We start from the raw sequence: 57,671 nt of genomic DNA, 5'->3' as shown, positions 1-57,671 counted from the left end.
CTGCTGCCGAATCGTCCCTATGACGATACACAAGCACGTAATCTTCGCGAAAGCTGCGTTCAAACCATTCTTCTGCCATGTCTGAGCCCCTTTAATTCCAAGATGTTCTTATTATACCACAGCGGGGTTTATCCGTAGCCGATTTGCGTGCGGCAAAGTGTAGGATGGCTTTATTAAAAAGAATCACTTTACATACATTCTGTATGTATGTTAAATTTACCTCATTCAATCGTGAAGGAGAGATTTGTAATGAAGGTCAACAGCTTTTATCCTGTCATCTTGACAGAACAGGTTGAGGCTAGCTCGAAGTTTTATCGTGAACACTTCGGATTTGAGTTTGTTTTTGAAGCAGACTGGTATGTGAGCCTGCAAAATCAGAGCAGCACTCCGGCATTTGAGCTAGCCATCTTAGATCCCTCTCATACCACGATTCCACAAGGATTCCGAAAGCCAGCAGATGGTGGTCTTATCCTTAATTTCGAAGTCGATGATGTTGACGCTGAGTATGAGAGACTCATTGTGAAAGCAGGTCTTCCACTCCATCTCGACATTAGAGACGAGGATTTCGGTCAGCGGCATTTTATTACATCCGATCCAAATGGCATTTTGCTCGATATTATAAAAGTAATCCCGCCTTCTGAAGCATTTGCTGACAGCTATGTTGACTCTGTCTAATCTGACATAAAATAAGTAAGGAGATCGTACAGCATGAAGATGTCCAAAGCAGAGCAAAAACAGCAGACGATGCAAAAGCTGATCGAAGTGGCAAGAGAGATGTTCTCCAAGCAAGGCTATGCGGATGCCGCCATGGAAGACATCGTTAAGCAAGCAGGGGTGACCCGGGGCGCACTGTACCATCATTTTGGCAGCAAAGAAGGATTATTTCAGGCAGTATTGGCTTCTGTCCAAAAAGAAATCGGAGATCGCGTAGAAGCTGAAGCTGCGAAAAGTGAGGATCCTTGGCAACAATTGATCTTGGGCTGCTTGGCCTTTGTCTCCTCGGCCGTCGAACATCACAACAAGCGGATTCTGCTTATCGATGGCCCTTCTGTCATTGGGTGGGAAACGTGGCGCCGGATGGACGAGGAAAACTCCATGCGCCATCTCAGGGAGCAGCTTCTAACGATGCAGGAGCAAGGATACCTACGTCCCGTTTCCATCGACGCTCTGACGCATTTGCTGTCTGGTGCGATGAACGAAGCCGTGCTCTGGATTTCGGAGACGCCTGATCATGAGAAGTCCCTTAAGGAAATTTCAACAGCGATAACCCTTCTCTTGGAAGGATTTCGCGCAAAATAAAAGCAAAGCACCCCTGCTTCCGCCTCTTGTCGGCAAAATGCAGGGGTGCTCTGTTATTGTGAAGCAATACTAGGATGAAAATCGGGTAGCTCGTCCAATCCGAATTTTTTCAGCTGCCCGAGCAATAATGCTCTCCACCGAGGATGGGTCCTCTACAACATCATATTCGTTGATATTGACCCGCAAAATCGGACAAGAAGTAAAGGAGGCAATCCAGCTGTCATAGCGGCCAAACAAGTCCTGCCAGTAATCCACCGGAGTTTGTTGCTCCATCGGACGGCCCCGTTCTTTTACGCGGCCAACAATATCATCGAAGCTTCCCTCCAAATAGATCAAAATATCCGGGTGCGGGAAGTAAGGCGTCATGACCATCGCTTCAAAAAGTTCTGTATAAGTGCGGTAATCTTCTTCTGTCATGTTGCCTTGCTCGTACAGCATGCGGGCAAAAATCCCGGTATCCTCATAAATTGAGCGATCTTGGACAAAACCGCCACCATAATCAAACATCCGTTTTTGTTCCTTAAAGCGTTCTGCCAAGAAGAAAATTTGCAAATGAAAGCCCCAACGTGATAAATCGTTATAGTAACGTCCCAAATAGGGGTTATTGTCAACCTTCTCTACGGACACACGAAATCCGAGCTGATCTGCCAAGGCGTGTGTAAAGGTGGATTTTCCTACCCCTACTGTTCCCCCGATCGTAATCACTGCGTTGCTCGGTATCCCGTATTTTTCACGAAGCGTGCTGTTCTGAAACCTCGACATGTACGCAACTCCTTATCCCCATGCTTACTTTTCCTTCGTTCCCTATACTTCTTGGCCCATCAACTCTTGAATCCGTGGCGCAATTCGATCCAGTACATATTTCAAGTCTTCTGGTCTATGTACAAAATCTAAATCGTCACAATTAAATTTGATGACAGGCGTATCCGGATGATGCTTTTCAAACGCTTCCATAAACTCGTTGTAGTCAGCAATCAGGTTCTCCATATAGGTAATATCCATGCTGCGCTCCATTTCACGATCTCGCATCGCAATCCGCTTCATCACGGTCTCAATCGAAGCTGTCATGTAGATCACCAAATGTGCCTGAGGCAAATCCTCTGTCAGGATATCATAAATTTTGAGGTACTTTGGCAGGTTATCTCCTTGTAACGTCCGTTTGGCAAAAATCGTATTTTTGAAAATATTGTAATCAGAAACAACGGAAATACCTTGATTCAGGAACTGTGAATGAATATCTTGCAACTGCTTGTAACGATTGCAGAGGAAAAACATTTCGAGCTGAAAGCTCCATTCGGCAATATTTTCATAAAATTTACCTAGGAATGGGTTTTCGTTGACGATTTCTTCCAGTAGCTGCAAGTTGCATGCACGACTTAGTTCCCGCGATAAAGAGGTTTTCCCAATACCAATAGGTCCCTCAACGGTAATCAATATGGACTTCATGTATGCTTCGATTCCTTTCAAGAAAATGAGAGCACTCCATATTGTAGCATGTGTGTAAGCGTTTGTCGAAAACATTCGCATTGTGTCGGTTGGTATCATATGGCACCTCTTCTTTCCAAAAGAAAAACTGCTCTTCATCAAGAGCAGTTCGATTCTTAGGTAAAATATTCAACGCGTGCCTGCGGAAACAGTCGGGCAATTTCACTTTCCAAATGGGCCTGCAAAGCCTTGGCTTGGATGTCAGGATAGACATACTTCCCTTTCCCGTATTTCCCCCATTTGTACTTGCGCTCTTCTTCTTTCATCGCAAGCTTCGTTTTCGGATAGCGCTGGAGAATCAAGCTTTTGGCGATCTTGGTAAAACGGTGCTGGATCAGCTCAAACGTCAAATCCTCCATCGCTTCGGGAACCAACTGCGAACGCAGCCTTTCCAGCAAATCGGTATACCCCGCTTCCCATCCGTCAAACCAATATAAAGGCGCTAAAATAAAGCCGAGCGGATAACCGGCTTTGGCAACCTTCCCTGCTGCCTCCAGTCGCTGATGAAAGCTGGAAGTTCCTGGCTCGAAATTTCTGATGACATAGTCAGCATTCATACTGAAGCGAAATCGGGTATGCTTGTTGTGTTTGGCATCCAGCAAGGAATCCACGTGGTGAAACTTGGTCACAAAGCGCAACCTCCCAAACTGCTGCTGACCCATAAACTCAATCGCCCGTTTCAGATTGCCCGAAATATGCTCAATGCTAACCGGATCGGAAGTACAGGCTGCCTCAAAACGAGTGATTTCACCCGGGCGTTCTAGAATATATTTTTCGGCCTGCGCAAGAATCTCATCCGTATTGACGTACACACGAACATAAGGCTTGGTCCCGATATTGGTGTTCAAATAGCAATAGTGACAGTGGGCAGCACATCCTGTAGCCAGTGGAATGGCATATTCTGCGGAAGGCTTGGAGGTCTCGAACTTCAACGTCTTGCGTACACCGATGACCAGCGTCCGCTTCGCATTGCGATATTTCTCCACTTCTGTGTCCCCGGGGATGCCGCGTACCTGATTATGACTGGTCGTCATCTGCATCGGAATCCCTTTCGTTTGAAAACGACGATACAACTCTTGACCGAGTGGATAATTCAGTGCATTTGGCTCGACGAAAATATAATCCGGAACAAACAGCTTGCTGCCTTTCTGCTCCGTTTTTTCAGGTCTCTCCAAAAGGGTCGTTCCCATCGCCATCAATCCCCCTTTCAGCTAGTATGCCCGAGCCATTCGGCCAAACGTTAGGGGAAGTATGGCTGTGACCGTTATTTCAAGGTGTTCTGAAAATCCCGTAGCAGCGCCTTTGCTTGCTCCTCATGAGCTAGCGGTACTTGCAGTGTATACACATGCCCTGCTTTTTTGGTCTGTCTGAACAAAAGCCTGACAGAAATTCCTTTCATTTCTAAATAACTCCGATATTCCTGAACAATCCGCGGGAGGCCATACGATTCATGAACCGTAACCCATTTGATCCACATCCACCTGCACCCCACCCCTACACACTTCTTTCTTTTACAGTAAGCAGTGGACGGGCGATTGGTTCAAGACAAAAGAGAGTTGCTGACATTTTAGTAAAACCGTTTTGGCATCTGCACCGTCTAATGGTATAGGAGGGGGAAAAAGTGAATCTTGAACAGCTCGTTTCGCACGCAAAAAATGGGGATGATGATGCCTTTTTTCAACTCGTCAGCCTCCATAAAGAACAACTGTATAAAATCGCCTACGCCTTTCTCCGTAATGAGACAGATGCATTAGAAGCTATTCAGGAAACGACGTGCCGTTCCTATCTCAAGCTGGCACGGTTGAAACAGCCTGCGTATTTTCGAACATGGCTGACGCGAATCCTTATTCATATTTGTCTGGATGAACAAAAACGTCGGAAACGGCTCGTTTTGGATCCCATGGTGGAAGACGCTGTCGAACGTGTGAGTACTCATATGGACGAGCAAAACATTGAACGTATCCAAATCGAAGAGGCTCTCGCTCGCCTGAGCCCGCATTATCGCCGCATTATTATTTTGAAATATTTCGAAGATCGGACCATACGCGATATTGCACAGGTACTCGGTCAACCGGAAGGTACCATCAAAACCTGGCTGCATAAGGCTTTGGGTGCACTTCGAAAAGACCTCGGGAAAGGCTGGTGAGTTCCATGCATGATAATGAGAAAAATAATCGGAGTCCATTCATGGCTCCTCCTGAGATCGATCAGTACATTCGAAACGGGATGGATCAAGCAAAAGAGCTGAGAAAAAAACAGACCCGCCAGCGTTGGATTCGCATTAGTTCGGGTCTGGTTGCCTGCTCGTTTGTTCTTGTTTTTATTTTTTCCATTCGTCTTTCTCCCGCGATTGCTGCTTATGTCAGTACGATTCCCGGGATGGAGCGGATCGTGGAGTTCCTTCATGATGACAAAGGCTTACGATTGGCCGCGGAAAACAATCTCGTCCAAAATATTGATGCCAGTGGCTCACTTGAGGGTGTGACTTTCACAATCGATCAGGCATTGGCAGATGAAAAACGGATGCTCCTCTTTTATACCTTGAAGAATAATGGCAACGATAAAGAAGTAGCATTGGACAGAATCGAGTTGTTTGATCAATCAGGGAAAGAGTGGGAGTATGGTGTTTCCTGGTCAAGGATGGGCACTGAAGACGCTACGACCCAAAACCGTCTTGATATCATTATCAACGAAGCGACTGAAATACCTGATGCACTAACCGCAAAAGTCACACTGGAAATCGATAACATCAAACAAGTAACTCCTGTGATGATTGACTTTACGATCGACAAAAGCAAGTATAAGACGCTACAGACAAAAGAGTACCCAGTGATGAAGGAGGTCACGGTTGACGGACAGCGTTTTACGATTGAACAAATCGCGGTTTTCCCTACACAATCAGAAGTAAGTATTCGGTTTGATCCGGCCAATAAAAAACACGTGTTTGATTTTGATAAGCTAAGACTCGTGGATGAAAAAGGGCAAACTTTCGCTTTTTGGGGGAATGGCGTTCCAGTTCGTGACAACGGAGAAAACGGGAAGGTATACCATTTGGAGAGCATTTATTTTGTGGAGCCCGAGAAGCTCTACCTCAAAGCCAATGGCATTCGTGCTCTGGATAAAGATCAACTACAGATCGTGATCGATGCGCAGACAGGAACATTAACAAAAGTCCCCAATGATCGTATGAAATTAACAGCTCTGCGGCAAGTCGACGATGTTGTTGGCATGGATTTTTCTTTGAAGGTGCCGCCACAAGATTACCATTCGCATATCTTCCTTGGGAATAACTTTACCGACGATTTGGGAAATGAATATGAATACGTGCAAGGCACCAGTTCTTCTGCCTCTTCAGATGAATCGATTCAAAACTATTCCATACTGTACAAACGAAAGACAAACAAAGGCATGCCTACTCACTATTCTTTTACTTTGTCGAACTTTCCTGAACGACTTCAAGGTACATTCTCTGTCGAAATTAAATAAGAAATGCCCCATCAGTGATTGCTTGAACAGCATCATTGTGGGGCATTTTTTTACGTATAGACTAGTCGACAACCGCCCAGTGATTGGTCGGTCCATGCCCACCACCTAATTGCGGAGCTGTCTTAATGGCTTCGAAAATAAAACGGTTTGCTTTTTCAACAGCAGCGATGAGTGGTGTGCTTTTCGCCAGCTCTGCCGTAAGAGCCGCTGAGAATGTGCAGCCTGTGCCATGTGTATGGCGTGTATGGATGCGCTCATGGGAAATCTCATGAAAGGCAGTGCCATCGAACAAAATATCCACGACAACATCCCCTTGCATATGCCCACCCTTCATCAGGACATTGCGGGCGCCTAATGCATGTATCGCTTTTGCTCCTTCGCGCATCTCGTCTGTCGTCTCGATTCTCATGCCAGTCAAGCATTCTGCTTCCGGCAAGTTAGGTGTGACGACTTCCGCCAAAGGCAGCAATTCTTTTTTCAATGCAACGATCGCCTCATCCAGAAGTAGTTTTGACCCTCCCTTGGCAATCATCACCGGGTCTACCACCAGCTTTTTCAGGCCAAATGCTTTGACCTCTTCCGAAACAGCACGAATGATATCAGCGTTAAACAGCATTCCCGTTTTCGCCGCGTCAGCGCCAAGATCACGCAGCACCTCATGCATTTGCTGTGCAACCGCCTCTGTCGGCAACGGATAAACGCCTGCTACGCCTAATGTATTTTGTGCGGTGATAGCTGTGATCGCACTCATTCCATACACACCGAGCTGATGAAAGGTTTTCAGGTCTGCCTGGATCCCAGCTCCCCCACCGCTATCCGAACCCGCTATCGTCAATGCTTTCGCAATCGTGCTCATGACATTCCCTCCTGCTTTCCCACCTTTTCTCACCTGAGTATACCATCCGCCCGTTCCATTCGGTATACTAAAGGAATGTTTGCCAGCTGTCATGCAAGGAGGCATATGCATGTCTTATCGAATCTTTTATTGGTTGACCTTTTTGATTCCAACCATCATCATCGGGGGTTTTGAATTTATTCGTCACGACTTTCTGCTGCCCTATATGTCTATGGAAGCCGGAAATGTGTACATTACCCTCTTGACGCTCTTTCTCTCTTTTTTATTCGCCACTTGGATGTTTCACACACTTAAACAAATGAATGCACGAATTGTCGAGGAACAAGCTCGTCGTGCTGTTTATGAAGAACGTGAACGCCTTGCCCGCGAATTACACGACGGGATTGCGCAGTCTCTGTTCTTCCTCAACGTAAAGCTGAAGCAAGGACACTTGGACGATGCACGGGTCGCTGTTTCTGCCATCGACAATCATGTACGCCAAGCCATCTTTAATTTGCGCTCATTGCCTGAAGAAGGCAGTCTGGATCAACGCCTTGAAAAATGGCTTGCCCAATGGAGTGCTTTATCTGGAATCGATGTTATCAGCGAATTGCATGTCAAAGACGGCTTTTTTACTCCTACAGCAGAAGTCCAACTGTTCGGGATTATTCAGGAAGCATTTGCAAACATTCGCAAGCATTCTCAGGCCAAGCATTCGTGGATTCATCTCACGACGGATGAAACAACAGGTTGGGTTATCGCCGTTGAGGACGATGGCATTGGGATTTCCAACCCTTCTCCAGATACGAAAAAATACGGTTTGTCCATGATGCGCGAGCGAGCACGCCAGTTGAACGCAGCCATCGACATTCAGTTACGACCGGCAGGCGGTACGATCATCCGCTTATCTTCTCAATCAGGAGGAAAAACACTATGAACGCTTACCGTGTATTGATCGCCGACGACCACCCGATGGCTCGTATGGCCATTCGCAGCCTGCTTGATCCCGATCCCTCTTTTGAAGTCATCGGTGAAGCACAAAATGGCGAGGAAGCTTTTCTCTTATGCGGACAAATACAGCCGGACCTTGTGCTCATGGACATCAACATGCCGAAATGGAGCGGACTCGAAGCGACCCGCGAGGTCAAAAAAGCATACCCGCATATCAAGGTTGTCATTCTCAGCGTCTCTGATGACGTTGCTGACCTAATCACGGCTATTCAGTTCGGCGCCCAAGGATACTTGCTGAAAAATTTAGAGCCTGACGACTGGATTAACTACTTGCACGCCTTGCTCGGAGAGGACAGTGAGTTGACACGCGAAATGGCAAACCGGCTCATGTACCGCTTCCGTCAAGAAGAAGCGACGGATGAAATGGTACCAGCTGTTCTGACCCCGCGAGAGCGAGAGATTGTCATGTATGTGGGAGCCGGAAAAACGAACCGGGAAATAAGCGAGGCGCTGATCATCGCAGAAAACACTGTGAAAAACCACCTAAAAAACATTCTCGAAAAGCTGCAATTGGCTAATCGCGTCCAGCTCGCTGCTTATGCGGTTCGCCATCATTTGGTCATAAAATAAAACAAAAAACATTGCTTTCCTCTCGATCAACTGTCATCCTTAGAAAGATACGTTTTACACAGACATAAGAAATGCAGGTGAACCGCATGATCGAAGTCAAGACCTCCAAACTGAGTAATGGAGAATTAAATAGAGGCGTATTTGCAACGCAAGATATCCGAAAAGGCGTCCTGATTCATGAAGCGCCCGTTCTGCCCTATTTGAACGAAGAGCATGAGCATATCGAGAAAACCTTGCTCGCGGATTATGCATTTGAATACGGTGCCAATCACACAGCCTTCTTGTTAGGCTATGGCATGCTATTTAATCACTCCTACACGCCAAATGCCACGTATGAGATTAATTTTGATAACCACACGTTTGATTTTTATGCGTATACGGATATTAAAGCGGGGGAAGAAATTTTAATCAACTACAACGGTGATGAGGATTGCGATGATCCTCTCTGGTTTTATGAAGACCAACAGAAAGAAACAGATGATACCAAATAAGCGTATGCAATAAAAAGAATGAAAACCCGGAAACAGACACTTGAAAAAGTGCCCGTCCTCCGGGTTGTTTTGTGTAGAGAGACCTACTTATAATCGTGGACGAATGGTTTTCTCGAAAAAAGATAGCCACAGACCAGGCTTTATTTCTTTTTGATCCGTCAAGATAAATCCATGCCGTCCATACAATCGAACGGCCGGTTCATTCAAGGAACCAGTCGCGACAACTATCTTGCTGCAGCCATGCTCGTGGACAGAGGCAAGCAATTGACTCGCGATTCCCTTGCGAAAATGAATAGGATCAACAATCATCCGATGAATATCTAACGTTTCTCCTTCGATCAAAAAAGATGCTGCCCCTGCCAGTTCACCTTCCACGATGTAGCCGTAAAACGTTTCTCCACATGTCCGCAGTTGTTCTACTGATTCTTGCAGGGGAGGAATATCTTCTGTTCCAATTAGCTCCGCCTCTACACGATACGCTCTTTGCTGCATGCTCCAAAGTTTTTGTACCGTTTGTTCATCCTGTAAATCTAATCGCATGATCATTTCGTTTTCCCCCGCATTTAACTGTCTGGTGCTGCCTCAAAGCTATAGTACACATAAGGATCTTTCGGAGCCGAGACGGCTTCAACCTGGGATGCTTTGAGAACAAGCATGTCGTATCCGTCGACCTGACGCAGCTCAAGCTTTCCACGAACTTTTACCCAGCTATCTTTTGCCCATTTGTTCGCGTCTTCCTTTTCTACCAAAACGCCATAAACACTGGAATCTGCTGTACAGCAGGTGACGGAAAAACGCGCCACGACAAATTGCTGCTTAGTAAAATCAGGCTGCCGATAGACAAACCCCATTGTCTCAAGCTCTTTTCCAGCAAATTCTTTTGCATACAGCTCCATCGTGGTGAGTCCGTCTAAGAACACTTTGTCATTCAGTTCAATCACTGGCTGTTTATGTAAAAAGACGGCGATATCCGTGTAGAAGTCACCAAAACCTCCATTCGAAAATCGTTGCCGCAATTGCTCATCGGTTGTCGCTTGCGCCGGGGATGTTGCAGCCTGACTAGTAGCTTCTGAATTTGATTCAATGTTTGGCCGGGCCTCTTCTTTTGCAGCCTCTGCTGTCTGTTTCGTATCTTCTGTAACATTCGCATTTTCTGTTGCATTCGCATTCGCCGTAACATCTGCCAGCTTTCGTACATCATTGCTGAGAAGCGTGATTCCCCGCTTCTCGGCTACATCACTGCCAAGAATTTTATCGGGCATGACAAATCCCATCACGATTGGGAGTACGAACAACCCATAAACCAAAAGGGAGCCCATCGATGTACGCGGAACTTTGTGCTGCTCCTCACAATCGCAATCGTAAACGCTACTACCCACAAAGATTTGTCGTATGCTGACAATTGTCAACAGGGCCAAGATGACGAGCGTGACATAGCTGAACATATGCAATCGCGGTGCGAGATAGTGACTGAGCCTTTCCGACAGGATCAAATAGGCCAACAACACCGTAATGCCAGCCAATATCAGACTGCGTATGACATGATGACGCTTCAAATTGTTCTGATCCATATTTTCCTCCTTACACCGGTATGATCAAGGTGACGCCAATCACCAAAAGCGTAATAGCCACGACCAGCTTTACAACAAAACCAAAGCGAAATGTTCCAAATAGCATCAACGTCGTTTTTAAATCGAGCATGGGACCGAAAACCAGAAAAGCAAGCAACGAGCTGCTTGAAAACGTATTGGCAAAGGAAGCCGCGATAAACGCATCTGCCTCTGAACAAAGCGAAAATAAATATGCCATCCCCATCATGACCAAATTGGAGGTGAGCGGAGTTTGACCGATGTCCATGAGCGTGTCCCGGCTGATGTACACCTGTAAAAGCGCACTGATAAACGCACCAAGCAACAAGTATTTTCCCATGTCAAAAAATTCGTCCACCGCGTGGGCAAACGTCGAAGACAGCTTTCCACCTGTCGCTTTTACATGGTCGGCTTCATGACTGATTTGCGATTCCATGCCGAGCCGTATCGGATTTTTTTTGACAAACAGGAAGACAAGCATGCCCACAATAAGGGCAACAACGAATCCCGCAATACCCCGGTAGAGAGCCATTTCCGGCTGCCTTGCGAAAGCGACATAGGTCGATGACAATACAACGGGATTCACAATCGGTCCCGCTAATAAGAAGACAATCCCGACTGACAGCGGCATCCCTTTTTGGATCAAGCGACGAACCACAGGGATAATGGCACATTCACATACAGGGAACAAAAACCCGAGCAACCCGGCAAACGGCAGGGCCACGAGTGGGTGCTTCGGTGTCCAACGCCTCACCTGCTCTTCTGTCACAAACGTCTGAATAAACGCAGAAAAGAATACTCCCAAGAGGACAAACGGGATTGCCTCCAACCAAATACTAAGGAAAAAGGTTTTCACATCTAGCCACAAAGGGGACCACTCTATGCTCCAACCGGAAAACAAGCTGCTGTCTCTGCCCATTGTTAACCAGACCACGCTTAGACCCAGCAGGAGTGCCCCGATTATTTCAACCAGGAATTGGCGAATCTTCAGAATCAAGTGGGAGTCCTCTCCTCTCTTTTTACAAATAGGTATCATTCTTATTTAGATATTAGAATCGAAATTCCTCCTCGTTATTTCACTTTTTTTATAAAATGAACAGGTTGTACAGCCTTCCCTTCCCCCTGTATCCGTCTTATAATGATGAAAAATGGAACGGTTCGGGGTGAATGAAGTGAGCGAAGAAATTCAGCGCATTCCCACTGATCTAGAGGTTTGTGAAGTACAGACGATCGATGAAGAAAAAGTAAACAGGCTTCGGCCCAGAATGATCGAGACGGAAGGTGTCGCCCCTCTCTTCAAGGCTCTCGCAGACGATACGCGAGCAAAAATCATTTACGCGCTTGCACTTGAAGGAGAGCTATGCGTTTGTGATGTCGCAGCAACCATCAATAGTTCAATCCCCAATACCTCTCACCATCTGCGCTTACTAAAAAACATGGGCCTCGCCCGGTACCGCAAAAATGGCAAGCTCGTCTATTACTCGCTCGATGATGATCATGTCCGCCATTTAATCATGTGTGGAATTGAGCATGCTGCCGAATTGAAGCAATCAAAATCGTAAATCACTGGCTTTTAAACAGGTCCGTCACCAAGTGTGGCGGCCTTTTTTTGCTGATGAACAAAAATCATTCAAATGATTACTTGAATATAATAATGTATATGGTATGATTTAGTTAATCCTCACCGGAAAGAAGGACCGGATCATGAACGACTATGATGTCATCGTAATTGGCGGAGGGCAGGCAGGACTTGCTCTCGGATATGCACTCAAGCGAAAAAATCGCCGCTTTGTCATCTTGGAGCAAAACAAACGGATCGGTGATAGTTGGCGACAACGGTACGATTCACTCGTGCTTTTTACGCCACGCAAATATAATCATCTACCTGGTCTCAATTTCCCAGGAGAGCCGCATACACTCCCAAACAAGGAAGATGCAGCAGACTACCTGGAGTTGTATGCAAACCATTTCGAATTACCAGTCATGCTGGGTACAACCGTTTTGGAACTTAGCCAGGTCGGAACTAGATTTCAGGTTCGGACTCAAGGCAGCTTGCTCTTCGCGAATCAGGTGGTTATTGCTACGGGTCCCTTTCATACACCCTATATCCCGGCTATCGCAAACAGTTTGAACCCAACCATTCGTCAATTGCACACCGCAGAGTACAAAAATGAAAGCCAGCTCATTGACGGTCCTGTCCTTGTCGTGGGCAGTGGCAACTCTGGCGCACAAATTGCAGTAGAGCTCGCCGCTCATCGATCCGTTGTTTTTTCACAGGGAGAATCACGTTCTTACTTGCCGCTCTTTATTTTTGGAAAACCTATATTTGATTACATGAAGGCACTCGGGTTACTCGATGCCCCCCACTCCACTTGGCTTGGTCAAAAATTGAGTCAATCACCCGATCCGATATTCGGTTACAAAAAGCAGGTTCGGGAACTGTCCAGAACCGGGGCACTGCGATTGGTATCCCGAGCATTACAGGTGAATGGGAATACTGCTACTTTTGCAGATGGCACACAAGCAACGGTCAACAACATATTGTGGGCTACCGGTTTTCGACCGAACTACGATTGGCTACGCGTTCCCAATGTGCTCGATTCCCATGGCCGACCTCTTCATCATCGAGGCATAACAAAAGTTCCTAGCCTATCCTTTCTCGGGCTGCCCTGGCAGCATACACGAGGATCAGCTCTTATGGGCGGTGTAGGAAATGACGCGCTTTATTTAGCAGAGCATCTATAAATCGTACTTTTGATAAGGAGGACACAATCATGGGCTTTCATCATCACGATCATGGAGATGGGCACGATCACCATCACCATGGAAAAGGAGCCAGTAAACGGGCTCTTCTCATCTCTTTCCTCATCATTGCTGTATTTTTGGTTGTAGAAACCATTGGAGGCTTCCTCACCAATAGCTTGGCATTGCTCTCTGATGCTGGACATATGTTAAGCGATGCATTAGCCCTTCTGTTGAGCTTGATCGCCGTTCATTTCGCAGCACGACCGCCATCTGCCAAAAGAACATTCGGGATGAAACGCTTTGAAATCTTGGCAGCACTGACCAATGGCGTGACACTTGTACTGATTTCCTTGTTCATTTTCTGGGAAGGATTCCAACGCATGTGGGATCCGCCTGAGGTTGCCAGCGGCTCCATGATCATCATCGCCACGGTTGGACTCTTAGCAAATATTGCTGCTGCCTTTGTCCTCATGCGTGGCGATACCAAGAACAACGTCAATGTACGCAGTGCGTATCTCCATGTACTCGGCGATCTTCTTGGTTCCGTAGGGGCAATCGCTGGCGGTATCCTGATGTGGGCATTTGGCTGGTACATTGCTGACCCTATCATCAGTATCGTCGTTGCTATCTTGATCATGCTGAGCGCATGGCGCGTAACAAAAGAATCCGTCAATATTTTGCTGGAAGCCGCTCCTTCAAGGCTGGATACGACAAAAGTAGAAGAGCGACTCGGCCAGCTACCGGGAGTTATCAAAGTGCATGACCTCCACATTTGGACAGTTACTTCCGGCTTTGATTCCCTGACATGCCATCTGGTTGTTGAGGACGATTTGCCTAGCTACCCTGTGTTAAATGACGCACTTGCCCTTTTGGAAAAAGAATTCGGCATTACACACGCTACTATCCAGATTGAAAACTCGTCTACTACACACGGTGATTTACATTGCCAGTCAACAACCGATTCTCACGATCATGATCATGCGCACGACCATGATCACAACCACGACCATGCGCATGATCATAAACAACATAGCCATTCCTAACAAAAGAAAACCATCTCCCGACATTTTCGAGAGATGGTTTTTCTTGTGATTAATCTTCCATGGTAGACAGGTCACCAGTCGGTAGACCTAATTCCCATGCTTTCAAGACGCGGCGCATGATTTTTCCGGAACGTGTTTTTGGCAGCTTATCACGGAATTCGATTTCACGAGGAGCAGCATGTGCAGCCAGTCCTTCTTTCACAAACTTGCGAATTTCATCCATCAACGCTTCACTTGGCTCATAGCCTGCTCGCAGCGAGATGAACGCTTTGATAATTTCACCGCGAACCGGATCTGGTTTGCCGATGACACCCGCTTCCGCTACTGCTGGATGCTCCACGAGCTTGCTCTCTACTTCAAACGGACCGACCCGCTCACCTGAAGTATTGATCACATCATCAATACGGCCTTGGAACCAGAAGTAGCCTTCTTCATCCTTGTATGCGGAATCCCCGGATACATACCATCCTGGGATGCTGAAGTACTCTTCGTACTTCGCTGGGTTGTTCCAAATTTGCCTCATCATGGACGGCCAGCCCACACGGATTGCCAGATTCCCCATACGATTCGGCGGCAATTCGTTGCCACGATCATCGATGATCGCTGCATATATACCTGGGAACGGCTTACCCATCGATCCAGGCTTAATTGCCATACAACGATAGTTGGAAATCAGTTGAGCACCTGTTTCCGTCATCCACCAGTTGTCGTGAATGCGTTGATTAAACACGCGCATTCCCCAATGAACGACTTCAGGGTTCAGTGGTTCGCCCACGCTAAGTACGTGGCGCAGACTGGATAAGTCAAACTGCTTCACGAGTTCGTCCCCTGCCCCCATGAACATGCGGAACGTCGTTGGCGCACTGAACCAAATCGTTACTTTATTTTTTTCAATCACTTTATACCATTCTTCGGGAGTAAAGCGCCCTCCTCGAACAACAATGCTCGCTCCATTCAACCAAGGAGCAAAAATGCCATAAGAAGTGCCCGTTACCCAGCCTGGGTCTGCCGTACACCAATAAATATCATCCTCTTGTAAGTCGAGAATCCATTTTCCAGTCTGGTAATGCTGAATCATGGCGTTGTGGACATGCAGAACACCTTTTGGCTTGCCCGTTGAACCTGATGTATAGTGGAGGATCAATCCATCCTCCCGATCAACCCATTCGATTTCCAACTCGGAGGAGGCTTCTTCCATCGCTTTTTCAAAGCTAATATGTCCTTCGTTTACCTCTTCTGCTCCCACGACAATCACGTGCTTCAAAGCAGGAAGTTCACTTACGGGAATGCGTGGCAAGAGTGCTGGTGTCGTGACGATCGCAACTGCTTCGCTATTTTCCAAGCGATCACGCACGGCCGCTTCCATAAACGCTTCGAACAGCGGTCCTACGATTGCGCCAACCTTAATCGTCCCTAAAACGCTTACATAAAGCTCCGGCGAACGCGGCATAAAGACGAAAACGCGATCGCCCTTTACAATACCCAAATTCCGCAAAACATTTCCGAATTTATTGGATAGCTCGCTTAATTGCGCGAACGTATAAGTCTCGTCTCTCGTCGCATTGCTGTACATCAAAGCGATTTTGTCTTTCCGATCAGTAGCGAGATGTCGATCGATGGCTTCATACGCCATGTTCACTTTCCCTGTCTCATACCAAGAAAACTGCTTTTCCACATCCGCCCAATCAAAATTCGCATATGCTTCGTCATAATTTTCCAGATTATAAGAGCCTTCGGTTGCTGGAATTTTCTCCACGTTCATGTCTTCACTCTCCCACTCTACATCTTTTTTCTCACTACGCAACATTCATAATATTTCTACATTTTTTGAGTAATTCCTCCTGCCAGAACCTACTTATTCGATCGCGAACATTTTCTTGTATAATGACGGTATTCTTACCACGAAGGAGATGGCTGACCATGATGATCTGGCTTATTTTACTTGGCGCTATCGCCTTGTTGCTTTTTCGAGCCTATCGCAATACATTTGATGTTCAAATAAAAGAAGTATCTATACCCTTGCAAAAATCCCGGCACCTTCAACATCCGCATGAGCTTGAGCCGGTTTCAATCTTGCATTTGTCTGATTTGCACATGGAAAACTTATCTGTACTGCCCCAGCGCATTGTCAATGACTTCTCGCAGCGTCAGGTGGACCTGATTGCCATTACCGGCGACTTGCTCGACCGCGAAGTTAATATTCCGAAGGCTGTTTCGTTTGTGCAATGCCTCCAGCAATTGAAGCCAGCACTCGGAACTTACGTCGTTTTTGGCAATCATGACTACGTTCTTAGCCCTTTCAAGCTCGCGCAGTTGAAATCAGAGCTTACGCGAATTGGCTGTCGTGTTCTCATCAACGAAAATGAAACGATCTATCACAAGGGGCAGCCCTTGCACATCATTGGTGTAGATGATTTCAGCACACGACATAGCAACTTGGAAAAGTCATTCTTCGGTGTACCCGAAACGGGAGCAAGGCTCGTCTTAACCCATGATCCTAATATAGTTTTGCATATGAAAGAGTATGCTTACGATTATTTGTTGTCAGGGCATTTTCACGGAGGACAGATCCATTGGCCTCGCCCCTTTCATCTCGCCACGATGGGGAAGCTGCCTAAGCTGAACATGGTAAAAGGTCTTCACGAGATGGATGGTCGACTCTTTTACATCAGTGAGGGTCTGGGGCAAACAGGGGTAAACATCCGTCTGCGTTCCCGTCCTGAGATGACTTTGCATGTACTAGGCAGTGATGCTCCATTTAACGAGCTGGCCGCTCCAGCTGTGGCTCTACAAGAAACAGCTGCCACGCTCGCCCTCGACTAAGGTATAATAGCCTTACTTTCGTGTCGAGATGGGGGTCACCTTGTGGAAAAATGGAAGAGAGATGTCGAGCACATCCGACAAGCGACAAATTTACCTATCGAATATGTACAAGTCTCACAAACAGAAGCAGCACAAGCCCAGCAGGAATGGGTACAAAAAGGCTGGGAGCAAGTTGCCCTCCATTCGAGTAATGGAGTGATGACATTGATCCTTATCGAAACTGCCTCTTGGCATTCTTCAGCCCGGGCGTTGTTGGATCTGATTTTTCCTCACGTGGATGATCCAGCAACGCTCCCCCTCCCCATACAGATATCGAGTTGGCTTTCAGGCATTGTCTCTGGCTCACCTGTTGCAATCCCTGCTCAGTTGGAAGCAAAATGGCCGTGGAAAGAACCGCGCGTCTCCTTTTTATTAGAGCGATGCAGACCTGATCGTACGGGAGAATGGGATTCCTTGCAGCCCTTGTTACATGATTTCTTTGAAGGAGTACCCGATTTCATTCCGTTGACTCAAACACATGCCCTTCTCATCGTCCCTGTCTCCATGCTCGATCATCAAAAAACGGCTTCAGAGCTTTTGGAGTGGGCATCTGGCCTGTATGATCTGATCTCCATAGAATGGATGGAACCCGTTCGCCTTGTTGTCAGTTTGCTAATCACGAGTCCAATTGCATTGGGCGACACTCTTTTCCGACAATTATCACTTGCCCGTGCCCTTCGATCCTATCGACCACAAATGATGGTTGCTGGTGACTGGTCTTATCCGTTAGAACGATGGGCAGCTTCTGTCCCTACAGAAATAGCAGCTGCCATCGCCAACGAGCTGGCCTCTGTCATAACCGTGCCGCACATGACAGATGAACAACTGGAAACATTAGATACGTTGTTCGCCAGACAATTGAATGTAAGTGATACAGCACGGCAGCTTTTCCTTCACCGGAATACACTGTTGTATCGATTGGACAAGCTGACGGAACAAACCGGTTTAGACCCGCGATTGTTTCCTGATGCCGTCATGTTGCAGCTCTATCTTCTCTTTCGTCAAAATTAACAAAACATTTCGTATATACTGTCCGTATCCATCTTGCCGGTGAATTGGTACCCTACCATTACAGTCACCCAAGAATTTGCTCTCTTCACAAACCCGAGGAGGTGCCTTTTTCATGGCAAAGGTAAGTCTTTCCCACATTTATAAACGATATGGAAACAACGTAACGGCAGTTGACGACTTTCACTTAGAAATTCAAGATCGGGAATTCCTTGTACTAGTCGGACCATCTGGTTGTGGAAAATCGACCACGCTACGCATGATTGCAGGTCTGGAAGAGATTTCGGAAGGTGATTTATACATAGGCGATCGCCGTGTCAACGATGTGGCTCCCAAAGATCGTGACATCGCCATGGTTTTTCAAAGCTATGCACTCTATCCGCATATGAACGTATACGAGAATATGGCATTCGGACTAAAATTGCGCAAATTCTCCAAATCCAATATTGACAAGCGGATTCAAGATGCAGCTCGAATCCTCGATATTTCGCATTTGCTAGACCGCAAGCCAAAAGCTCTGTCCGGGGGACAAAGACAGCGTGTCGCATTGGGTCGCGCGATCGTGCGTGAGCCGCAAGTATTTTTGATGGATGAGCCGTTGTCCAACCTCGACGCGAAGCTGCGTGTACAAATGCGCACGGAAATTTTGAAACTGCATCAACGCTTGAATACCACGATCATTTATGTGACGCACGATCAAACGGAAGCCATGACCATGGGAGACCGGATCGTTGTCATGAAGGACGGCCTTATCCAACAGGTGGCAACCCCGACTGAAATCTACAATCATCCAGTCAATTTGTTTGTAGCGAGCTTCATCGGCTCGCCTGCGATGAACTTTGTGAAAGGCAATCTTTCTGAGAAAGACGGGGCACTCTATTTTGATGCACAAAATATTCATGTACGCTTCCCAGAAGATAAAGCCAAGACTTTACGGGAAAAAGGTTATGTAAATAAGCAGGTTATTTTTGGTATTCGTCCTGAAGACATTTACAGCGACGCCGCTTTTATGGAAGCAAATCCATTTGAGAGCTCGCTTGCAGCCGAAGTTGAGGTCGTAGAAAACATGGGCTCCGAATTGTATGTCTATTTCCACAATATCGGGGATACTCAGATGGTAGCGCGCGTGGATTCTCGTGAAGCGCTAAAACCAAAGATGAAGGTAAAACTAGCAATGGATCTTGCCAAATGTCATGTATTTGACAGCGATACAGAACTAGCAGTATTCTAATAGCGACGTGAGAAGGAGTGTCCCATCCGGCATTCCTTTTCCTATTTTTTTGTGTAAAACCTTTTATAGAGAGAACACCTAGAGAGATAGCGTGGAGAGGAGCGGATAAGAAGTGGCTTATCAAATCGTCTTTTTTGACATTGACGGAACCTTACTGAACACCGATCACATCATTCCACAAACAACGGTGGACGCCGTACAAAAATTAAAACAAAACGGTGTCCATGTCGCGATCGCAACAGGCCGAGCTCCTTATCATCTGATGCCAATTGCTGAACAACTGGGCATTGAGACATTCGTGGGCTTTAACGGGTCGTATGTGAGTAGCGAAGGAAATATCATCCATCACACGCCAATTGCTACAGATACATTGGCAAAGCTCGAACAAATGGCAGAGGGTCACTCCCATCCCATGGTATTTTTGAGCGCAGATCACTGTTACGCCAATGCCAAAGACCACCCGCATATCATCGAGTCTTTTGATTGGTTACAACTGGAATCCCCGACATATCGCCATCGCTACTGGGAAGAATCGCCGATTTATCAAGCGTTTCTCTACTGTGGCGCTGATGAATCGAGGTATACGGGTGAATTCCATGACGTCTCTTACATTCGTTGGCATGAGCACTGCATGGATATTTTGCCCCCAAATGGCTCCAAGGCAAAAGGAATTGAAGCAGTCTTAAAGCATTTTGGACTAACTCCTGCGGATGCTGTTGCCTTTGGAGACGGATTGAACGACAAAGAGATGCTCTCCTATGTTGGCATGGGGGTAGCGATGGGGAACGCTCATGAAGAATTGAAGCCGTTCGCCAACATGATTACACGACACGTAAATGACAGTGGCATCCAACATGGCTTAGTTACGCTTGGATTAATTTAGTCACTCTAACTGTAAGCTATTTCCTTCATAATCACTCTCTTCATGTGCACGCTATAGACAACAGCACTGGAGGGAGTGAGTTTTTTTGCGCGTCTGGCCTATTGTTGCCGCTGTTGCCTTGGTCGGTCTCGTAGTTGTCCCGTATCGGATGAATCAGAATGCAGAGCAGGAAATGCGCGAACCTCATCCCCACGTGACATCGCTTCAAGCGAGAATTCCCCGGATTAACTACATTGAACAGGTGAAAGACATTCGTCGTGACCTGGAGAAAAAAAGTCATATTCAAACGCTTCATCATAACCAGCGTGATCGCAGTCATTATGTAGAAAATGAAGTCGTCGTGCGCTTTTCACCTCGCCCCAAACAAGAAAAAATTGATCAACTTGTTTCTTCGTTGGATGCCAAGATCAAACGTGATTTTGACAAATTTCTCATTATCAAATCAAAGAGCTTGACCACCAAGCAGCTCATGAAAAAACTGGCAGAACACCCTGACTCGGTATTTGCCGAGCCGAATTATCTCCTACTCCCCAATGTGAAGCCGAACGATACGTACTACACGGAATACCAGTGGAATCTTAATCTGATCGGCATGGAACAAAGCTGGGACGTCAGCGAAGGCAGCAGTGATGTCATCGTTGCAGTAGTCGATACAGGTGTGGATATGAAACATCCAGAATTTGCTGGCAAGCTGGTCAAAGGCTACAACGTTTTGGATGGCAGTAACACACCTCAGGATGATAATGGTCATGGAACCCACGTGTCGGGTGTCATTGCCGCGAAAACGAACAACGCAGATGGTATTGCCGGGATGTCCTGGAATAGCAAGCTCATGCCGATCAAAGCCATTGGCGCAGACGGTTCGGGATCAGCCGTGGACATCGCCCAAGGCATTTATTGGGCGACAGATAACGGAGTGGATGTCATTAACTTGAGCGTAGGTAACTATACCTCCTCTGCTGCTTTGCGGGAAGCTTGTCGTTATGCCTTTAATAAAAATGTCGTGTTAGTCGCGGCTTCCGGAAACGATGCGAGTGATCAACCTAGTTTTCCTGCTGCCTATGATGAAGTCCTTGCCGTTGCCGCTGTCGATCACCGCAAAGAACGCGCCGATTTTTCCAACTTTGGTGATTATGTGGATGTATCAGCCCCTGGGGTCGATATTCCGAGCACTTACATTTATAGCGACTATGCCTCGCTATCAGGTACTTCGATGGCGTGTCCTCATGTCGCTGCACTCGCTTCGCTCATCCGTTCCATTCATCCAAATATGAATACCAAAGACGTGATGAATCTCATTAAACAATCCTCGACTGACCTCGGTGCTCCTGGTCACGATCAGTTATACGGGTACGGCATGATCAATGTGAATCAGGCCCTTCGCCAAGCCAAGCCTGTCGAGCAAGTCAAAACGGAACAACCGCCAAAAACAATCGGCGGTTTGCTCAATAAATTCTTTCAACGTATGCGCTTTGGTGGGCAGTAAGTTTGTTTGTGTCCTGACTAATGGCTATTTTTTCGGTACCATCAAGGTCGCAAGGAACAGAAAAAAAGGTGGCATTGACCACCTTTTTTTGTTAATCAGACTTTGGTTTACCATATGCTTCATAAGCCTTGCGCCGAATCTCAAAGCGGGCCGAAAATTTTTTTCAGGTTATCTTCGAGAATAGCCAGTGTTTCCTCCTTCTGCGGTTTGCAGTAGGTTCAGCCCTACGACCACTCTCTATCTGTAGCGATGAGCTGCGTATTCCAAATCCAGGTCGCTATCATAAAGCACTAAGCAGCAGCTTTTTTTTGCTTGTTCGATTCTGTTCTGAGACATCCTCCTACTGATTGTTGTTATGTACGGGTTGACATTAATCGTTTCGCATACTGCTCTTTGATGCTCTGGCGCTCTCTGGCGATGGCCAAAGCTTCATTCGGAACATCGTCTGTGATTGTTGATCCTGCGGCTACATAAGCGCCTTCCCCGATGGTAACCGGTGCTATCAAATTTGCATTGCAACCAATAAAAGCGTGATTTCCAACGGTCGTTTTATGCTTACGGACGCCATCATAGTTGACTGTGATTGTCCCGCACCCTACATTTACATGTTCACCAATATCAGAATCACCAATATACGAGAGATGAGCAACCTTTGAGCCTTTCCCGAGACGCGAATTTTTCAGTTCGACAAAATCTCCAACCTTCGCCTCCTCACCTACATCTGAACCCGGACGAATAAAGGCATAAGGACCAACCGCTGCACTATCACGAATCGTGCTATTACATGCATTCGAGTAACGAAATTCCACCTTACATCCTACCGTGCAATCACTTATGTCTGCATTCGGTCCGATGACACAAGCGGGTCCAATTATTGTTTTCCCGCGGAGGTACGTTCCTGGATGAAGAACCGTATCAGGTCCGATACACACATCTGCATCAATATAGGTAGTAGCTGGATCAATAATCGTCACCCCGTTTTGCATATGATGCTCATTGATTCGCATACGAAGCACTTTCTCGGCAGCAGCTAACTGGATTCTGTCATTTACGCCGCCTCCCTCTGCCGCATCATCGGTCATGTAAGCGGCAATGCGTTCGTTTTGCTCCTTTAAAATGGTTAAAACATCAGGCAAATAATACTCTTTCTGAGCGTTATTATTTTTCACACAGGAAAGAGCTTGAAACAGCTTCTGGTTGTCGAAACAATACATGCCTGTATTGATCTCACACACTTGCTGCTCTTCTGCCGTTGCATCCTTGTGCTCCACAATCCGTTTCACAAAGCCTTTTGCGTCGCGGAGCAATCGTCCATATCCTGCCGGGTCGTCTACTCGTGCAGTTAATACAGTTGCGGTTGCATGTTGGGTTTCATGCTGCTCAAGCAGTTGCACCAGCGTTTTCTCCCTCACCAATGGCGTATCCCCGCTCAACACGATCGTTGTCCCCTGTTTGTTATGCAGCAGGTCAGCCGCCATCAACACTGCGTGGGCAGTTCCTAATTGCTCTTGTTGGTATGCATAACGCACCGAAGCACCAACCTGCTTTTCTACTTGCTCGGCTCCATGACCGACAACCAAAATAATCTCGTGGATTCCAAGAGCATGTAATCGGTCGACAATATGCTGAATCATCGTTTTTCCACAAACCTCATGGAGCACTTTGCAACGCGTAGACTTCATGCGTGTTCCTTTTCCCGCTGCCAATACGATTGCATAACGACTACTCATATGATCCTCCCAGCCGATTCCCTTATTTACCTTCATTGAAGTACGGCTTTACTCTGTTAACAATATCCTGAACAATATCTCGCGTTCCCATTGTTGTTGTCTGTTGACCTTTCTCGTAAACCTGAAGCATGATCTCTATTAAAGTTTTTTGATCAAGAATTTGGTCAGTGGAATCCATCATGGACACTTCAGCCCCTTACGGAATGAATGTAAATCCGATAAGTCAACATGGGGAAAGAATCCCGACCTCTCTATAAGCAGACGGTTCCGGGATTCTTCCAAATCGTATTTGCTTATTCAACGGTTACACTTTTGGCAAGATTCCGTGGTTTGTCAACATCATTGCCTAATGCCAGTGAAGTGTAATACGAGATCAATTGCAGCGGAATAACGGACAAGATGGGGGTAAACACTGGCAAGGTAGCAGGCACAAAGCATACCTCATCTACATTTCTGTGCAGCTCGACATTCCCTTCCAGTGTGATCGCTAATACATGCCCACCTCGTGCTTTGACTTCTGTGATATTGCTAACCATTTTTTCTTCCAGCTCTTTTTGTGTCACCAAGGCAATGACAGGAGTACCTTCTTCAATCAAAGCCAGCGTACCATGCTTCAATTCCCCCGCAGCGTATGCCTCTGAGTGAAGGTAGGAAATTTCCTTCAGCTTTAGGGACCCTTCCAGCGCCACAGCATAATCAATGCCTCGACCGATAAAGAACAGACTGGTGTGATTTTTTATGGATTCGGCATATACACGAATTTCATCCGCATGCAGGAGTGCCTTTTCAGCCTGTTCCGGCAACTGTCTCAGATGGGCAATCATGAATTCTCTCTCGTTTTTCGCAAGAGTCTCCTTCACTTGAGCCAGATACAATCCGAGCAGATAGAAAACGATTACCTGTGAGGTATACGCCTTTGTTGAAGCGACAGCAATTTCTGGTCCGGCAAAGGTAGCAAGCACATGATCAGCTTCACGAGCAATAGAACTGCCCTGAACATTAGTGATAGCCAAAACCTTGGCTCCCAGTCGCTGACTCTCCCGCAAGGCTGCGAGTGTATCAGCCGTTTCACCCGACTGACTCACGACGATGACCAGCGTCTTTTCAGATAATATAGGGCGGCGATATCTGAATTCTGAAGCGACATCGACCTCTACTGGTATCCTTACCAATTCTTCAATCACATGCTTGCCGATTAGCCCTGCATGATAAGCGGTACCGCACGCTACGATGAATATTTTCTCAAAGCCTTTGATTTGTTCTGGATGCAATTGCAAATCTGTCAAAACAATACGCTTTCCTTCCTCGTCAATCCGATTGAGCAGGGTATTCCGGAATGCATTGGGCTGTTCGTAAATTTCTTTTAGCATAAAGTGCTCAAAACCGTCTTTCTCCGTCTGTTCCACATTCCAATCTACACGGAATAAATCACGGTGAAGCGGTTCGCTTGTTTCCACTTTCATGAGAGAAACGCTGTCTTTTTTAAGAACTGCCATTTCCCCATCTTCCAAAATAACAATATCACGCGTGTGCTCAAGAACGGCTGAGATGTCCGAGCCAATGAAGTTTTCTCCTTTGCCCACCCCGATAATTAATGGACTTGCCAATCGGACCCCCACTATTTTATCTGGTTCGTACTCGCAAACAACGCCGAGAGCATATGCACCTCGCATCCGAAGTATTGCATTCCGAACCGCAGCGACGAGATCGCCTTCGTATAATATAGCAATGAGATGAGCAATGACTTCTGTATCGGTCTCCGATGTAAACGTGACCCCATGATTCAAAAGATCTTGTTTGATTTCCAAATAGTTTTCGATAATACCGTTGTGGACAACAGAAAACTTGCCCGATTCATCCACATGCGGATGTGAGTTTTCGTCGGATGGACGGCCGTGTGTGGCCCAGCGCGTATGTCCGATTCCCAAGGAACCTTGAATCGGGGATTGTACGAGCCGTTCTTCCAAAACGGCCAACCGTCCTTTCGATTTGGAAATCTCGATTTTTTTACCGGTAAAGATCGCAACACCAGCCGAGTCGTAGCCGCGATACTCCAGCTTCTGCAAACCATTTGTCAGAATTTTTTGTGCCTGCCCCTCACCAATATATCCAACGATACCGCACATACGATTGCCTCCCCTATTGCGTAATCATCATCCAGTTTTCAAGCTAAGCCAGAAGTACGACTCGTTCTTCCTCGACGTGCATTTTTGCCGGATTCCCCAGCTTGTAAATGTGTTGGCCCGTTATGCTGTCAAAAGCATTTCGCGTATCAATGATGGCTACTCCCAAGTCAGCAAACATCTGGTAGTCAAAGCTCTTATGATTCGTCACGAGCACCATGCAATCGTAATTTTTCATTTGATCCAAGTCATACGAAATGGAACGGACCGTATTCCCACGTTTGTCCACAAAGCTTAGTGCATACGGATCGTAGTAATCTACCTGTGCACCGTTTTCCTGGAACAACTCGTATATATGCAAGCCCGGAGATTCACGAAGGTCATCGATATCAGGCTTGTAAGCCATCCCTAAAATAAGAATTCGAGAGTTTTTAATCGATTTTGCATAGAGATTCAGTACTTGTGCAGTCTTGTTGATGACATAGTCCGGCATATTGTCGTTAATCGATTGTGCCAGTTCGATGAATTTGCTATGAAAACGGAAGCCCTTTGCCTTCCAGGAAAGGTACATTGGATCAAGCGGAATGCAATGACCGCCAATTCCAGGGCCTGGATAAAACGGCATATAGCCAAACGGTTTAGTTGAAGCCGCTTTAATAACCTCCCATACATTGATCCCCATTTTGTCGCACATTAAAGCCATTTCATTGATAAAGGCAATGTTTACACTCCGAAATGTGTTTTCCAATAATTTCGACATTTCAGCTACCTTTGGTGAAGATACTGTTACTACATTGGTAACCAAATTTCCATACAGTAGTGCCCCCAGCTCCAAGCACTTCGGTGTGGTTCCTCCGAGTACTTTTGGCGTATTATGTGTGTTAAAGGAATGATTACCTGGATCTACACGCTCAGGTGAGAAGCAAAGGAAGAAATCCTTTCCGACGGTCAGGCCCAGCTTTTCGAACTCCCATTGAATCAATTCTTCTGTCGTTCCTGGGTACGTTGTACTTTCTAGGGTGATCAAAAGGTTTTTCTTTTTGTATTTGATAATTTCACGAACAACTCCCTTAATAAAGGACGTATCCGGATCTTGATTTTCACTGAGTGGCGTCGGAACACATATGCTGACCGCATCCAGCTCCTTGAGTACCCGGTAATCAGTGGTCGGGAAGAATCGTTGAGCAGAAAAGCTTGATTGGATCACATCGTCCGGAACGTCCTGAATATACGACCTGCCTGCGAGCAAAGTTTCCACCTTCCGTTGGTCCAAATCGATGCCATAAACAGAGAAACCGCTTTTTGCCATTTCCATAGCCAAGGGCAGACCCACATATCCAAGCCCGATTACCCCAACTTTTACGGTTTTTGATTCCATTTTTTGCTTCAACTTTGTGAAGTAGCTCATTTTTTGTTCCTCCCTTTTTCTCTGTGTTAAGACAATAGACTTCTCACTCGTGCTTCCAAGTCTACGGGTGAAAATGGCTTCCCTATATAATCTGAGACTCCTAGCTCGAATGATCTTTTTTTGTCGTCTTCCAACCGTTTGTGGGTTAAAACCACGATTTTCGGACTATACTCAGCCGCATTACCATTCTTGATTTTGCTGATGAGCTGGTAACCGTCCTCAATGGCCAAATTCAAATCGGTGATGACAGCGTCTGGTAAACATCGCTGGTATTGCTCCAGTGCTTCTCTTCCGTTTTCAGCCAAATAAATGCAGTAACCTTTTCTTTGTAAGTAAATGCGTAAAAACTCATTCACGGTCTCATCTTGCGAAACAAGCAAAAGACTTTTCTTTGCTTTAGATGATCTTTTACCGCCATATATGTGAATGTCACCAGTGATTCCCTTGCCAGCAGTAATCTCCTGTACCATACCACTTAGGATTTGTGCTGCTGATTCCCCCTGTTCAGGAAAGCTTGCGATGAATACAGGCCCTGCCAACATATGTCGGGCATGTAAATGTTCCTTGATGAAAAGAGAATGAAAGTGAGTATTACCTAGCATTTGATCCCCTAGCAGGATTCCCAGCATGCTGCTTTGCTTATCGTAAAAACAATGGATATCGGTAAGTCCCTCTGCTTTTGCCAAAGACATTTTCAAATTTTGGACCTTTTCTTCATTGCTTCCATTCGTTACAGCCAAAATAATTCCGCACGGCAACTGACTCGATTCGTAGAAGGTAAGCACATGTTCAAAGGCTTGACATAAAGGAAACGAATACGCTTTTGCAATCTGACTCACTATATCTCCCTCCTATGCCCTGTTCTTTATGTTTTCCAGCTTGTTCTCGTCATGGTCCCCCATGTGTTGTTGTTACGCATAAATTCGATATGTCCCAAAAATCTCCAAATGACTCCTAACTGCTGATACCCCAGAAACATGAAGAAGAGAAATGCCAACATTTTGAGATTATCGCGAACTCTTGTGTAACGTTTGAAAGCCAGCTCTTCGATAAAAAGGGAGCCGATCCCGAGCAAAACACCAAACAAGAGATTCAGCAACGCATAGATAACCAGAATCCTCCACTGGGTCATGTCCAATACTGTATATCCCAGCAGAGCTAAAAAACCGGTAAACCTGAAATAAGGATTCAGAGTTTCGAAGATAATATTATAGGGAAAGGTAATCAATCCCATTACTTTATACTTGGGTCGACCGACTATATGAAAGCCGTACTCCAGCATGTTTTTTAGGTTACCGCGTCCCCATCTCCTTCGCTGGCTACCCAGTATTTTCAGCGTATCAGGAGCCTGCGTCCAGCATACGGCATCCGGACAAAAAGCCACACGATACGGAAGTTTCTTTTCGAGCATATATTTATGAAGCTTGATGATAATGTTCATGTCCTCACCGGGATATCCCCCTCGATAACCACCGGCTTGGACAACGAAATCTTTTCGAAATACGCCAAAGGCACCCGATACAATAATCAGTCCGTTGATCGAACTCCAACCGATCCTTCCCCCGAGGAATGCCTTTAAGTATTCGACACATTGAAACATGGGCAAAATTTTGTTGGGTAAATTTACTTTTTTTACCATTCCATCTTCAATTTCACAGCCGTTTGCAATTCGGACGATGCCACCAATCGCAACTGTCTCATCTGGGTTTTCCATGTACACCTTGGCGATTCGAATCAATGCGTCCTTTTCCAATAACGAATCTGCATCGATGGAAGCAATCAAAGGATAATGGGAAAGATTAATTCCAGCGTTTAGCGAGTCTGCTTTTCCTCCGTTTTCCTTATCAATCATATATAAATTGGGATACTGCGGATTGTAATAAACGCCCCGTACCTTAGATGTTCCCAATACTCCGGAACTTTTTGCATGCTCCGTACGCGTCAACTGGAATTCATTTAGCATAACTTGCAACGTTTCGTCTTTTGAACCGTCATTAATAACAACGACCTCGTACTTAGGATAATCCAGAGCAAGGAGGGAACGAACGTTTTCGATGATAGTCAATTCCTCGTTATAAGCAGGAACAAGAATCGAAATCTGCGGAACATACTCTGATCCAGAGAGTGACTGAAAGCGAGAATACATAGAGCTTTTGATGATGGAAAATATGTTTTTGATAGACAGGGATAGAATCGTTAAATAGAGCGTCTCAATAACGATCACGTAATAAATAGCAAATATCCCGTATGCTTGAAAAAAGTCCTTCATGTTTTTCTCCTTTCAGCTATAGTTACACTGCATGAACGTAACGATTTTTCTTGTCCAACTGCTCTTCCTCATTCATCCGCTTTTTGTACCGCATCTGGTTCATGCTATACATCTCAACAATCTCAGCATCCTGACAAACTTCCGTATCGTTAGCCCTCATTAAGGACTCGATCCATTCCGCTGCCAATTCAGGATCATATTTGAACAGTAGCTTCACTGCCTGGATCCGTACTTCCCTGTCTTCCGAAACGATCTGTCGATATACCAAAACTGCAATCTCCGCAGTCAAAGGAGCAGTCCATCCAATCAAAGCAATTTTGATCAAATCCTTGTCTGTACTTCGCAAACATTCCAACAATAACGGAGTACAATCCAGCTCTGTCTCTTTCATGATATCAACGGCAAGATGGTAATTGCTCTTTCGATGCTTTACGAGGAGCAATAACATGTTTCTTACATCGTCCAGATTTTTCGCACACTTTGCGATAGATCTCGCGATGATAAAATGGGTTGGATCGAGTTTTTTTGTATGCAGCAATTGCAGTAATCTTGGTACGGCTTCCCCCGATCGCATGGATCCTACATGATAGGCAGCGTCGATCCTTTTCCAATGGGAGCGACTATATAGCCTTTGGATATTTTGATTGACGAGCCCTGTATCCTCACAAAGTGCGATGATTTTCTTTTGATGGCTCCCTGTAAGTGATTCGATCCATTCGATGAGTTTTTGTTGCAAAACGCGCAATTCCAAGCGATTTAATTGCCAGTAAGGCGGTTTCAATCTCTCCGGCGAGTCCATGTGAGACTGGATATAGGTGAAGTAGTCTTGAAACTGTCCCAGGTAAACGTTCGTTTTCCTTTCCATCCACAAGTTCCTTGATTTAATCACCAAGATTGCCAGAAAAAATAGTATAATTATTACAAATAACAGACAGATTATCGCGACTACTTCAGACAAATTGGCTTGCAGGATGGATCTCTCCTCTCCAATTTTTGTGAATTTTTTCCGAGCATTCCTATCCATGTTGCTTGTAAAATTGGCAGGTGCCACCGTATTTCCGGCTTGGTTTTTTCGCCCTTCTTTTTTCTTTATAAAGAACACCTATCGCGGATCGTTCTGTATAAAGAACAACTTGGGATTAGTATCCTGTACTGGCAATAGAATGTAAAATATCAATTTTCTCTAAAAATAGACCGAAAATAGCCAAAAATCGACTTTATTGTAGAATATCGTCTGATTATCTCGTTTTTTCTCGACATTAATAACGAACAGTTCGTTTCTTATAAAGAACAATCAAAGATATAGATACTAAGCCATACCGACCCATCGTTTCATCTAGTAGAAAAGTAATTTTTTGGCATTTCCAGTAAACTTATACTGTACAAATGAGCCAAACGACACAGGACTAGTCCCACAAAAAGTTGTGTTCCAGTTATTTTGCCGTTATAATAAACGAAGAGATTTAAAGGGGTGGCTATGACATGATCGGCTCGCGTATCCAGCAGCTTAGAATAGACAAAAGCCTTTCTCTTTCTGATTTAGCTGAGCGCGCTGGTGTCGCCAAGTCTTATCTAAGCTCAATCGAGCGTGGCATTCAGCGTAATCCTTCGATTCAATTTCTTGAGAAAATTGCACTAGTATTAAATGTGACGGTAGACACATTGCTTCAGGATAAAGAGATTCCTTCCATTGAGAATGTTGATGAAGAATGGTATGAGCTGATCGAAGAGGCTATGAAATCCGGGGTAAGTAAGGAACAGTTTCGAGAGTTTTTGGAGTACAATAAATGGCGAATCAATCGAGATAAATAAAATTGGTGTCAGCACTGGTATAGTGCTGGCTCTTTATTTTTTGCAATAATTTAAAACAAAAGTCACAAATACTAGATTTACATATGAAACTGAATTAAGTATCATTTCTGATATAAGCTTTTTTCCTATCTTTTCCAAACGTTTTTTGGGCATTTTATTTGTTTTTACAAAAGGAGGGTAAAAGGGGAACTAACATGAAAACCACTCCGTCTCCTAAAGATCTCCTGGATAAAGAATGGATTGATCTTATATTTACTGCACGCAAAATGGGGATATCTATTGAGGAAATTCGTTTTTTTCTCGTGAACTCTCCTCTTCCTCTAGAGGAGGAGAAAAATGATTATAAATGTAGGACTTCCTACAGGGTTCCTTAAATAATTAGAAAATCATGGAAAAAGCACAGGTTTATTAGACCTGTGCCTTTTCGTTTTGCATCTGCTTTTTCGCGATATAGTCTGTCTCGTAATACTGCAAATCATTACGCATCGGTTCGAATACTCTGGACAGAGACAAGGTCAACTGCTGCAACTCAGGGACCACCTGCTTGCGGAAAATGATACAGTCCTGACCCGTATAGGCCAACCGCCCATCTTCTTCGTAAACCTCACCTTTTGGATAATAGAAGTTGTTTATACAGGTATGATATACCTGATACAATACTTCCTCAGCAAACTCCTCATGAAATCGTGCTCGTCGGAGGGATACTCCCAGCCTTTCGTATGCATTTTCGCAGTAGACCAAAAGGTGGCGCAAGTCGGAAAGATAGGTACGGTAATACGTTTCAAATTCTTCTGGATCACCTGAAGCGGATACTAGACCTGATAAGGTAACCTGATTCAAAAAACGTTCCAGTTCCATGCTGACCTTTTTCAACTTGGTGTACGTCTCCTCGCACAATTGCTTTAGATGAGTCGCTGACATAAAGTCCCCCTAGTATTGAAGAATCTGCCTTTTTTAAAATAAGTATAAAGGAAAGATTATTTATTACACAAGGGTTATTTTTATACAACCAGACGGCTTTACAGGATCATAAGGAGAATCGTATAAGCACAAATAAGGCTACGCCAAAGCTTTGGCGCAGCCGAGTTATTGTTTATTATACCGCCGTTTGCTCACTAATTTTTCCCTTAATTTTCCTTATCTGTAACAAATAAATGAGATAGGCCGCGAACAATCCGATGAGGGTCATAAAGCCGAGAACTACAAAGTCATTCGTGACAGCTGACAGTCCATGTCCCTTCGTCAAGATTTCTCTGACACCATTCAAGAAATACGTCAGTGGCAATGATTTTGCAATCGCGACAATCCCGGCCGGCATCGACATGAGTGGCCATGTATAGCCAGATAACATGAACGAAGGTACTGCAATCATCATCCCGATCTGAGTCGCTTGGAGCTGGCTGCTGGACACAAAGGAGATGGCATAACCAATAGCCAACACCGCCAAGTTAAACATGGTAGCTAGTAGCATCAGGTTAAATGTGCTTCCGTAATAAGGGATACCAAAACCTTTTAACATCAGTGTAAACGCAAGGAACATGTTGAGGGTTCCTGCCAAAAAGTACGGCAACAATTTGCTCGCAGTGATCGCGAAGAAGCTATGGCGAGATAGCGTATCCCTCCAGGTTCCCTCTTCTTTTTGTTGGGCAACCGACAATACGATTCCGAGGAACAGCACTTGCTGAAGAACTGTACCTGCAAGTCCGAATACCATGAAGGACAGATAGCTGAAGGTCGGGTTATACAACACTCTGTATCGGTAGTCGATACCCGTAAACATGTTTTTCCCTTCTTCTCCCCAGCCTCCAAGTGCTTCCATCTTTTTCAGCGTGGTTCCTGCTGAAACAGACTTAATCGCTGTATTCGCTGCTCGAACTGCCGTATTAGAAATCATGATGTTACTACCGTCAATAACAGTCAGTACCTCGGCTTCTCTCCCAGCCTTCACATCCTTTTCCAATCCAGCAGGAATGATCAGGGCGATATTCGCATCGCCCTTTTCAACTATTTTCATTGCTTCTTCTTCTGTTCCTACAATAGACGTGATCCGAAATGTATGATCGACCTCAAAGGCACGATAGAGCTCACGACTCAGTTCGGTTTGATCGGCATCCACCATCACAGTAGGGATCTCCATCACTTTTTTCTCACTGTACAGAAAACCGAACATCGTCAGATAAATGAGCGGAACGAGGAAGAGAATATTACGAATGGTTTTGTTAGCAAAAATATTTTTCCATTCGCTCCAAAATAGGTGAGAAAAATTATTCACCATTACCAGCTCCTTCAAGTTGCCACTCAACCGTCAGGCCTGGACGCAATTCCGGATCGGACACGAGCAGCTTCACTTGGAAGGATCGAATGTCACGATCGCCAAGTTCTTGTGTCGCTTTTTTCACGGCAAAGTCAGCAGCAGGAGCTACAGTAACCACTTTGGCGTCTACTTCTCTGTTCAGGGCTGGAACAAACAATTTCACCTGATCGCCTGTTTTCACATTCGCGAGCACATATTCATTTACATAAAATTTGACATAGTTGTCTGATTTCGTTTGGATCGTCAAAACGGTGAAGCCTTGCGAAACCAGCTCTCCCTTTTGAACTGCAACTGATTTTACAATGCCGTCTACTGGAGCTGTCAGCTTGGTGTTGTTCACATAGGCTTCCATTTCTGCCAGCGCGCCTTTTGCCTGCATGACGTTCGCTTCTGCGGATTTAACGTCCAACTCCTTCAAGCCTACTTGACCTCTCCCTGCTACAGCTTGGTTGTATGCAGCTTTTGCTTGATCCAGTTGGGCTTGTGCGGCATCAACCTGCTCTTTGCGCGATCCAGTTTGAGCCATTTTCAATTGTTCTTCCGCTGCTTTAAACTCAGCTTGCGCCTTTTCTGCTTGCATCTGTGCCTCTTCCACTTTCACTTGTGGAACGGCACCTTCTGCCAATAATTTTTTCATTCGCTCCAGATTCGTCGCGGCAATTTGATTCGAAGTTTGTGCTGCTTGTAATTTTGCTTTGAGTTGCGTAATTTCTTCTGCACGTGCGCCATTTTTGTTCGCGTCAAGCTGCGCTTGCGCCGAGTTGACTACTGCTTTTGCTTGGTCGACTTGGGCATTGCTGGAGTTATCGGTCACTGATACTCCTTTTTTCGCCTGATCAAGTTTGACGAGAGAGAGCTTGTAAGCTGCTTCAGCCTGCTCTTTCTTCGCGAGAATCTCCGCGCTGTTTAACGTGGCAACGACTTGCCCTGCTTTTACTTCGTCTCCTTCTTTTAGTGCGAGCTGTTCGATTGAACCGCCCATTTTAAAAGAGAGGTCTACCTCTGTTCCCTCGATCACACCTGCTAATTTCGTTGTATTCTGACCAGCCATGCTACTTACATTTGTCCCAAACAATATGGTTCCAAGTACTGCAATGCTGACTACAAAGCTACCTACACCAATCCATGCACGTTTATTCATCTGTCTTCTCCTCTTGTTTACGTTTCTCTAGAAATTATTTGTTTTAAAACATTCCTGTAATCATATAACGAAGCGTCTGTTTATCTGCCGCACTGTTCACTGGCTCTTTGCGAAATTGCTTGCGAAGCACGGTAAAGCCAACCATGCCAAACAACGCGGAAGCGAGTGTGCGAATATCTATATCTGCCCGGATATATCCTTGCTGCTGTAGTTCCAGCATGTGTGACTCCATCGTGCTGAAATAGCCACCCAGCAGATTGCCAACCATCCTGTCACGCTGTCCATCTCCGGAGAACGCACTCAGCAACAGGAAACACAAATCTTGATTTTCGGAAAAGAAGCGAAGATGCTCATCCAGCACATTCAGAATACGATCCTCCAAGGAAAGCTCTTCATTTTGCATGACACTATCTACATGGTAAATCAGCATCTTCACGCCTTTTTCTATCACGTACAAAAACAGCTCTTCCTTTGTGGAAAAGTGATAATAGAGTGTTCCTTTTGCCACCTGCGCCATTTCCGCGATTGCATCCATGGTCGTTTCGCTATATCCCAATTGGGCAAATGCGGTTAAAGCTCCATTCGCAATTTGATCTTTTTTTGATGGTGCCATCACTCCTGGCCCCTTTCAATTTTTTAAACTGACTGGTCAGTACAAAGATTATATTACGAGTCCTTCCTAGTTTTGTCAAGCAGCCATTGCTTCTATGTACAAAAAAAAGATCGCTTTGTGGGCGATCTTTTACTTCTCGATAATTTGAAGGTACGTCTCCATGGTTGCAGGCATTGGCGCAACACCGAGATTCTCCCTCAGTTTTGCCACACATTTTTCGTACCAACGGATAGCCTGTGTCCGATTATTTTGCTGATAATACACAGTCATCAGTAACCGGTATGACTCCTCCCAGCAATCGTCCACCCGCAGAATAGCTTCGCACCAACGAATCGTTTTTTCCAATTGGCCATCCTCTAGCATGATTTTGGCTACCCTCTCTGCTCCGCGTAAAAACAGCGCCTGCACTCTTTCACGCTCTTCTACACACCAATCCTCATAACGGCATTCCGGCATGTAATCGCCCAAGTAATACGCAAGCCCTTTTTCCAAAAGGATGGCCCCCTGACGCCGGTCTGATTCTGCCAAGCCCAGTGTAACGAGCTTCTCAAACTCCTCAACGTCCATATGGTAGCCCGATGCCAGATTGAAACCGTAAGAGCTGCCATGGCGCTGAATGAAGAAAGTATCTGTTCTGGCAGCACGATCTGGTTCGAGGGCTTTGTTCAACGCATTCAGTGACACTTTAAAGTCGCGGATTGCCGCTTCCTCGATACTATCTGGCCAGAGTCGGTTCATGATTTCTTCCCGGGCTAACAAATGATGTCTCTTTGTTAATAAAAGTTGAAACAACAGCTTGGCTGTCCCACGCTGCCATGCCTTTTCGCTCAACTCCCGCTCTCCCAGCCACACACGGAATGCGCCCAGCGTCTGAATGCGAAGAGTATACCCGGGGTGGAACGTCACGTTTTGCAAGCCCAAATCATTTAACAGCTGCGAGACGTAATCCGGCGATACCTTTCGACGCTCTGCCTCAATCAGAACCGGCATCAGCTGCTGTACATCATGCGGTGTAAGCAGAGTAGGTCGTTGCAGAAGGAATGGATATTCACCGGATTTCATCAAGGACAGGGCTTGCGTCACCGCAGGAACGAACAAATCCCATTGTTTTTTTCGATAGGCCAAGAAGCTCAGCCATAATTGGCAAATGACGACACTGTAGCTGTCCCCGCAGTGACTAAGTCGATCGGCACAATCGATAAAGGTAGCCCACGCTTCTTCTTCTTTACCGCATTTGGCGTATGCAATCCCAATAGCCATGCGTACCAGACTGCCTAGCCAGTCGTCGCGCATTGCCTCTGTCTCTTGTATCCCCCTGTTGCCATACAGAAGGGCTTGGTCGAGTGCCTTTTCTCTTGCGTGAAACAAGGTTAGTCCGAGAAGCGTTTCTGACTTTCCGCGTGTCGACTGGAGCTCCTCCATGATTTGCAAACCTTTTTCGTAAAGCTGGCGAATCTCGTCCGTAGGTAATGTTTGGCCGATGAGGGCTGCATGGGCTTTACGGACATAACCATTTGCTTCTACAAAAGGTGAATGCGCTACACGTCCAAGTTGTATCGCTGTTTCTGCAGATTCCCACCCTCGCTCCCATTCGCCATTCAATGCATAGACAAAAGATAACAGCAAAGAGGTTTCCCGATACGATCTGGTCAGCGGAGGATGCTTCATCTGTTCAACCTGCCACTTACTCTCCAAGAGCTGAATGGAGGACTGCAACCGGCCCGTACGGAACAACAGACGCGATTCCAGCTCAACCTCCGTCTGCTGCTCTAATTCCTGACTCCGTTCATACCAGTCAGCCGCTTGCTTGGCATCCCCACGATTCGTATAAATTTCTGCCAGTAAGCGGTATAGCCTCGGCGCCATTTCATTTTCTTGCTCAAATGGGGGCAAAAGTTGAATCGCCCTCTTGAGCAGTTCTTCTGCCCGAACGCCTTGTACGCTGTCGAGATGGACGCGTGCTTGCCCTTCCAACCCGCGGCACAATCCGATTTGATCTTGCTTTTGTTCACATTGTTTCAAAAATTGCTCATACGAAGAAAATGCCTTCGCATATAGACACCGATATCGTTCTACTTCTCCCTGATAAAACAGCAACCAATGCTGTTCGCTCTTGATGTGCTCTGGTAATAGCGTTATCCACTCGTATAAAAAGTCCAGCTTCCCTGCTTGCAACAATCTTTCCGATGCTTGGCACAGCCATTCACCCAGCACCTCCCACTGCTCGACGAGACGCAAACGCCCAAAAGCTTTTGCCTCGTCTCCTTTACGTCTGTACCATCCTGCCGCCTTTTGATTGACATGCACGTACGTCGCTTGATTTGCAGCCAGCTTGCTAGACAGGAGACGCTGAAAAAGCGGGTGAAAGGAATAATGAGATTCTGCATGGACATGAAGAAAAAGATTACAACGCTGTGCTTCCAGCAGGTGCTCCTTGCATCCTTCCCCGAGTATTTGCTTGCAATCCTCTAGATCGAATTGTTCGAGAACCGCGGCCTCCATCAAGAAGTGCTGCATGCCTACATCCAGCTGCGTCCAGACTTCCACTTCTAGCAAATGCAGCAATCGCGATAGCTCACGCAGACTGTCAGAAACCGTCTGCCCTCTCGTTACCATTTCACCAAACGTGCGAAGAGCCATCACCCAGCCTTGTGCCACCTCTTCTACTCGGCCCCAATCGTCTTCGGAAAGCGTGATGTCGTATTGATCGGAGTAAAAGGCTTCGCTCTCCTCCAGCGTAAAAGACAGGTCATTTGTTGCAAGTTCCAGACATTCTCCTCTTGCGGACAACAAGTCGAGATTAGACCATTTCGGTCGAGAGCGCGTTAATATCACCAGTTTGACTTTTTGTGGGAGAGCTGCAGCCAACAGTTGAACAAATTGATCGACGGGACTACCATTATCGATTCGTTGGTATTGGTCCAAAACAAGTATGTGGTCTGCCGGAAGCTGGACACACTCTCCGATGAACCAGTCGACGAGTACCTTACTATCAATCGAAGGCACTGGACTTTGCTCTGTGATACGAATAAGCTGCTCTCGCAGTACCTGTCCAAAATCAGAATGAACCTGACGAACGCTTTCAACTAGGCAGATGACAAAAGTAAGAAGGGCATCGTCTCCATCCTGGATGGTATACCAGGACGCAGCCAGTGCTTCATCATGTAGAAAAGTAGCCAGCGAAGTCGTTTTGCCATACCCTGTCCCTGCATGAATGAGACACAGCTGCGTATATTTCAACAATCTTAATTTTTTTGCCAAAGCAGGTCGCCGTAAGACATAAGGCTTCTGTCCTGGAGGAGTTATTTTGGTTATAGGGATGTGGATTGGAAACATAAAATGTGCACTCCTTACCGTTCTCCTGCGCTTCTTTGACTATTTCCCCATTTCTAACTATTCTCCTGCCATTTTCCCCTTAATCGACAAAAAGCCCACCCGGGAGTCCAGGTGGTGCTTTTTCAGTCAACTAAATTATATCCAGTGACTGTATATCCAATATCATTTAACAGGACTTGGAATTCTTCGTCGCTGACGTGCTCTCCGCTCGTAATTCGTGAATGTAAATCTGCGATTCGGTCATAAATAGCTCGATTGGTAGTCACGTACAAAATGTTGAAGCGTGTTTCTGACTGCAAGCGTGACCTCATCCGATTCACAACACGTTTATGCAGCGAATCTGGATGTCCATTATCGACTCGCACAATTTTTCCAGGCGTATAAGGAATCGAAGTCCGTGGATTGACTTCATCAGGCTTTGGTGTATCGACTGGTAACACACCTACAATCAAGTTATCCTTGTACGCTAACACCTTGATGTTAGCTACACCGGGAAGCTTTTCCGCATGATTTTCCAAGTGCGCCACGAGCTGCGGCTCTCGCTGATGAACCATCTTTTGGCTAATCATGGCTGCCGGTCCTTTGTCCCTACCGACGTTATCGTTCTGGAAGTTAATTCCGAGAGATTCAAATTTGGCCTTATTTCCGTTCTGATCTTCGGTGCCCTGTTCTTTGTTAGGCGAACACCCTGCCAGCAAACCGGCAAACAGGATCACAGCGATGATACTCCTACTCATTCGTCTCACAACAAAAACACCTCCATGCACTTAGTGTGATGTGCAGGAGGTGTTCTTACTCATACATTAAACCCCTAGATCATTGGAAATAAATTCGCCTTCGAATACATCTTGTTTACCAGCTTTTTCAGCTTTTAGTGTAAAAGTACGGATACCATCATTGGTGTGCATTTCAAAATTGAAAGTTCCATCTGAATTTACATCTACTTCATACGTCTGATCTTCCATAACAACTACGAGCGATGCTTGAGGGTCAACCTTTCCTGTTACACCGTACAGTCCAATTGTTAAGACATTGACTGTTTTTCCCTCAATGCTTTCTTTATCAATCAAAGCTACCTGCTCAGTTTTTTTCTCATCTGTACCCGGTTTCGCCGGATCTTTTGGTTTTTCCTGTTGGCCGACTTGATTAGGGTTGACATTATCCGCAATCAATACGGTTTGTGTTTTCGGGTCCCAATCCACTTTGTAGCTCAGAGCTTCCGCAATGAAACGAACAGGTACTACCGTACGCTTGTTCACAATCTGTGCAGGTACGTCCAAATTAATGGTTTGTCCATTTTTGTTGGCAATTTTTTGGGTTACGACCAGTCTGATATTATCTTTCCCTTTGTTGATGGTAACGGTACGGGTTTTTTCATTCCAGTTCACTTCAAATCCAAGACTCTCTGCAATAGGACGAATCGGAACCAGTGTACGCCCTTGGCTGATAATAGGTGCTTGGTCAGGAAAGGCAATTTGTCTTTTATTGTACTCGACTTTAACAGCAGTCTGTGCTGCTTTAGGAGCAACAGTTGCAGGCGCCGCCGCTGCGGAAAATGCTGCCATTGGTACCAAAGCGATCGCTAGCAGTAATGAGGTTACTTTTTTTAGCAAAACATTCACTCCATTTCCAAAAAGGTTCACACGATTCCTAATCTACTATAGGATGAAGACTGTTTCAAGAATTTCCTGCAATCTCGCTTTCAAAAGATCGTTCTTTCCTAGTAGTTGTCCTCCATCACGTTACTTTTTCCTCCTCCTTTTGACCTAATTTCAAATTGTTACAAAAATGCAACCATCTTGCTTTCCAAAACCGTTACAATAGACAAGAAGCGACAGTATTTTATCTTGAAAGAGGCAATGAATGATGAACAAATTTCTCCCTTTCCTCATCCTGGCACTTATCTTAACGTTAATTCCTCCAGTAGGAAGCTCTGCCAATACGACTGCCATCCAATTGGGAAGTGATGTACTGTTCAATCAGTTCCACCATCTCATTGAAGGCAAAAAAGTCGGATTAATTACGAATCAAACAGGTCTGAACAGTCAAATGGTTAGCACGATCGATGTGTTACGACGTGATCGCTCCGTCCAGTTAACTGCTCTGTATGCACCTGAACACGGCCTCGACGGAAAAACGGTCGCAGGAAAACAAGTAACCAGCTTTGTTCATCCCGTCTACGCAATACCGGTCTACGGCTTGTCTGGATCAACTCGCAAGCCGACACCAGAAATGTTGAAAGACATTGATATCCTTCTTGTCGATTTGCAAGATATCGGATCAAGAACCTACACATACATATCTACCTTGCATTACGCCATGACAGCTGCAAAGGAGCAAGGAAAAGAAGTAATTGTACTGGATCGACCGAATCCTCTTGGCGGAACGATTGTCGAGGGTCCTATAGTTGAACTGCCTTTCCGCTCCTTTATCGGGGTGGATACCCTCCCGCTTGCACATGGCATGACCATCGGAGAGCTAGCGTTATTTTTCAACCGTACCATCGGTGTAGATCTTACCGTCATTCCAATGCAAGGATACACACGCAACATGATTTATCAACAGACGGGTTTGGCCTGGATCCCGAGTTCTCCGCACATCCCTAGCTTGACCTCGGTTTTCGGGTATATGGCAACTGGACTAGGTGAGGGCACACCCATTCGCCAAGGCGACAATTTTACCTGGATCGGGGCAGAAGGTCTAGATTCATACAAATACGCCGATCTGTTAAATGGGAGCCTTCTACCTGGTGTTATCTTTATCCCTGAGAATAAAGGAACTGCCGGGGGCGTACGACTTCAAATCAACGACCTGCATCAGTTTAACCCGGCGAAAACAGGTATTTATGCCCTGGCCTATGCCAAACAGTTACAGCCATTCTCTGTGCCCAAAAGTACGAGTAAGCAAATCGCCATGTTTGACAAGGTGATGGGTACCAACAAAATCGGATTGCTTCTCGAACAAGGCAAAACTCCACAGGAGATTGTTGCTTCCTATGAAGCGGATCTTAAGAAATTTGCAGAGCTACGGCAAAAATATTTGATCTATGGCGATGAACCGTTCATCCCGTTGCAGCCGATTCAACAGAAACAGCCAAAACAGCCCAACAAACCTGCTCCATCCAAGCCAGAGAAACCAAAGACACCTACTCCACCGCAGCCTGGCAAAGATGGAACGACCAATCAAACGAAGAAACCTGAACCAACAACACAACCGATCCCTCAGACACCGAAGACTTCTGAGAAGATCGCATATTTAACCTTTGACGATGGACCTTCTCCTGTGACGCTACGCATTTTGGATACGCTTAAGGAGCATCAGGTCAAAGCCACCTTCTTTATTGTTGGTCGTGAGGTAGCAGGTCATGAGGCCATTCTCAAAAGGATTGTAGCTGAAGGACATGCGGTGGGAGGACATTCGTATTCCCATAATTATCAGCTTGTTTACAAAAACATGGAGAGCTTTTTTGCAGACCTGGAAAAAGGCAGTCAAATGATTGAAAAAGCAACAGGCGTAAAACCAACCGTCTTCCGCTATCCTGGCGGCAGTACGAATACCGTCAGTTTGAAATATCAAGATCCCAAACGTTATAACAAGCAACATACCGTGATGAATGCGATCAAGGCAGAAGCAAAACAACGTGGCTATACGTTTATCGACTGGAATGTCACAAACGGTGATGCAAGAAGCAACAAATACACAGCCGCTCAAACATTGGCAAATATAAAGCAACAGGTCAAGTCACAAAAAGAAATCGTCGTCTTGATGCATGATTCAAGCACCAAATCGCCAACGGCTGAAGCTCTCTCAGAAATCATTTCGTTTTTGAAAGAAAAAGGCTATCGTTTTGAAGTCATTCAAGCCGATCATCCTACTGTTTCCAATGTAAAATAATCGCAGTAGCAAAAAGCCCGCTCCTTAACAGAGCGGGTTTTTCTGCGCTTCAGACCTTGCGACAGGCTAAGTCGTCAGCGTTTCGTATCGGAGGCGCAGCTCTCGTTTCAAAATTTTACCGCTAGGGTTTCTTGGAAGATTGTCGGCAATCACTACATATTTGGGTGCTTTGAAGTTGGAAAGCCGGTCCTTGCAAAAAGCAAGCATCTCGTCAGCAGTCAGTAATTCACCTACTTTTGGCACAATGACAGCCGTCACTGCTTCGATCCAATACGGATGGGGAACTCCGATCACTGCGACCTCAGACACTTTCGGATGTTGATAAATAAGCTCCTCAACTTCCCTGCTTGCTACGTTCTCTCCCCCCGATTTAATCATATCCTTTTTCCGATCAACGACCGTGATATAGCCTTCGTCATCCATGATGCCTAAATCCCCGCTGTGAAACCACCCTCCTTGGAAGGCAGCCTGTGTCTTTTCCTCATCACGGAAATAACCCAGCATCGCATGGCTGGTCCTATGAACAATTTCACCAACACTTCCACGAGGGACTTCATTCCCATCATCATCGACGATTTTCGTTTCCACATTTAGCGCTGGCTTGCCTGCGGAGCCTGCTTTTCTCATTTGATCCTTCGGTGGCAAAACAGTCGCTAATGGCGCCACTTCCGTCTGCCCGTAAAAATTGTAAAACTGTGCGTTCGGGAGGCTTTGACCAAGCTCTTTTAACACTTCTACCGGCATGATCGCTGCTCCATAATAGCACTTTTGCAAAGAACTCAAATTACGAGAGGCAAATTCGGGAGAACGCAGTAAAGCAATCCACACGGTCGGCGGGCAAAACAACTGAGTAGCCTGGTACGCCTCTACCGTCTGAAGCATCAACGCAGGTGTTGCCTGTTCCAAAATAATTCCGCTCCCACCTAAGTACACGTACGGTCCCAAAAAGCAATGAAGCTGCGCACTATGGAACAAGGGAAGGGCGTGAATAGCTATATCATCCTGCGTCATCCCGCCTTCGATAATCGTGCTAACATATTCAGATAGGATGCTTTTATGCGTGAGCATAACGCCCTTTGGCTTTGATTCCGTTCCACTGGTATACAAAATTTGTACAACATCTTCGTCCTCTATATCTACTTCAGGCTCATGGTCGTCTGCCGCTTCAATCAGCATGCGAAAAGGCAACCATTCCCCTGCTTGTGCTGCTGGTTTGGACATGAGGGAAAGCAGCTTGGGGGAAATTCCAGCTATTTGGAGTCCTTCTTGAGCGAGCTGTAGGAATTCGGGAGCTACGAAGCACGCACTCACTTCCGCATGACCGAAAATATAGGCGACATCTTCCTTATTCAGCATGAAGTTGATCGGCACCATGATGACTCCTGCTTTCGCTAACCCAAAGTTCAGAATCGCAAAATCCATCGAGTTGCGTGACAGTACTGCTACCCGCTCCCCTTTTTGCATACCTTTGGAAAGAAGCGTATGAGTCGTCTTGTTTGCAAGCTGATCAAGCTGCGTGTAGGTCAATACTTCTTCCTCAAAGTACAGGGCAGGCTTATCAGGATTTCGCCCACGACTTCTTCGCAAAATATCGCCAAGTGCATTTCTACGAACCCTTTGCGCTTCGAGCATGCAAATTCCCCCATCACTTATAGTCTCATGACTATTATATAGTAGTTTTCTTTATTTTCTGATATTTTTACAAAAAAGGAACGACAACTTACTCTTAAAATCCTCGATCCATAAAAAAGACCCCAGCTTCTCAACTGGAGTCGGTTCATTTATATATATGGCGGAGGGAGCAGGATTCGAACCCGCGTGAGCTTGCACTCTAACGGTTTTCAAGACCGCCCCGTTATGACCACTTCGGTATCCCTCCGTATTTCAACAATATCTACTATATCATAGCTCTCCTATTTTTTGCAAGACCCGTATTCGTTTCCTTTATCGCTTGATGGCAACGAGTTTCAATTCCGTCATTTCTTCTATCGCGTATTTGACCCCTTCCCGACCAAGTCCGCTCTCCTTTACGCCACCGTAGGGCATATGGTCCGCGCGAAAAGTCGGAATATCATTCACCATCACACCGCCCACGCGCAGCTCTTCTGCCGCTTCTAGAGCCAACGACAGATTGTTGGTATAGACACCAGCCTGCAAACCGTAGCGTGAATCGTTGACCAACGTAATGCCATGCCGGACTGACTCTACTGGATTAATCAGAACGACAGGGCCAAATACTTCCTGACAAGATACTTTTGCATCTGATGGAACACCCGTCAGCACCGTAGGTTGGAGCATCCGATCCACAACCTGTCCCCCACACTCCAAACGTGCCCCCTGCTGGAGCGCCTCATGAATCCACTCCATCGCACGTTCTGTTTCGCGCGGATGGATCATGGCGGAATAGTCCGCGTCCTCAGAGAGCGAATCACCACCGCGTAACGCTCGTGTTTGTTCAACAAAACGTTGGACGAAATCTTGATAGATCTCTTTGGCCACATAAATTCTTTGCACAGAGATACATACCTGCCCAGAGTAGGCGAAGGCGCCAAAAACGCATCTGGGTATCACTTCATTCAGCTGCACATCACGATCAACGATCACTGCCGAATTCGATCCCAGCTCGAGCGTGACTCTTTTCATGCCCGCTCGATTGCGTATATCCAGCCCAACACTTGGGCTCCCTGTAAACGTCACAGCTCTGACTCTCGGGTCCGACACGATTCTATCGCCAACACTCGCTCCACTGCCTGTGATCACATTTAATGCGCCTGCAGGCACACCAGCTTGCTCTGCTAGCTCTGCGAGAAACAATGCACTAAGCGGTGTCTGCGATGCAGGCTTGAGAACAACGGTATTGCCAGCAGCGAGAGCAGGTCCGACCTTATGAGCAACGAGATTCATCGGAAAATTGAATGGTGTAATTGCCCCAATGACTCCCAGTGGTTCACGCACGGTATAAGCCAAGCGCCCCTCTCCCCCGATAGCTGCATCGAGTGGTACAGTTTCTCCGTGAAGGCGTTTGGCTTCCTCCGCCGCAAATTTATACGTCTGAATCGTTCGGATTACTTCACCGCGGGCTGTTTTGATTGGTTTCCCCGCTTCTATTGCGATGATCCGAGCCGCTTCCTCCAAACGTTCATTCATCAGAATCGAGATTTTTTCAAGCAGGAAGGCGCGTTGATAGGCAGGAAGGCGCCGCATGACGGCTGTCGCTTCGTGGGCCGCAGCAATTGCTCTTTCAACCAAGGATGAGTCTGCTTGCGAAATTTGTGAAATCTCTTGACCCGTACATGGAGAAAGTAGCGGTGCATGAGCAGTGGCTGGCACCCACTCTCCCCCGATAAAGCACGTTTTTTTCATCGGCTTCTCCCCACTCTCATTGATTGGCGTTCTCCTTCCAATCATTCTCCCTCATGCGTGTGCCTTCCTGTCTTGTTTTTGAAATATTTGGATACCTTTTTACTCTTTCACATTTTCAGCCACACCGCACCATTCCAGTAACGTAAGCGCAAAGATCTCCGCACAACGGAATACCTCATCCAGAACGATGTATTCATTCGGGTAGTGTGCAACCTGTGTGACTCCAGGTCCGACAACAATCGCTGGCGTATTGGCCAAAGCAGTCAACAAGCCGCCATCTGTTCCCCAAGGCGATGCTTCCACAATCGCTCGATCTCCTGTCACAGCTTCAAACTGAGCTTGCAGAATGTCCATCAACGGATGATCTAGCTCCACTGCTCCTGAAACCCAGCGAGCACCGAACCACTCCAGCTCAACGGGCTGTTCTGCAAACCACGGGTCGACCTCTGCCAGCTTTTTTAGGGCTGCTGCCATTTCTGCTTTGGCATCGTCCATCTGCTCACCTGGGGCAACCCCCATCCTACCTTCTAGCTTGACAAGGTCAGCTACAGACGATGGCCACTTGCCACCCTCAATCACCCCCAGATTAATCGGGATCGGAATGGGCAGCTTGGCGTAGAGCGGATCGTCGAGTCGATCGTTACGCTCTTTTTCCAATTGGCCAATGGCTTGCACCACGAGCATGCTCTTTTCGATGGCGCTGACTCCCTCGTAGCGGGTCCCTCCGTGAGCAGAACGCCCTTTGACGGTCAATCTGAACCACATGGAGCCTTGCTGCTTCGGGAAAATTTTCATATTGGTCGGCTCTGGAATCAGGGCAGCATCCGCTTTGTAACCGCGAATGATTGTCGCCAATGTTCCTGCACCACCGCTTTCTTCTTCTACAACGCTCTGAAAAATGACGTCGCCTTTCAGTTGAACACCCAACTTCTGTAGAACCTGGATCGCCAACAGTGAAGATAAGTTTCCACCCTTCATGTCAGTTGCCCCACGTCCGTAAAGCTTGCCGTCTTCCACCTTCCCGCTAAACGGATCATTGCTCCACTGTGACAGATCACCTGCGGGTACCACATCAACGTGTCCGTTTAGAATAATGGAGCGCCCATCTCCTTGCCCCTTCCACACTCCGACGACGTTCGGGCTGCCTTCAAACTCAGTGCGTGGGGAGACAAAATACGGGTGTGACACCAGTTCTTCGCCTTCCATGATCCATAAGTCGACGTCCAGCCCCATCTGCCCCAAAAGCTCTGCAATACTTTGCTGGATGGTTTGCTCTTCTCCTTGTACGCTCGGGCTTTTTACCCATTGCTGCAGCAGTTGAACAGCGGCCTCGCGATCTTTTTCCAATTGCTCCCGTATAAGCACCTGCCAGTTTGCCATGCTTTTCCCCCGTTCCTGGTTTTGTCTTAGCTTAGCGGAAAACGCCAACCTCTCCGTCCATCTTGAGCTCCGCTTCCGTTGCTCCAATCACGTCAGCGACACTGTATGGATACATGACCTCTCGCAGATACAAACCATCTGGCATGACCTCCATTACTGCCATGTCCGTGATGATCAGATCGGCAGCTTTTGTCGCTGTTAACGGCAGCGAGCATTCCCGAACGATTTTCGAACGTCCGTTTTTATCCAGATGTGTGGTCACAACCATGACCTTCTTAGCCTTTTGTGCCAGCTCCATGGCTCCTCCCATGCCTGGGACACGTTTGCCTGGAACGATCCAGTTGGCAATGTCGCCATTTTGGCTTACTTCCAGAACTCCTAATATCGTCATGTCCAAAAGTCCACGGCGGATGATGGCAAAAGCAGTCGCACTATCGAAAAAGGCTGCCCCTGTGGCGAGCGTGACAGGAAAACCACCTGCATTGCAAAGCATGGCGTTCTCCTCACCTTTCGCAGGGCTAGGTCCTGTACCGAGAATGCCGTTCTCCGCGTGAAACATCACCCGTTTGTCAGCTGGGATAAAATCCGCCACTAACGTTGGAATGCCGATTCCCAAGTTAATAATCATGCCGTCTTCCACTTCCAATGCTGCGCGGCGTGCAATTCGTTCACGATAGCTCTCGGTTTCTTTTACTTCTCCCATGCCCATTGCCAGTTCACCCCTTCACTTTGGACAATAAAGTTCACGAAAACGCCCGGGGTGACGATTTCTTCCGGGTCGATCATGCCTATCTCTACTATCTCATCCGCTTCCACGATGGTAATGTCGCCCGCCATCGCCACTAACGGATTGAAATTGCGTGCACTTGTATCAAACACCAAATTGCCAAAGTGATCCGCTTTTTTCGCATGGACGATAGCCACTTCGGCAGTCAGTGGTGTCTCCAGCAGATATTCCTTCCCATCCAGTACGACCTTCTGCTTCCCTTTTTCCGCGATCGTCCCGATGCCAACATCCGATAGAATGCCGCCCAGACCGACTCCACCTGCCCGTACACGCTCTGCAAGTATCCCCTGTGGGCAGAACTCTACTTCCAGCTCTCCAGCCGTCATTTGGGCCCCTGCGTTCGGATTTGAGCCAATATGCGATGCAATGACTTTTTTCACGCGCTTTTCGGTCACCAGCTTACCAATTCCAATATGCGGAAATGCAGTATCGTTACTGATCAATGTCAGATCACGTACTCCCAAATCCAAAATTCCCTGAATCAATGTAGGCGGGTTGCCTACTCCCCCGAAGCCTCCTGCCAACAGCGTCATCCCATCGCGAAAATGGGTGAGCGCTTCGGACAGGGAGACAACTTTTTCAAATCGGTTTGTCATTCTTGTCCCTCCCTCTCTATCCGATCAGTGCCTTATCTTGGAGCTCTTGCTGAACAGCTATCACCGCTTCTTTCAAGAGAGATATCAGCTCATCGATTTGCTCCGTAGTAATGGTCAGTGGAGGTGAGATGATGACAGCATCTCCTGCCACACCATCGATTCCGCCCATCGCAGGATAAATCAGTAAGCCTTTTTCAAATGCTTTTTCGATGACCTTCCCGCCTACGCCCTGAGAAAGCGCAAACGGTTCTTTTGTCTGCTTGTTTTTCACTAGTTCCAGTGCGCATAGCATGCCAAGTCCACGTGCATCTCCGATCAACGGGAGCTCGTCAGCCAGTTCTTTTAGGCGGGCAAGCAAATAGGCACCTTGTTCTGCTGCCTTTTCAACGAGCTGATGCTTCTCCACATAGTTGAGGACAGCCAGAGAAACAGCAGCAGATTGTGGATTGGCACTATACGTATGTCCTGCCATAATCGAGCCGCTGCCTTTTGTAATGGTCTCAATGATTTCGTCCGAGACAATAGTAGCGGCCATAGGTGTGTAACCGGCACTCATCCCTTTGCCCAATGCCATCAAGTCAGGTACGACGCCCCAATGGTCGATCCCAAACGCTTTCCCAGTGCGACCTACACCTGTCATCACTTCGTCTGCGATAAACAGAACCTCATACTTGTCACAAATCTCGCGAATGCGTTGGAAGTAACCCTCCGGCGGCACAACTGCTCCACCAGAAGCCCCGATGACAGGCTCAGCGATAAACGCAGCTACCTGTTCAGGTCCGACGCGCAAAATCGCGGTCTCAAGCTCGTCTGCACACGCAAGCGCATATGATTCGAGGGACATGCCTTCTGGCTTGCGATACGGATATGGCCCTGTGATAGCCGGATAGTCAGCCAATAATGGGGTGAACCGCTTTCTGCGCAAAACGTGTCCAGACATGGAAAGTGCACCCATCGTAATCCCGTGATAGCTCATCCAGCGGGAGATAATCCGGTTTTTCGTTGGTCTTCCTTTTTCCTGCCAGTACTGAATCGCGATTTTTTGTGCAGTCTCCGTTGCTTCCGAACCACTGCTGACAAAAAACGTCCAGTTCAGTGAGCCTGGTGCCCACTCCGCGAGCTTTGTGGCCAACTGCTCCACGGCATCGCTGCTAAAATGCGAACGGTATACGAAGGAAACCTCCTTGGCTTGTGCATACATCGCCTCAGCCACTTCTTCTACACCGTGACCAATGCTTGCCGTCACCGCTCCACTGGAACCGTCGATGTAACGATTTCCCTCTTTATCGTAAAGATAAATTCCTTTTCCATGAGAAATAACTGGATACTCCTTGCCCAATTCAGGCTTGATTACATAACTTTTCGTCATTTTCTTCGCCACCTCGCTTATTCTCTACCTCTATCCTAGCTGACCAACACGCAAGAGCCATCCTACGTGCTGGCAAAAAAACATGGTAAAGAGACAAAATCTTTTGTACATTTTGTATAAGAGAACCTTTAGCTAGGCTTTTGGAGGAGATACCTGATGACCATCACGATAAGAGAAGCTCTGCAACTACCGGACATGGTTCACACGAGGCTGATCGCAGGAGCAGGCGGGCTGGACAATCCGATTCGTTGGGTGACAATTGTCGAGGTGCTGGAGGATACGAGTCGCTTGCAGGAAGGCGAATTTTTGATTACAACCGGCTTTGGGCTGGCTGAACATACGGAAAAGCTCGCTTCTTTTATACCATCGTTGGCAAAGCAAAAACTGAGTGGTGTTGCAATTCATACGGGCTTTTATTTACGTGAAATTCCCGAAACCTTTTTGACTTTGGCGGATCACTATCAACTTCCATTGATTGAAATTCCCACAGAAATTAACTTTTCGACCATAACCAAAGCCATCTTGCAGCCGATCATGAATCGGCAATTTGAGACGTTGGCCTATTCCTCGGCGATTCATAACCGAATGATTGACGCTGCCCTGTCCAAAGGTGGCCTTCCCGCCATCGCTGGCGAGCTCGCTGCACTTACGGGAGGCGTCGTATCGCTCATCGATGCACTAGGCTTTGAAGTCACACAGCATGGCAGTTCGGAAGCACAGCCGCATGATCAATCCCAGGAAATCGCTCATCGTGTACCGATTCGCGCCAATCGCGAGCATTTTGGCACGTTGACGTTATCGAAGCCTGTGCATGCCTGGAAAGAGCTCGATGACGTCGCTCTACAGCATGCCTCTACCTTGTGCGCACTCGAATACGTAAAGGAAAGAGCGGTAGCCGCAACCGAATGGCGGTTAAAAGGGGATTTTGTGGAGGAATTGCTGAATGGGCAGCAGATGACCAATACGGAGCTGGAGAGCCGTTGTCGCATGCTGGGGTACCCGCTTGCTGGACATCATCTCTGTGTCGCTGTTCGCGTAGAGGTGGCCGATCAGACGATGCTCACAGACATGTATCAAAGTGTCATTACGTTGATGCGGAGGCTTAGCGACCGCCATCAGCGCTCTTATTTGCTGCGCGAACGTCCACATTGTCTCTTGTTTATTTTGCCGGATGATCAGACGAGCCTGCGCTTGTTGGAACAGCTCACTTCCCGCTGGAGAGGACTGCACCCTTCACTTGACCTGCAGATCGCCTTGAGCAATCCCTGTGAGCAATTGCCAAACGTCGTCAGTGCCTCCGAAGAAGCGATGTTTGCTCTGCAAGCGTACCCGCTATTGGCCCAATCCCCGCAAATTTTGCGATACCGGGATATGCAGGGCTATCAGTTTTTGTTTCCGTACCATCGTGAAAAAGAAAGCTTGCTCCGCCTGTGGAACCCATTGCTGGATCCGTTAATTCGCTATGATACGAAATACAATCAACAGCTTCTTGAAACACTTGAGGTGTATTTGGCCCAAAATGGAAACGGTCTACAGACCTCGCAAGCCTTGTATATCCATCGCCATACGCTCAAGTACCGTTTGACGCAAATTGAAGAAAAAACAGGCTACCGCCTGGAGGATGCTCATCAACGCTGGCAGCTTCAATTGGCCTTGATGGCCCGTCGTCTGCAACAGCAGTTGTATCCTACAAACAGGTAGCCTGTTATTCCCTTGTCGGGCGAAGTGGCTTTACCCATATATTCATGTCTTCATATCCTGAAAAGATCGTGCAATTGTTAATCAGCCGTCCGCGGTATGCATAGCCCATCTTGGCAGCTGTCACATTCATTCCTGCTGATTGTGCCCGCGTCAAGGTGTACAAAAAGTAAATCCCCTTCTCCTCCATCCTTTGTTCCAGCGCGATAAACAGCGGTTGGAGGAGACCTTTCCCTGCATGGTCTGGATGGGTCGCACAATCCGTCATTTCCGCTGAACCAAATCGTTCGGATACTTCAGCTGACGAAGCACATGTAATCTTACCTTCAAATTCAACGACATAGTAGATTGTGCCTTCATGCATGGTTTTGCGAATGTAAGACGGATCGCTCATCGGTGTAGGATACGTCGCGAATACCAGTCCATACAAACACGCCAATTCCTTCGTGTCTGCCTCCGTTGCTTCGCGCAGGTGGTATCCCTCGGGTAACGATTTCTCTATCGTACTTCCCGCTCGTGCTAGGCTCAGTGCAAGAATTTCCTCGGCAAGTTTTGCTGCGCCTGAGGTAGCCCGCTCTTTTGTCAGATAGCAGGAGAGCATCTGTGCGTTTTCCCCTTGAAAAAACCCATCGATGGTTCCCTCCAGCTCGTAACCAAGCGACTGCCATTTCGGAACATCTTGTTTCTTCCCGTACACAATGACTTTTGTAGCCTCTGACTCTTCGGCCAGTTCCTTCATGACCCGATCCCATTGCTCCATTTGTGATGGCTCATACACATGCAGCTTCACCCGGCGATTTTGTCGATCAATGATCAGGTCGCCAGTGTCCTGTGCGCCTACAACATTTATCACGTCTTCATCCCCCCTGCAGTACTCCTCCTCTCATTGTAGCAAAACAAATAAGGCCGTCATCTGCCAATCTGTATAAAAAAGCGTTCCTCATGCACAAAAAAACGAAAGGTGGGCATTCTGTTGGGTCATATTTACTCGTTTTTCATACCATGAAAGTAGATGCTTCATGTGCGAGAAGGAGGGTGTTTTTTGTGAGCTGCAATAACAATTTTGCCCTGATCCTTGTCCTCTTTGTCCTTTTGGTCATCGTACTCGTCGTTATCGGATAGTCTTTTGGAGATGCCTCTCATGTCATGTCGTATCGAGGGGCCCTTTACATATTATGGTAGTAGGTAATCACACGCTCGAGAAGGGAGGAAGCCCCCGTGCCCCCACTTATCTATGCCCATCGTGGCGCTTCCGGCCTGTTTCCGGAAAATACGATGGAATCGTTTCAAGCAGCCGTCCGAAGAAAAGCCAATGGAATCGAATTGGACGTCCAGCTAAGCAGTGACAATAAGCTGGTTGTCATTCATGACCACAGTCTGGAGCGCACAACCAATGGTTCTGGATTGGTGCGACATTACACATTGCGTGAACTGCGTCAGCTACGTGCCGATAAGGACTCGTCTACACGCGTACCTAAAGCCCACATTCCAACCCTCCATGAGGTATTCCAGACGTTTGTCGACACACCACTGCGCTTCATCATCGAGATGAAAAATTTCTTTTTGGATCAACCCCACCTAGAGGAGCTCGTCATCGAGCAAATCAGGCGTTATCAGCTAACAGAGCGAACCATCATTTCAACGTTTAACTTTGACAGCCTTTTACGAATCAAGCAATTGGATGCCACGCAAACAACGGGACTTTTATATATTGGACCACTCGCCAAGCCTTGGGAAGTAGCCAGCAACTATCGAGCCGATCAATTGCACGTCCCTTTTGACCAATTGACTGAAGACCTTGTCAGACAAGCGAAGCAGCATCAATTTGAAGTATTGAGCTGGACGGTGAACAGTGGTCGGCAAATCCAACATGCCATTGACTGTGGTGTAGATGGTCTGATTACCAATTACCCGAAGCGTGCGAGAAATCTGATCCGAAATCTCTAAAAAAGAAAGGGAGCCCAGAAAAGGCTCCCTTTTTGTTGTACATCATTATGTGCGAGGCACGAAAAACTTTCCTTGCCAGCTATTCCGCGCTTTCAGTTCTGCATCAATGCCATTGAGAACTTCCCACTTTTTGCGACTCCACATCGGGCCAATCAAGAGATCAGGTGGTCCGTCTCCTGTGATTCGATGGACGATCATCTCTGGAGGTAAAATTTCCAATGTATCTACAACGAGCTTCGTGTACTCTTCCTGCGACAGGAATTCCAAAAGACCTGCTTCATATTGCTTCACCATCGGCGTTTTGCGCAGCAGGTGCAACAGGTGTATCTTGATCCCCTGCACATCCAGATGAGCCACAGCATCTGCCGTCTGCATCATCTCTTCGTGGCTCTCTCCTGGCAGCCCGTAGATGATATGGGAGCATACACGGATGTTGTGCTTGCGCAACCTCTCTACAGCATCCACGTAGCATTGATAATCGTGCGCTCGATTAATTAACTGGGCTGTGTGCTCATGGACTGTCTGTAGACCGAGCTCCACCCACAAATATGTGCGCTCATTCAATTCAGCCAAATACTCCACGACGTCGTCTGGCAGGCAGTCTGGACGCGTGGCAATGGAGAGGCCAACTACGCCTTCTTGTTTAAGGATGACTTCGTACATCTCTCGCAGCTCCTCCACAGGCGCATACGTATTCGTATACGCTTGGAAGAAGCCCAAATACTTGGCTTGCGGCCATTTCTCATGCATGCGATTTTTCACATCATGAAACTGTCTTTCCAGATCCATTCTGCGGTCACCAGCAAAATCTCCAGATCCTCTCGCGCTGCAAAACGTGCAGCCGCCTGTCGCTACTTTCCCATCCCGATTCGGACAACTAAAGCCGCCATCCAATGGAACCTTGAAAATCTTTTCGTGAAAAGTCCCTCTTAAATGATAATTCCATGTATGGTATCGTTTATCGCCCCACAACAATGGGACGTCGTTGTTGTGAATATCTGTCGCGAGCTTCATTGCTGTTTTCCTCCTATTGGCACCGCTGCGTCTTAAGCTGGTGCCTTAATCCCGTTGGCGAACGCTACTTGCTTGATCACGTCATTATACCAAATTCGGCAACGGTCTCGCTACTTTAAGATAATAGGAAAACCACAGGTGAAAATTCCCCCTGTGGTTTTGCTTGTTTACGTCACTATTGCTGGATCTCCTCGATACGAATCGCGCGTGTGTGAGAGGTGTGACTCCACTCTTGGTTTTTCTTCGTAAAGAACGCGTAAAACATAATCGGAAGCCAGGTCAGGAAAAAGAATGGTAGTAAGAGGAGCCCGAAATACCCCTTCCACGGAACTTTATCCAAATAGAGGGCCAAGATCGGCAACAGGTAGAACACGGCAGTAGAACCGTATACCAGCCATGTAGGCAAGATCGTGGATACCGTTGTCAGCGTACCAATATCAAAAAATCTTGCCAAGAACAATACCGACATCATCGTCACCATCAGCACATACATCGGTTGGAAGAGGTAGAAGGCTGCATCAAGCATTCCCAGCTTTCTTGACTTCAATCCATTAAACAATACAGCTCGAATGTAGCGTCCTGCCACATCGTAATGCCCTTGCATCCAACGCAAACGCTGGCGCATTGACGATTTTAAATCAATCGGTTTTTCATCCCAGACCTTGGTGTCATGTGCCCATGTTGGGTAAATACCGCGTTCAATACAACGTGTTGCAAATTCCAGGTCTTCCGTGAGACTGGTTGCTCCCCAACCCATTTCTTTGAGCAGGTTGCTCTCAATGCACAAGCCAGTCCCGCCCAAAGTGTTCGGCAGTCCCAAATTGTGACGAGCCAGCTGCCACATACGGTTTGTAAACCAGTAGGTAACCGCATAAGACAGCGTAATCCAGGAATCAAACGGGTTTTTGGAGTCGAGGTAGCCTTGAATCACACGCGCCCCTTTGGAGAGACGGTCATTCATTACTTTCAGGAAGTTTTTCTCAACCAAGTTGTCAGCATCAAACATTACGACAGCGTCATACTGCTTAGGTCTTGCCCAGAGGTTCTCCAGCATCCATTCGATGCCGTAGCCTTTCCCACGCTTGGATGTGTCAAAACGCTCACATGCAATTGCACCATGCGCCCGACTAATTTCTGCCGTGTTATCTGTACAGTTGTCGCAAATGACGAAGATGTCGTACATTTCACGTGGATAGTCGAGTTTCTTCAGGTTTTCAATTAGCGGAGCAATTACGGCGCTCTCATTGTGAGCAGCCACGAGCACAGCAAACGTCTTTTGCGGCTCAGTTGTTACTTGCTCTTTTTTGCGGAACAGGCCTGCACAAGAAACCAGTGTTTGGTATGTGCCGACTACGCCCACCGCAGAAGTAAATCCGATGAATAATCCCTCAATGATCTCTCTAATTACACTCATGGGTTCTTCTCCTCGACCTAAAACAGATTGGGTCTGATCTGAATTTAGGTAGTGTTGTTTTTCCAACATTTCTCTATTGTTTTTCTCTCACTTGGCAGTTTACATCAAATACGATTCATAAGCAATGACCCAAAAGTGGGAAAAAATAAGGCACTGCTATCACCTTTCCCACCTTTTTCTCTTTCTATTCGACAGTGCTTTGCAGTTGGCAGAAAAAAAAGCCCTTGTCGAAAAAGGCTCGGTTTATTTAGAAAAATACAAACACTCGTTTCCATTTCTTCCTGATTGTTTCCGGGATTGGTGCGGTCGGCGAGACTCGAACTCGCACGGGTCGCCCCGCCACCCCCTCAAGATGGTGTGTCTGCCAATTCCACCACGACCGCCTATAAACGCTGATTTTACTCGTGTTTTTCTGTTGACACGAAGTACGTTTTTGAGTATACACAATCAAATTTCCCAAGTCAATATCGTTTTTGACTGGATAAAGTCCATATTTTTCCTAACAAACTATCGTTTTTTTGTTCAGTCTTCTATTTAGATACGTTTGTCGAAAAAGAAAGTTACATGTCGCAATAATTTTGAAAGGATAGAAACGCCTCTCTACAAAAATATCATCTTTTCGTCACATTTTCCGCATAGGAAAGGAGCCATATTTTGTGATTTTTTTACATAATTTATGACAAATTAGACAAAATATTTCCAGTTATGGATAAAAATTTTTAAACTTTTTTTGAAATAGACCATTTGACTTACCACTTGCTTCCGTTTGTATCCTGATAGGCGAGTTATTTTCTACGAAAAAAACCTCCTGTGGACGCCACAACGTCCTAAGGAGGCTAGCTTTTGAAAAGGCGTGGCGTCCCAGGAGAGATTCGAACTCCCGACCGACGGCTTAGAAGGCCGTTGCTCTATCCTGCTGAGCTACTGGGACTAAAATGGAGGGAGTACCCGGATTTGAACCGGGGATAAGGGTTTTGCAGACCCGTGCCTTACCCCTTGGCTATACTCCCATATTGTTATGGGGCGATCGATGGGACTTGAACCCACGAGTGCCGGAGCCACAATCCGGTGCGTTAACCCCTTCGCCACGACCGCCATATTATGCTAGAACGTCTAACGCTTCTGGCAAGGGTAGTAAGAATTGAACCCACACCAAAAGCTTTGGAGACCTTCATTTTACATTTAAATTATACTTTGGTAGCGGTGGAGGGAATCGAACCCCCGACCTTTCGGGTATGAACCGAACGCTCTAACCAGCTGAGCTACGCCGCCAAAATAAAAATGGCGGAGAGTGAGGGATTCGAACCCTCGCTACGCTTGCGCATACTAACGGTTTAGCAAACCGTCCCCTTCGGCCTCTTGGGTAACTCTCCGTGATTATATGCACCTTCAAAACTAGATATGCATGATTGCTAAGAGTGTGTGGATAAGTCCTCGAC

General features: G+C 46.6%; 54 protein-coding genes and 7 tRNA genes (1 of these 61 running past the window's edge). 21 read left to right on the top strand and 40 right to left on the bottom strand.

The annotated features are described in order from the left end of the window. Positions 1-79, bottom strand: the beginning of a protein-coding gene (locus C7R93_RS11535; protein ID WP_106838934.1) for a class I SAM-dependent methyltransferase. 659 nt of this gene lie to the left of the window's left edge; the window shows 79 of its 738 coding nt (coding positions 1-79); the start codon lies at positions 77-79; its stop codon lies off the left edge, out of view. Between the two features lie 170 nt (positions 80-249). Between C7R93_RS11535 and C7R93_RS11530 the strand changes: the two genes are divergently transcribed. Further along, a complete protein-coding gene (locus C7R93_RS11530) occupies positions 250-675 on the top strand; it encodes a VOC family protein (RefSeq protein WP_106838933.1) in 426 nt (141 codons plus the stop codon). Positions 676-708: 33 nt separating this feature from the next. After that, positions 709-1,299: a TetR/AcrR family transcriptional regulator gene (locus tag C7R93_RS11525; protein WP_106838932.1), complete on the top strand. Its 591-nt coding sequence runs from the start codon at positions 709-711 to the stop codon at positions 1,297-1,299. 69 nt (positions 1,300-1,368) lie between these two features. Here the strand turns inward: C7R93_RS11525 and C7R93_RS11520 are convergent, their stop codons facing one another. The 4 genes from C7R93_RS11520 to C7R93_RS11505 all read right to left on the bottom strand — a co-directional run bounded on the left by C7R93_RS11520 (position 1,369) and on the right by C7R93_RS11505 (position 4,276). Next, positions 1,369-2,061, bottom strand: coding sequence for a deoxynucleoside kinase (locus C7R93_RS11520; RefSeq protein ID WP_106838931.1), 693 nt, complete (start codon positions 2,059-2,061; stop codon positions 1,369-1,371). Between the two features lie 42 nt (positions 2,062-2,103). Further along, entirely contained in the window at positions 2,104-2,745 is a 642-nt protein-coding gene (locus C7R93_RS11515) for a deoxynucleoside kinase (RefSeq protein ID WP_106838978.1), read from the bottom strand. A 155-nt stretch (positions 2,746-2,900) separates the two neighbouring features. After that, positions 2,901-3,974, bottom strand: coding sequence for a spore photoproduct lyase (gene splB / locus C7R93_RS11510; protein ID WP_106838930.1), 1,074 nt, complete (start codon positions 3,972-3,974; stop codon positions 2,901-2,903). Positions 3,975-4,048: 74 nt separating this feature from the next. After that, positions 4,049-4,276: a hypothetical protein gene (locus tag C7R93_RS11505; protein WP_106838929.1), complete on the bottom strand. Its 228-nt coding sequence runs from the start codon at positions 4,274-4,276 to the stop codon at positions 4,049-4,051. A gap of 129 nt (positions 4,277-4,405) precedes the next feature. Here C7R93_RS11505 and C7R93_RS11500 point away from each other — a divergent pair, with 129 nt between their 5' ends. Both C7R93_RS11500 and C7R93_RS11495 read left to right on the top strand, forming a co-directional pair. Then, positions 4,406-4,930: a sigma-70 family RNA polymerase sigma factor gene (locus C7R93_RS11500; RefSeq protein WP_106838928.1), complete on the top strand. Its 525-nt coding sequence runs from the start codon at positions 4,406-4,408 to the stop codon at positions 4,928-4,930. A 41-nt stretch (positions 4,931-4,971) separates the two neighbouring features. Continuing rightward, entirely contained in the window at positions 4,972-6,270 is a 1,299-nt protein-coding gene (locus C7R93_RS11495) for a DUF4179 domain-containing protein (RefSeq protein ID WP_244191511.1), read from the top strand. 61 nt (positions 6,271-6,331) lie between these two features. Here the strand turns inward: C7R93_RS11495 and thiD are convergent, their stop codons facing one another. Continuing rightward, positions 6,332-7,126, bottom strand: a complete 795-nt coding sequence (gene thiD / locus C7R93_RS11490) for a bifunctional hydroxymethylpyrimidine kinase/phosphomethylpyrimidine kinase (protein WP_106838926.1) — start codon at positions 7,124-7,126, stop codon at positions 6,332-6,334. 109 nt (positions 7,127-7,235) lie between these two features. Between thiD and C7R93_RS11485 the strand changes: the two genes are divergently transcribed. The 3 genes from C7R93_RS11485 (at position 7,236) to C7R93_RS11475 (ending at position 9,177) form a co-directional block, all read left to right on the top strand. Beyond that, on the top strand, positions 7,236-8,042 hold the full coding sequence (locus tag C7R93_RS11485; RefSeq protein ID WP_106838925.1) for a sensor histidine kinase: 807 nt from the start codon (positions 7,236-7,238) through the stop codon (positions 8,040-8,042). After that, complete coding sequence (locus tag C7R93_RS11480; RefSeq protein ID WP_106838924.1) at positions 8,039-8,686, top strand: response regulator; 648 nt, start codon at positions 8,039-8,041, stop codon at positions 8,684-8,686. The genes C7R93_RS11485 and C7R93_RS11480 overlap by 4 nt, the downstream gene beginning before the upstream one ends. Positions 8,687-8,772: 86 nt before the next feature. Further along, a complete protein-coding gene (locus C7R93_RS11475; protein WP_106838923.1) occupies positions 8,773-9,177 on the top strand; it encodes an SET domain-containing protein in 405 nt (134 codons plus the stop codon). An 87-nt stretch (positions 9,178-9,264) separates the two neighbouring features. Here C7R93_RS11475 and C7R93_RS11470 read toward each other — a convergent pair whose 3' ends face one another. Genes C7R93_RS11470 through C7R93_RS11460 form a run of 3 tightly spaced genes read right to left on the bottom strand, consistent with a single transcriptional unit; the run spans position 9,265 to position 11,763 of the window. Next, entirely contained in the window at positions 9,265-9,723 is a 459-nt protein-coding gene (locus C7R93_RS11470) for a GNAT family N-acetyltransferase (protein WP_106838922.1), read from the bottom strand. A gap of 17 nt (positions 9,724-9,740) precedes the next feature. Beyond that, entirely contained in the window at positions 9,741-10,748 is a 1,008-nt protein-coding gene (locus C7R93_RS11465) for a TIGR03943 family putative permease subunit (protein WP_106838921.1), read from the bottom strand. 10 nt (positions 10,749-10,758) lie between these two features. Further along, a complete protein-coding gene (locus C7R93_RS11460; RefSeq protein WP_106838920.1) occupies positions 10,759-11,763 on the bottom strand; it encodes a permease in 1,005 nt (334 codons plus the stop codon). A 175-nt stretch (positions 11,764-11,938) separates the two neighbouring features. Between C7R93_RS11460 and C7R93_RS11455 the strand changes: the two genes are divergently transcribed. The 3 genes from C7R93_RS11455 to C7R93_RS11445 all read left to right on the top strand — a co-directional run bounded on the left by C7R93_RS11455 (position 11,939) and on the right by C7R93_RS11445 (position 14,554). Continuing rightward, positions 11,939-12,328, top strand: coding sequence for an ArsR/SmtB family transcription factor (locus tag C7R93_RS11455; protein WP_244191510.1), 390 nt, complete (start codon positions 11,939-11,941; stop codon positions 12,326-12,328). Positions 12,329-12,470: 142 nt separating this feature from the next. After that, complete coding sequence (locus tag C7R93_RS11450; protein WP_106838918.1) at positions 12,471-13,511, top strand: flavin-containing monooxygenase; 1,041 nt, start codon at positions 12,471-12,473, stop codon at positions 13,509-13,511. Positions 13,512-13,540: 29 nt separating this feature from the next. Beyond that, complete coding sequence (locus C7R93_RS11445; RefSeq protein ID WP_106838917.1) at positions 13,541-14,554, top strand: cation diffusion facilitator family transporter; 1,014 nt, start codon at positions 13,541-13,543, stop codon at positions 14,552-14,554. Positions 14,555-14,603: 49 nt separating this feature from the next. Here the strand turns inward: C7R93_RS11445 and acsA are convergent, their stop codons facing one another. Next, positions 14,604-16,316 carry an acetate--CoA ligase gene (gene acsA / locus C7R93_RS11440; protein WP_106838977.1) on the bottom strand — a complete coding sequence of 571 codons (1,713 nt, stop codon included), beginning with the start codon at positions 16,314-16,316 and terminating at the stop codon, positions 14,604-14,606. Positions 16,317-16,477: 161 nt separating this feature from the next. Between acsA and C7R93_RS11435 the strand changes: the two genes are divergently transcribed. From C7R93_RS11435 to C7R93_RS11415, 5 genes are all read left to right on the top strand, one after another. Continuing rightward, the gene (locus C7R93_RS11435; protein WP_106838976.1) at positions 16,478-17,377 is read left to right on the top strand and encodes a metallophosphoesterase; all 900 of its coding nucleotides are present in this window, start codon (positions 16,478-16,480) and stop codon (positions 17,375-17,377) included. 42 nt (positions 17,378-17,419) lie between these two features. After that, on the top strand, positions 17,420-18,427 hold the full coding sequence (locus C7R93_RS11430) for a PucR family transcriptional regulator (RefSeq protein WP_106838916.1): 1,008 nt from the start codon (positions 17,420-17,422) through the stop codon (positions 18,425-18,427). A gap of 112 nt (positions 18,428-18,539) precedes the next feature. Continuing rightward, complete coding sequence (locus C7R93_RS11425; RefSeq protein WP_106838915.1) at positions 18,540-19,655, top strand: ABC transporter ATP-binding protein; 1,116 nt, start codon at positions 18,540-18,542, stop codon at positions 19,653-19,655. A gap of 112 nt (positions 19,656-19,767) precedes the next feature. Beyond that, positions 19,768-20,538, top strand: coding sequence for a Cof-type HAD-IIB family hydrolase (locus C7R93_RS11420; RefSeq protein ID WP_106838914.1), 771 nt, complete (start codon positions 19,768-19,770; stop codon positions 20,536-20,538). 85 nt (positions 20,539-20,623) lie between these two features. After that, entirely contained in the window at positions 20,624-22,024 is a 1,401-nt protein-coding gene (locus C7R93_RS11415) for a S8 family peptidase (protein ID WP_106838913.1), read from the top strand. A 353-nt stretch (positions 22,025-22,377) separates the two neighbouring features. Here the strand turns inward: C7R93_RS11415 and glmU are convergent, their stop codons facing one another. From glmU to C7R93_RS11385, 7 genes are all read right to left on the bottom strand, one after another. Further along, complete coding sequence (glmU, locus tag C7R93_RS11410; protein ID WP_106838912.1) at positions 22,378-23,754, bottom strand: bifunctional UDP-N-acetylglucosamine diphosphorylase/glucosamine-1-phosphate N-acetyltransferase GlmU; 1,377 nt, start codon at positions 23,752-23,754, stop codon at positions 22,378-22,380. Between the two features lie 22 nt (positions 23,755-23,776). Further along, positions 23,777-23,932, bottom strand: a complete 156-nt coding sequence (locus tag C7R93_RS31210) for a YwzD family small protein (protein WP_482758274.1) — start codon at positions 23,930-23,932, stop codon at positions 23,777-23,779. Positions 23,933-24,047: 115 nt separating this feature from the next. Then, positions 24,048-25,880, bottom strand: a complete 1,833-nt coding sequence (gene glmS / locus C7R93_RS11405) for a glutamine--fructose-6-phosphate transaminase (isomerizing) (RefSeq protein WP_106838911.1) — start codon at positions 25,878-25,880, stop codon at positions 24,048-24,050. 43 nt (positions 25,881-25,923) lie between these two features. Further along, on the bottom strand, positions 25,924-27,285 hold the full coding sequence (locus tag C7R93_RS11400) for a nucleotide sugar dehydrogenase (RefSeq protein ID WP_106838910.1): 1,362 nt from the start codon (positions 27,283-27,285) through the stop codon (positions 25,924-25,926). Between the two features lie 26 nt (positions 27,286-27,311). Continuing rightward, positions 27,312-28,124: a response regulator transcription factor gene (locus C7R93_RS11395; RefSeq protein WP_106838909.1), complete on the bottom strand. Its 813-nt coding sequence runs from the start codon at positions 28,122-28,124 to the stop codon at positions 27,312-27,314. 26 nt (positions 28,125-28,150) lie between these two features. After that, entirely contained in the window at positions 28,151-29,554 is a 1,404-nt protein-coding gene (locus tag C7R93_RS11390; protein ID WP_106838908.1) for a glycosyltransferase family 2 protein, read from the bottom strand. Between the two features lie 22 nt (positions 29,555-29,576). Next, on the bottom strand, positions 29,577-30,419 hold the full coding sequence (locus C7R93_RS11385) for a hypothetical protein (protein WP_146142422.1): 843 nt from the start codon (positions 30,417-30,419) through the stop codon (positions 29,577-29,579). A 617-nt stretch (positions 30,420-31,036) separates the two neighbouring features. Between C7R93_RS11385 and C7R93_RS11380 the strand changes: the two genes are divergently transcribed. Further along, positions 31,037-31,366, top strand: coding sequence for a helix-turn-helix domain-containing protein (locus C7R93_RS11380; RefSeq protein WP_017247782.1), 330 nt, complete (start codon positions 31,037-31,039; stop codon positions 31,364-31,366). Positions 31,367-31,560: 194 nt separating this feature from the next. Next, on the top strand, positions 31,561-31,740 hold the full coding sequence (locus tag C7R93_RS11375) for an anti-repressor SinI family protein (RefSeq protein ID WP_106838906.1): 180 nt from the start codon (positions 31,561-31,563) through the stop codon (positions 31,738-31,740). A 34-nt stretch (positions 31,741-31,774) separates the two neighbouring features. Here C7R93_RS11375 and C7R93_RS11370 read toward each other — a convergent pair whose 3' ends face one another. The 7 genes from C7R93_RS11370 to C7R93_RS11340 form a co-directional block, all read right to left on the bottom strand. Next, positions 31,775-32,287 (bottom strand): YpuI family protein, encoded by a 513-nt coding sequence (locus C7R93_RS11370; RefSeq protein ID WP_106838905.1) that lies wholly within the window; start codon positions 32,285-32,287, stop codon positions 31,775-31,777. A 175-nt stretch (positions 32,288-32,462) separates the two neighbouring features. Then, positions 32,463-33,641, bottom strand: a complete 1,179-nt coding sequence (locus tag C7R93_RS11365; protein WP_106838904.1) for an ABC transporter permease — start codon at positions 33,639-33,641, stop codon at positions 32,463-32,465. Continuing rightward, entirely contained in the window at positions 33,631-34,821 is a 1,191-nt protein-coding gene (locus C7R93_RS11360) for an HlyD family secretion protein (protein ID WP_106838903.1), read from the bottom strand. Before C7R93_RS11360 ends, C7R93_RS11365 begins: the two co-directional genes overlap by 11 nt. A 43-nt stretch (positions 34,822-34,864) precedes the next feature. Beyond that, entirely contained in the window at positions 34,865-35,434 is a 570-nt protein-coding gene (locus C7R93_RS11355) for a TetR/AcrR family transcriptional regulator (RefSeq protein ID WP_106838902.1), read from the bottom strand. Between the two features lie 129 nt (positions 35,435-35,563). Next, complete coding sequence (locus C7R93_RS11350; protein WP_106838901.1) at positions 35,564-38,770, bottom strand: AfsR/SARP family transcriptional regulator; 3,207 nt, start codon at positions 38,768-38,770, stop codon at positions 35,564-35,566. Between the two features lie 122 nt (positions 38,771-38,892). Next, entirely contained in the window at positions 38,893-39,507 is a 615-nt protein-coding gene (locus C7R93_RS11345; protein WP_244191517.1) for a YhcN/YlaJ family sporulation lipoprotein, read from the bottom strand. Positions 39,508-39,573: 66 nt separating this feature from the next. Next, positions 39,574-40,413: a copper amine oxidase N-terminal domain-containing protein gene (locus C7R93_RS11340; RefSeq protein WP_106838899.1), complete on the bottom strand. Its 840-nt coding sequence runs from the start codon at positions 40,411-40,413 to the stop codon at positions 39,574-39,576. A gap of 223 nt (positions 40,414-40,636) precedes the next feature. On the opposite strand from C7R93_RS11340, the gene C7R93_RS11335 reads away from it, so the two are divergent. Continuing rightward, positions 40,637-42,664 carry an exo-beta-N-acetylmuramidase NamZ domain-containing protein gene (locus C7R93_RS11335; protein WP_106838975.1) on the top strand — a complete coding sequence of 676 codons (2,028 nt, stop codon included), beginning with the start codon at positions 40,637-40,639 and terminating at the stop codon, positions 42,662-42,664. Between the two features lie 66 nt (positions 42,665-42,730). Here the strand turns inward: C7R93_RS11335 and C7R93_RS11330 are convergent, their stop codons facing one another. The 7 genes from C7R93_RS11330 to C7R93_RS11300 all read right to left on the bottom strand — a co-directional run bounded on the left by C7R93_RS11330 (position 42,731) and on the right by C7R93_RS11300 (position 50,159). Then, complete coding sequence (locus C7R93_RS11330) at positions 42,731-44,296, bottom strand: acyl-CoA synthetase (RefSeq protein ID WP_106838898.1); 1,566 nt, start codon at positions 44,294-44,296, stop codon at positions 42,731-42,733. A 158-nt stretch (positions 44,297-44,454) separates the two neighbouring features. Further along, positions 44,455-44,543, bottom strand: a tRNA-Ser gene (locus C7R93_RS11325). Between the two features lie 65 nt (positions 44,544-44,608). After that, entirely contained in the window at positions 44,609-46,027 is a 1,419-nt protein-coding gene (locus C7R93_RS11320) for an aldehyde dehydrogenase family protein (RefSeq protein ID WP_106838974.1), read from the bottom strand. 99 nt (positions 46,028-46,126) lie between these two features. Further along, positions 46,127-47,407, bottom strand: a complete 1,281-nt coding sequence (locus C7R93_RS11315; RefSeq protein ID WP_106838897.1) for a peptidase — start codon at positions 47,405-47,407, stop codon at positions 46,127-46,129. Between the two features lie 31 nt (positions 47,408-47,438). Then, positions 47,439-48,116: a 3-oxoacid CoA-transferase subunit B gene (locus tag C7R93_RS11310; RefSeq protein ID WP_106838896.1), complete on the bottom strand. Its 678-nt coding sequence runs from the start codon at positions 48,114-48,116 to the stop codon at positions 47,439-47,441. Further along, positions 48,098-48,790: a 3-oxoacid CoA-transferase subunit A gene (locus C7R93_RS11305; protein ID WP_106838895.1), complete on the bottom strand. Its 693-nt coding sequence runs from the start codon at positions 48,788-48,790 to the stop codon at positions 48,098-48,100. Before C7R93_RS11305 ends, C7R93_RS11310 begins: the two co-directional genes overlap by 19 nt. 16 nt (positions 48,791-48,806) lie before the next feature. Then, positions 48,807-50,159 (bottom strand): aspartate aminotransferase family protein, encoded by a 1,353-nt coding sequence (locus C7R93_RS11300; protein WP_106838894.1) that lies wholly within the window; start codon positions 50,157-50,159, stop codon positions 48,807-48,809. A 156-nt stretch (positions 50,160-50,315) separates the two neighbouring features. Here C7R93_RS11300 and C7R93_RS11295 point away from each other — a divergent pair, with 156 nt between their 5' ends. Then, positions 50,316-51,860 carry a PucR family transcriptional regulator gene (locus C7R93_RS11295; protein WP_106838893.1) on the top strand — a complete coding sequence of 515 codons (1,545 nt, stop codon included), beginning with the start codon at positions 50,316-50,318 and terminating at the stop codon, positions 51,858-51,860. A 4-nt stretch (positions 51,861-51,864) separates the two neighbouring features. Here C7R93_RS11295 and ablB read toward each other — a convergent pair whose 3' ends face one another. Further along, positions 51,865-52,710 carry a putative beta-lysine N-acetyltransferase gene (gene ablB, locus C7R93_RS11290; RefSeq protein ID WP_106838892.1) on the bottom strand — a complete coding sequence of 282 codons (846 nt, stop codon included), beginning with the start codon at positions 52,708-52,710 and terminating at the stop codon, positions 51,865-51,867. A gap of 89 nt (positions 52,711-52,799) precedes the next feature. Between ablB and C7R93_RS31125 the strand changes: the two genes are divergently transcribed. Continuing rightward, on the top strand, positions 52,800-52,979 hold the full coding sequence (locus C7R93_RS31125; RefSeq protein ID WP_106838891.1) for a YjcZ family sporulation protein: 180 nt from the start codon (positions 52,800-52,802) through the stop codon (positions 52,977-52,979). A gap of 96 nt (positions 52,980-53,075) precedes the next feature. Beyond that, complete coding sequence (locus C7R93_RS11280; protein WP_106838890.1) at positions 53,076-53,804, top strand: glycerophosphodiester phosphodiesterase; 729 nt, start codon at positions 53,076-53,078, stop codon at positions 53,802-53,804. A 45-nt stretch (positions 53,805-53,849) separates the two neighbouring features. Here C7R93_RS11280 and mnmL read toward each other — a convergent pair whose 3' ends face one another. The 8 genes from mnmL to C7R93_RS11240 all read right to left on the bottom strand — a co-directional run bounded on the left by mnmL (position 53,850) and on the right by C7R93_RS11240 (position 57,605). Beyond that, the gene (gene mnmL, locus C7R93_RS11275; RefSeq protein WP_047068639.1) at positions 53,850-54,818 is read right to left on the bottom strand and encodes a tRNA modification radical SAM protein MnmL/YtqA; all 969 of its coding nucleotides are present in this window, start codon (positions 54,816-54,818) and stop codon (positions 53,850-53,852) included. A 175-nt stretch (positions 54,819-54,993) separates the two neighbouring features. Further along, positions 54,994-56,232, bottom strand: a complete 1,239-nt coding sequence (locus C7R93_RS11270) for a glycosyltransferase family 2 protein (RefSeq protein WP_106838889.1) — start codon at positions 56,230-56,232, stop codon at positions 54,994-54,996. Between the two features lie 298 nt (positions 56,233-56,530). Beyond that, positions 56,531-56,615, bottom strand: a tRNA-Leu gene (locus tag C7R93_RS11265). A 471-nt stretch (positions 56,616-57,086) separates the two neighbouring features. Next, positions 57,087-57,163 (bottom strand) — tRNA-Arg (locus tag C7R93_RS11260). Positions 57,164-57,168: 5 nt separating this feature from the next. Next, positions 57,169-57,242 (bottom strand) — tRNA-Cys (locus C7R93_RS11255). Between the two features lie 9 nt (positions 57,243-57,251). Next, positions 57,252-57,327: transfer RNA gene (locus C7R93_RS11250), tRNA-His, on the bottom strand. A gap of 100 nt (positions 57,328-57,427) precedes the next feature. Further along, positions 57,428-57,504, bottom strand: a tRNA-Met gene (locus C7R93_RS11245). A gap of 10 nt (positions 57,505-57,514) precedes the next feature. Continuing rightward, positions 57,515-57,605: transfer RNA gene (locus C7R93_RS11240), tRNA-Ser, on the bottom strand. Positions 57,606-57,671 lie beyond the last annotated feature (66 nt).

The sequence above is a fragment of the Brevibacillus fortis genome (assembly GCF_003013395.1).
Lineage (GTDB): Bacteria > Bacillota > Bacilli > Brevibacillales > Brevibacillaceae > Brevibacillus > Brevibacillus fortis.
The sequence above is the reverse complement of the archived record's forward strand: the minus strand, read 5'-3'. Positions and strand labels throughout refer to the sequence as shown.

What these genes read in the sequence shown, in the direction of transcription:
- C7R93_RS11525 (WP_106838932.1), top strand. Translation starts at nt 709, where the DNA reads ATGAAGATGTCCAAAGCAGAGCAAAAACAGCAGACGATGCAAAAGCTG.
- C7R93_RS11360 (WP_106838903.1), bottom strand. Translation starts at nt 34,821, where the DNA reads ATGAATAAACGTGCATGGATTGGTGTAGGTAGCTTTGTAGTCAGCATT.
- mnmL (WP_047068639.1), bottom strand. Translation starts at nt 54,818, where the DNA reads ATGAAGCTCGCGACAGATATTCACAACAACGACGTCCCATTGTTGTGG.
- C7R93_RS11465 (WP_106838921.1), bottom strand. Translation starts at nt 10,748, where the DNA reads ATGGATCAGAACAATTTGAAGCGTCATCATGTCATACGCAGTCTGATA.
- C7R93_RS11355 (WP_106838902.1), bottom strand. Translation starts at nt 35,434, where the DNA reads ATGGCACCATCAAAAAAAGATCAAATTGCGAATGGAGCTTTAACCGCA.
- C7R93_RS11425 (WP_106838915.1), top strand. Translation starts at nt 18,540, where the DNA reads ATGGCAAAGGTAAGTCTTTCCCACATTTATAAACGATATGGAAACAAC.
- C7R93_RS11450 (WP_106838918.1), top strand. Translation starts at nt 12,471, where the DNA reads ATGAACGACTATGATGTCATCGTAATTGGCGGAGGGCAGGCAGGACTT.
- C7R93_RS11495 (WP_244191511.1), top strand. Translation starts at nt 4,972, where the DNA reads ATGGCTCCTCCTGAGATCGATCAGTACATTCGAAACGGGATGGATCAA.
- C7R93_RS11375 (WP_106838906.1), top strand. Translation starts at nt 31,561, where the DNA reads ATGAAAACCACTCCGTCTCCTAAAGATCTCCTGGATAAAGAATGGATT.
- C7R93_RS11515 (WP_106838978.1), bottom strand. Translation starts at nt 2,745, where the DNA reads ATGAAGTCCATATTGATTACCGTTGAGGGACCTATTGGTATTGGGAAA.
- C7R93_RS11345 (WP_244191517.1), bottom strand. Translation starts at nt 39,507, where the DNA reads ATGAGTAGGAGTATCATCGCTGTGATCCTGTTTGCCGGTTTGCTGGCA.
- C7R93_RS11470 (WP_106838922.1), bottom strand. Translation starts at nt 9,723, where the DNA reads ATGATCATGCGATTAGATTTACAGGATGAACAAACGGTACAAAAACTT.
- C7R93_RS11485 (WP_106838925.1), top strand. Translation starts at nt 7,236, where the DNA reads ATGTCTTATCGAATCTTTTATTGGTTGACCTTTTTGATTCCAACCATC.
- C7R93_RS11295 (WP_106838893.1), top strand. Translation starts at nt 50,316, where the DNA reads ATGACCATCACGATAAGAGAAGCTCTGCAACTACCGGACATGGTTCAC.
- C7R93_RS11480 (WP_106838924.1), top strand. Translation starts at nt 8,039, where the DNA reads ATGAACGCTTACCGTGTATTGATCGCCGACGACCACCCGATGGCTCGT.
- C7R93_RS11365 (WP_106838904.1), bottom strand. Translation starts at nt 33,641, where the DNA reads ATGGTGAATAATTTTTCTCACCTATTTTGGAGCGAATGGAAAAATATT.
- C7R93_RS11300 (WP_106838894.1), bottom strand. Translation starts at nt 50,159, where the DNA reads ATGACGAAAAGTTATGTAATCAAGCCTGAATTGGGCAAGGAGTATCCA.
- C7R93_RS11335 (WP_106838975.1), top strand. Translation starts at nt 40,637, where the DNA reads ATGAACAAATTTCTCCCTTTCCTCATCCTGGCACTTATCTTAACGTTA.
- C7R93_RS11270 (WP_106838889.1), bottom strand. Translation starts at nt 56,232, where the DNA reads ATGAGTGTAATTAGAGAGATCATTGAGGGATTATTCATCGGATTTACT.
- glmS (WP_106838911.1), bottom strand. Translation starts at nt 25,880, where the DNA reads ATGTGCGGTATCGTTGGATATATTGGTGAGGGGCAGGCACAAAAAATT.
- C7R93_RS11400 (WP_106838910.1), bottom strand. Translation starts at nt 27,285, where the DNA reads ATGAGCTACTTCACAAAGTTGAAGCAAAAAATGGAATCAAAAACCGTA.
- acsA (WP_106838977.1), bottom strand. Translation starts at nt 16,316, where the DNA reads ATGAACGTGGAGAAAATTCCAGCAACCGAAGGCTCTTATAATCTGGAA.
- C7R93_RS11520 (WP_106838931.1), bottom strand. Translation starts at nt 2,061, where the DNA reads ATGTCGAGGTTTCAGAACAGCACGCTTCGTGAAAAATACGGGATACCG.
- thiD (WP_106838926.1), bottom strand. Translation starts at nt 7,126, where the DNA reads ATGAGCACGATTGCGAAAGCATTGACGATAGCGGGTTCGGATAGCGGT.
- C7R93_RS11320 (WP_106838974.1), bottom strand. Translation starts at nt 46,027, where the DNA reads ATGAAAAAAACGTGCTTTATCGGGGGAGAGTGGGTGCCAGCCACTGCT.
- C7R93_RS31125 (WP_106838891.1), top strand. Translation starts at nt 52,800, where the DNA reads ATGCACAAAAAAACGAAAGGTGGGCATTCTGTTGGGTCATATTTACTC.
- C7R93_RS11475 (WP_106838923.1), top strand. Translation starts at nt 8,773, where the DNA reads ATGATCGAAGTCAAGACCTCCAAACTGAGTAATGGAGAATTAAATAGA.
- C7R93_RS11390 (WP_106838908.1), bottom strand. Translation starts at nt 29,554, where the DNA reads ATGAAGGACTTTTTTCAAGCATACGGGATATTTGCTATTTATTACGTG.
- C7R93_RS11330 (WP_106838898.1), bottom strand. Translation starts at nt 44,296, where the DNA reads ATGCTCGAAGCGCAAAGGGTTCGTAGAAATGCACTTGGCGATATTTTG.
- C7R93_RS11530 (WP_106838933.1), top strand. Translation starts at nt 250, where the DNA reads ATGAAGGTCAACAGCTTTTATCCTGTCATCTTGACAGAACAGGTTGAG.
- glmU (WP_106838912.1), bottom strand. Translation starts at nt 23,754, where the DNA reads ATGAGTAGTCGTTATGCAATCGTATTGGCAGCGGGAAAAGGAACACGC.
- C7R93_RS11370 (WP_106838905.1), bottom strand. Translation starts at nt 32,287, where the DNA reads ATGTCAGCGACTCATCTAAAGCAATTGTGCGAGGAGACGTACACCAAG.
- C7R93_RS11445 (WP_106838917.1), top strand. Translation starts at nt 13,541, where the DNA reads ATGGGCTTTCATCATCACGATCATGGAGATGGGCACGATCACCATCAC.
- C7R93_RS11315 (WP_106838897.1), bottom strand. Translation starts at nt 47,407, where the DNA reads ATGGCAAACTGGCAGGTGCTTATACGGGAGCAATTGGAAAAAGATCGC.
- C7R93_RS31210 (WP_482758274.1), bottom strand. Translation starts at nt 23,932, where the DNA reads ATGGATTCCACTGACCAAATTCTTGATCAAAAAACTTTAATAGAGATC.
- C7R93_RS11385 (WP_146142422.1), bottom strand. Translation starts at nt 30,419, where the DNA reads ATGGAAAGGAAAACGAACGTTTACCTGGGACAGTTTCAAGACTACTTC.
- C7R93_RS11350 (WP_106838901.1), bottom strand. Translation starts at nt 38,770, where the DNA reads ATGTTTCCAATCCACATCCCTATAACCAAAATAACTCCTCCAGGACAG.
- splB (WP_106838930.1), bottom strand. Translation starts at nt 3,974, where the DNA reads ATGGGAACGACCCTTTTGGAGAGACCTGAAAAAACGGAGCAGAAAGGC.
- C7R93_RS11310 (WP_106838896.1), bottom strand. Translation starts at nt 48,116, where the DNA reads ATGGGCATGGGAGAAGTAAAAGAAACCGAGAGCTATCGTGAACGAATT.
- C7R93_RS11435 (WP_106838976.1), top strand. Translation starts at nt 16,478, where the DNA reads ATGATCTGGCTTATTTTACTTGGCGCTATCGCCTTGTTGCTTTTTCGA.
- C7R93_RS11380 (WP_017247782.1), top strand. Translation starts at nt 31,037, where the DNA reads ATGATCGGCTCGCGTATCCAGCAGCTTAGAATAGACAAAAGCCTTTCT.
- C7R93_RS11305 (WP_106838895.1), bottom strand. Translation starts at nt 48,790, where the DNA reads ATGACAAACCGATTTGAAAAAGTTGTCTCCCTGTCCGAAGCGCTCACC.